Annotated in this window: 56 protein-coding genes; 36 read left to right on the forward strand and 20 right to left on the reverse strand. The window is 72.0% G+C overall.

The features are described 5' to 3' along the window. Window positions 1–269 precede the first annotated feature (269 nt). From ACZ4FV_RS03780 to ACZ4FV_RS03795, 4 genes are all read left to right on the forward strand, one after another. Window positions 270–872: a hypothetical protein gene (locus ACZ4FV_RS03780; RefSeq protein ID WP_465321754.1), complete on the forward strand. Its 603-nt coding sequence runs from the start codon at window positions 270–272 to the stop codon at window positions 870–872. 186 nt (window positions 873–1,058) lie between these two features. Next, on the forward strand, window positions 1,059–1,898 hold the full coding sequence (locus ACZ4FV_RS03785; RefSeq protein ID WP_465321864.1) for a phosphotransferase family protein: 840 nt from the start codon (window positions 1,059–1,061) through the stop codon (window positions 1,896–1,898). Window positions 1,899–2,176: 278 nt separating this feature from the next. After that, complete coding sequence (locus ACZ4FV_RS03790; protein ID WP_395858906.1) at window positions 2,177–3,262, forward strand: polyprenyl synthetase family protein; 1,086 nt, start codon at window positions 2,177–2,179, stop codon at window positions 3,260–3,262. Window positions 3,263–3,468: 206 nt separating this feature from the next. After that, a complete protein-coding gene (locus ACZ4FV_RS03795) occupies window positions 3,469–3,822 on the forward strand; it encodes a helix-turn-helix domain-containing protein (protein WP_395858907.1) in 354 nt (117 codons plus the stop codon). 68 nt (window positions 3,823–3,890) lie between these two features. Here ACZ4FV_RS03795 and ACZ4FV_RS03800 read toward each other — a convergent pair whose 3' ends face one another. Continuing rightward, on the reverse strand, window positions 3,891–4,394 hold the full coding sequence (locus ACZ4FV_RS03800; protein ID WP_395858908.1) for a methylglyoxal synthase: 504 nt from the start codon (window positions 4,392–4,394) through the stop codon (window positions 3,891–3,893). Between the two features lie 205 nt (window positions 4,395–4,599). Here ACZ4FV_RS03800 and ACZ4FV_RS03805 point away from each other — a divergent pair, with 205 nt between their 5' ends. Beyond that, complete coding sequence (locus ACZ4FV_RS03805; RefSeq protein ID WP_465321757.1) at window positions 4,600–5,106, forward strand: GNAT family N-acetyltransferase; 507 nt, start codon at window positions 4,600–4,602, stop codon at window positions 5,104–5,106. Between the two features lie 151 nt (window positions 5,107–5,257). On the opposite strand, the gene ACZ4FV_RS03810 is transcribed toward ACZ4FV_RS03805, so the two are convergent. Further along, complete coding sequence (locus ACZ4FV_RS03810) at window positions 5,258–6,187, reverse strand: hypothetical protein (protein ID WP_465321759.1); 930 nt, start codon at window positions 6,185–6,187, stop codon at window positions 5,258–5,260. Between the two features lie 574 nt (window positions 6,188–6,761). On the opposite strand from ACZ4FV_RS03810, the gene ACZ4FV_RS03815 reads away from it, so the two are divergent. The 4 genes from ACZ4FV_RS03815 to ACZ4FV_RS03830 all read left to right on the forward strand — a co-directional run bounded on the left by ACZ4FV_RS03815 (window position 6,762) and on the right by ACZ4FV_RS03830 (window position 10,084). After that, window positions 6,762–7,307, forward strand: coding sequence for a hypothetical protein (locus ACZ4FV_RS03815; RefSeq protein WP_465321760.1), 546 nt, complete (start codon window positions 6,762–6,764; stop codon window positions 7,305–7,307). A gap of 103 nt (window positions 7,308–7,410) precedes the next feature. Continuing rightward, a complete protein-coding gene (locus ACZ4FV_RS03820; protein ID WP_465321762.1) occupies window positions 7,411–8,247 on the forward strand; it encodes a DUF4097 family beta strand repeat-containing protein in 837 nt (278 codons plus the stop codon). A 57-nt stretch (window positions 8,248–8,304) separates the two neighbouring features. Next, complete coding sequence (locus ACZ4FV_RS03825; RefSeq protein ID WP_465321763.1) at window positions 8,305–9,363, forward strand: ATP-binding cassette domain-containing protein; 1,059 nt, start codon at window positions 8,305–8,307, stop codon at window positions 9,361–9,363. 232 nt (window positions 9,364–9,595) lie between these two features. After that, complete coding sequence (locus ACZ4FV_RS03830; RefSeq protein WP_402231295.1) at window positions 9,596–10,084, forward strand: hypothetical protein; 489 nt, start codon at window positions 9,596–9,598, stop codon at window positions 10,082–10,084. A 25-nt stretch (window positions 10,085–10,109) separates the two neighbouring features. Here ACZ4FV_RS03830 and ACZ4FV_RS03835 read toward each other — a convergent pair whose 3' ends face one another. Further along, a complete protein-coding gene (locus tag ACZ4FV_RS03835; protein ID WP_395858916.1) occupies window positions 10,110–10,550 on the reverse strand; it encodes an NUDIX domain-containing protein in 441 nt (146 codons plus the stop codon). A 261-nt stretch (window positions 10,551–10,811) separates the two neighbouring features. Continuing rightward, entirely contained in the window at window positions 10,812–11,387 is a 576-nt protein-coding gene (locus ACZ4FV_RS03840; RefSeq protein ID WP_395858917.1) for a TetR/AcrR family transcriptional regulator, read from the reverse strand. A 70-nt stretch (window positions 11,388–11,457) separates the two neighbouring features. On the opposite strand from ACZ4FV_RS03840, the gene ACZ4FV_RS03845 reads away from it, so the two are divergent. The 3 genes from ACZ4FV_RS03845 (at window position 11,458) to ACZ4FV_RS03855 (ending at window position 14,274) form a co-directional block, all read left to right on the forward strand. After that, the gene (locus ACZ4FV_RS03845; protein ID WP_465321765.1) at window positions 11,458–12,048 is read left to right on the forward strand and encodes a dihydrofolate reductase family protein; all 591 of its coding nucleotides are present in this window, start codon (window positions 11,458–11,460) and stop codon (window positions 12,046–12,048) included. A 150-nt stretch (window positions 12,049–12,198) separates the two neighbouring features. Further along, the gene (locus tag ACZ4FV_RS03850) at window positions 12,199–12,861 is read left to right on the forward strand and encodes a DinB family protein (RefSeq protein WP_395859316.1); all 663 of its coding nucleotides are present in this window, start codon (window positions 12,199–12,201) and stop codon (window positions 12,859–12,861) included. Window positions 12,862–13,092: 231 nt separating this feature from the next. Then, on the forward strand, window positions 13,093–14,274 hold the full coding sequence (locus tag ACZ4FV_RS03855; RefSeq protein WP_402231299.1) for a hypothetical protein: 1,182 nt from the start codon (window positions 13,093–13,095) through the stop codon (window positions 14,272–14,274). On the opposite strand, the gene ACZ4FV_RS03860 is transcribed toward ACZ4FV_RS03855, so the two are convergent. Then, window positions 14,243–14,434 carry a hypothetical protein gene (locus ACZ4FV_RS03860; RefSeq protein ID WP_402231301.1) on the reverse strand — a complete coding sequence of 64 codons (192 nt, stop codon included), beginning with the start codon at window positions 14,432–14,434 and terminating at the stop codon, window positions 14,243–14,245. The two genes, ACZ4FV_RS03855 and ACZ4FV_RS03860, sit on opposite strands and share 32 nt — an antisense overlap. A gap of 154 nt (window positions 14,435–14,588) precedes the next feature. Between ACZ4FV_RS03860 and ACZ4FV_RS03865 the strand changes: the two genes are divergently transcribed. Then, a complete protein-coding gene (locus ACZ4FV_RS03865) occupies window positions 14,589–15,137 on the forward strand; it encodes a GNAT family N-acetyltransferase (RefSeq protein ID WP_395858920.1) in 549 nt (182 codons plus the stop codon). A gap of 498 nt (window positions 15,138–15,635) precedes the next feature. Here ACZ4FV_RS03865 and ACZ4FV_RS03870 read toward each other — a convergent pair whose 3' ends face one another. Continuing rightward, complete coding sequence (locus ACZ4FV_RS03870) at window positions 15,636–16,097, reverse strand: HIT family protein (protein ID WP_395858921.1); 462 nt, start codon at window positions 16,095–16,097, stop codon at window positions 15,636–15,638. A gap of 634 nt (window positions 16,098–16,731) precedes the next feature. Between ACZ4FV_RS03870 and ACZ4FV_RS03875 the strand changes: the two genes are divergently transcribed. The 3 genes from ACZ4FV_RS03875 (at window position 16,732) to ACZ4FV_RS03885 (ending at window position 23,888) form a co-directional block, all read left to right on the forward strand. Further along, window positions 16,732–22,011 carry a caspase, EACC1-associated type gene (locus ACZ4FV_RS03875; RefSeq protein ID WP_465321766.1) on the forward strand — a complete coding sequence of 1,760 codons (5,280 nt, stop codon included), beginning with the start codon at window positions 16,732–16,734 and terminating at the stop codon, window positions 22,009–22,011. 100 nt (window positions 22,012–22,111) lie between these two features. Then, window positions 22,112–22,618 carry a DinB family protein gene (locus tag ACZ4FV_RS03880; RefSeq protein ID WP_395858923.1) on the forward strand — a complete coding sequence of 169 codons (507 nt, stop codon included), beginning with the start codon at window positions 22,112–22,114 and terminating at the stop codon, window positions 22,616–22,618. A gap of 250 nt (window positions 22,619–22,868) precedes the next feature. Beyond that, window positions 22,869–23,888, forward strand: a complete 1,020-nt coding sequence (locus ACZ4FV_RS03885) for a helix-turn-helix domain-containing protein (RefSeq protein ID WP_395858924.1) — start codon at window positions 22,869–22,871, stop codon at window positions 23,886–23,888. A 6-nt stretch (window positions 23,889–23,894) separates the two neighbouring features. Here ACZ4FV_RS03885 and ACZ4FV_RS03890 read toward each other — a convergent pair whose 3' ends face one another. From ACZ4FV_RS03890 to ACZ4FV_RS03905, 4 genes are all read right to left on the reverse strand, one after another. Next, window positions 23,895–24,437, reverse strand: a complete 543-nt coding sequence (locus tag ACZ4FV_RS03890) for a GNAT family N-acetyltransferase (RefSeq protein WP_395858925.1) — start codon at window positions 24,435–24,437, stop codon at window positions 23,895–23,897. Window positions 24,438–24,525: 88 nt separating this feature from the next. Continuing rightward, entirely contained in the window at window positions 24,526–25,281 is a 756-nt protein-coding gene (locus ACZ4FV_RS03895) for a class I SAM-dependent methyltransferase (protein ID WP_465321767.1), read from the reverse strand. 30 nt (window positions 25,282–25,311) lie between these two features. Next, entirely contained in the window at window positions 25,312–25,968 is a 657-nt protein-coding gene (locus ACZ4FV_RS03900) for a GtrA domain-containing protein (protein WP_465321768.1), read from the reverse strand. Between the two features lie 305 nt (window positions 25,969–26,273). Further along, window positions 26,274–26,675, reverse strand: coding sequence for a VOC family protein (locus ACZ4FV_RS03905; protein ID WP_395858928.1), 402 nt, complete (start codon window positions 26,673–26,675; stop codon window positions 26,274–26,276). A 279-nt stretch (window positions 26,676–26,954) separates the two neighbouring features. On the opposite strand from ACZ4FV_RS03905, the gene ACZ4FV_RS03910 reads away from it, so the two are divergent. Beyond that, window positions 26,955–27,929 carry an acetylxylan esterase gene (locus ACZ4FV_RS03910; RefSeq protein WP_395858929.1) on the forward strand — a complete coding sequence of 325 codons (975 nt, stop codon included), beginning with the start codon at window positions 26,955–26,957 and terminating at the stop codon, window positions 27,927–27,929. Between the two features lie 133 nt (window positions 27,930–28,062). On the opposite strand, the gene ACZ4FV_RS03915 is transcribed toward ACZ4FV_RS03910, so the two are convergent. After that, window positions 28,063–28,551, reverse strand: a complete 489-nt coding sequence (locus tag ACZ4FV_RS03915; protein ID WP_395858930.1) for a GNAT family N-acetyltransferase — start codon at window positions 28,549–28,551, stop codon at window positions 28,063–28,065. Between the two features lie 250 nt (window positions 28,552–28,801). On the opposite strand from ACZ4FV_RS03915, the gene ACZ4FV_RS03920 reads away from it, so the two are divergent. After that, complete coding sequence (locus ACZ4FV_RS03920; RefSeq protein ID WP_395858931.1) at window positions 28,802–29,671, forward strand: aminoglycoside phosphotransferase; 870 nt, start codon at window positions 28,802–28,804, stop codon at window positions 29,669–29,671. Window positions 29,672–29,728: 57 nt separating this feature from the next. On the opposite strand, the gene ACZ4FV_RS03925 is transcribed toward ACZ4FV_RS03920, so the two are convergent. After that, window positions 29,729–30,616: a SecDF P1 head subdomain-containing protein gene (locus tag ACZ4FV_RS03925; protein ID WP_465321770.1), complete on the reverse strand. Its 888-nt coding sequence runs from the start codon at window positions 30,614–30,616 to the stop codon at window positions 29,729–29,731. A gap of 305 nt (window positions 30,617–30,921) precedes the next feature. Between ACZ4FV_RS03925 and ACZ4FV_RS03930 the strand changes: the two genes are divergently transcribed. Continuing rightward, window positions 30,922–31,392 carry a hemerythrin domain-containing protein gene (locus ACZ4FV_RS03930; RefSeq protein WP_402231312.1) on the forward strand — a complete coding sequence of 157 codons (471 nt, stop codon included), beginning with the start codon at window positions 30,922–30,924 and terminating at the stop codon, window positions 31,390–31,392. A gap of 173 nt (window positions 31,393–31,565) precedes the next feature. Beyond that, on the forward strand, window positions 31,566–31,994 hold the full coding sequence (locus ACZ4FV_RS03935; protein ID WP_395858934.1) for an ankyrin repeat domain-containing protein: 429 nt from the start codon (window positions 31,566–31,568) through the stop codon (window positions 31,992–31,994). Window positions 31,995–32,003: 9 nt separating this feature from the next. Here the strand turns inward: ACZ4FV_RS03935 and ACZ4FV_RS03940 are convergent, their stop codons facing one another. After that, window positions 32,004–32,951, reverse strand: coding sequence for a LysR family transcriptional regulator (locus ACZ4FV_RS03940; RefSeq protein WP_395858935.1), 948 nt, complete (start codon window positions 32,949–32,951; stop codon window positions 32,004–32,006). A gap of 70 nt (window positions 32,952–33,021) precedes the next feature. On the opposite strand from ACZ4FV_RS03940, the gene ACZ4FV_RS03945 reads away from it, so the two are divergent. Beyond that, entirely contained in the window at window positions 33,022–33,465 is a 444-nt protein-coding gene (locus tag ACZ4FV_RS03945; RefSeq protein ID WP_395858936.1) for a nuclear transport factor 2 family protein, read from the forward strand. Between the two features lie 25 nt (window positions 33,466–33,490). On the opposite strand, the gene ACZ4FV_RS03950 is transcribed toward ACZ4FV_RS03945, so the two are convergent. From ACZ4FV_RS03950 to ACZ4FV_RS03960, 3 genes are all read right to left on the reverse strand, one after another. Next, window positions 33,491–33,958 carry a hypothetical protein gene (locus ACZ4FV_RS03950; protein WP_465321773.1) on the reverse strand — a complete coding sequence of 156 codons (468 nt, stop codon included), beginning with the start codon at window positions 33,956–33,958 and terminating at the stop codon, window positions 33,491–33,493. 11 nt (window positions 33,959–33,969) lie between these two features. Continuing rightward, window positions 33,970–34,878: a Gfo/Idh/MocA family protein gene (locus ACZ4FV_RS03955; protein WP_395858938.1), complete on the reverse strand. Its 909-nt coding sequence runs from the start codon at window positions 34,876–34,878 to the stop codon at window positions 33,970–33,972. A gap of 155 nt (window positions 34,879–35,033) precedes the next feature. After that, window positions 35,034–35,315: a hypothetical protein gene (locus tag ACZ4FV_RS03960; RefSeq protein ID WP_395858939.1), complete on the reverse strand. Its 282-nt coding sequence runs from the start codon at window positions 35,313–35,315 to the stop codon at window positions 35,034–35,036. A 559-nt stretch (window positions 35,316–35,874) separates the two neighbouring features. Between ACZ4FV_RS03960 and ACZ4FV_RS03965 the strand changes: the two genes are divergently transcribed. From ACZ4FV_RS03965 to ACZ4FV_RS04010, 10 genes are all read left to right on the forward strand, one after another. Then, window positions 35,875–36,894 (forward strand): ACP S-malonyltransferase, encoded by a 1,020-nt coding sequence (locus tag ACZ4FV_RS03965; RefSeq protein WP_465321774.1) that lies wholly within the window; start codon window positions 35,875–35,877, stop codon window positions 36,892–36,894. Between the two features lie 93 nt (window positions 36,895–36,987). Then, the gene (locus ACZ4FV_RS03970; RefSeq protein ID WP_395858941.1) at window positions 36,988–38,832 is read left to right on the forward strand and encodes a SpoIIE family protein phosphatase; all 1,845 of its coding nucleotides are present in this window, start codon (window positions 36,988–36,990) and stop codon (window positions 38,830–38,832) included. A gap of 120 nt (window positions 38,833–38,952) precedes the next feature. Further along, a complete protein-coding gene (locus tag ACZ4FV_RS03975; RefSeq protein WP_395858942.1) occupies window positions 38,953–39,423 on the forward strand; it encodes a hypothetical protein in 471 nt (156 codons plus the stop codon). A gap of 3 nt (window positions 39,424–39,426) precedes the next feature. Beyond that, window positions 39,427–40,179 carry a class F sortase gene (locus ACZ4FV_RS03980; protein WP_402231325.1) on the forward strand — a complete coding sequence of 251 codons (753 nt, stop codon included), beginning with the start codon at window positions 39,427–39,429 and terminating at the stop codon, window positions 40,177–40,179. Between the two features lie 263 nt (window positions 40,180–40,442). Continuing rightward, window positions 40,443–40,601, forward strand: a complete 159-nt coding sequence (locus ACZ4FV_RS03985; protein ID WP_331771024.1) for a hypothetical protein — start codon at window positions 40,443–40,445, stop codon at window positions 40,599–40,601. 339 nt (window positions 40,602–40,940) lie between these two features. Then, window positions 40,941–41,465, forward strand: a complete 525-nt coding sequence (locus ACZ4FV_RS03990) for a MauE/DoxX family redox-associated membrane protein (RefSeq protein WP_402231327.1) — start codon at window positions 40,941–40,943, stop codon at window positions 41,463–41,465. Beyond that, window positions 41,465–41,989, forward strand: a complete 525-nt coding sequence (locus ACZ4FV_RS03995; RefSeq protein WP_395858945.1) for a hypothetical protein — start codon at window positions 41,465–41,467, stop codon at window positions 41,987–41,989. Before ACZ4FV_RS03990 ends, ACZ4FV_RS03995 begins: the two co-directional genes overlap by 1 nt. Further along, window positions 41,986–43,803 (forward strand): ABC transporter ATP-binding protein, encoded by a 1,818-nt coding sequence (locus ACZ4FV_RS04000; protein WP_402231329.1) that lies wholly within the window; start codon window positions 41,986–41,988, stop codon window positions 43,801–43,803. Before ACZ4FV_RS03995 ends, ACZ4FV_RS04000 begins: the two co-directional genes overlap by 4 nt. Further along, entirely contained in the window at window positions 43,800–44,426 is a 627-nt protein-coding gene (locus ACZ4FV_RS04005; RefSeq protein ID WP_395858947.1) for a S26 family signal peptidase, read from the forward strand. Before ACZ4FV_RS04000 ends, ACZ4FV_RS04005 begins: the two co-directional genes overlap by 4 nt. Before the next feature lie 102 nt (window positions 44,427–44,528). Continuing rightward, window positions 44,529–45,086: a septum formation family protein gene (locus tag ACZ4FV_RS04010; RefSeq protein WP_402231332.1), complete on the forward strand. Its 558-nt coding sequence runs from the start codon at window positions 44,529–44,531 to the stop codon at window positions 45,084–45,086. Window positions 45,087–45,317: 231 nt separating this feature from the next. Here the strand turns inward: ACZ4FV_RS04010 and ACZ4FV_RS04015 are convergent, their stop codons facing one another. The 3 genes from ACZ4FV_RS04015 to ACZ4FV_RS04025 all read right to left on the reverse strand — a co-directional run bounded on the left by ACZ4FV_RS04015 (window position 45,318) and on the right by ACZ4FV_RS04025 (window position 48,347). After that, window positions 45,318–46,283, reverse strand: coding sequence for an ABC transporter substrate-binding protein (locus ACZ4FV_RS04015; protein WP_402231334.1), 966 nt, complete (start codon window positions 46,281–46,283; stop codon window positions 45,318–45,320). A gap of 148 nt (window positions 46,284–46,431) precedes the next feature. Further along, window positions 46,432–47,577: an ABC transporter permease gene (locus ACZ4FV_RS04020; RefSeq protein ID WP_465321777.1), complete on the reverse strand. Its 1,146-nt coding sequence runs from the start codon at window positions 47,575–47,577 to the stop codon at window positions 46,432–46,434. Beyond that, window positions 47,574–48,347 (reverse strand): ATP-binding cassette domain-containing protein, encoded by a 774-nt coding sequence (locus ACZ4FV_RS04025; protein ID WP_395858951.1) that lies wholly within the window; start codon window positions 48,345–48,347, stop codon window positions 47,574–47,576. Before ACZ4FV_RS04025 ends, ACZ4FV_RS04020 begins: the two co-directional genes overlap by 4 nt. A 373-nt stretch (window positions 48,348–48,720) precedes the next feature. Here ACZ4FV_RS04025 and ACZ4FV_RS04030 point away from each other — a divergent pair, with 373 nt between their 5' ends. From ACZ4FV_RS04030 to ACZ4FV_RS04040, 3 genes are all read left to right on the forward strand, one after another. Beyond that, window positions 48,721–50,163, forward strand: a complete 1,443-nt coding sequence (locus ACZ4FV_RS04030; protein WP_465321779.1) for an AGE family epimerase/isomerase — start codon at window positions 48,721–48,723, stop codon at window positions 50,161–50,163. A 133-nt stretch (window positions 50,164–50,296) separates the two neighbouring features. Beyond that, window positions 50,297–51,328: a LacI family DNA-binding transcriptional regulator gene (locus tag ACZ4FV_RS04035; RefSeq protein WP_395858953.1), complete on the forward strand. Its 1,032-nt coding sequence runs from the start codon at window positions 50,297–50,299 to the stop codon at window positions 51,326–51,328. Between the two features lie 88 nt (window positions 51,329–51,416). After that, the gene (locus ACZ4FV_RS04040) at window positions 51,417–52,364 is read left to right on the forward strand and encodes a carbohydrate kinase family protein (protein ID WP_465321781.1); all 948 of its coding nucleotides are present in this window, start codon (window positions 51,417–51,419) and stop codon (window positions 52,362–52,364) included. A gap of 28 nt (window positions 52,365–52,392) precedes the next feature. On the opposite strand, the gene ACZ4FV_RS04045 is transcribed toward ACZ4FV_RS04040, so the two are convergent. Next, window positions 52,393–53,043, reverse strand: coding sequence for a TetR/AcrR family transcriptional regulator (locus ACZ4FV_RS04045; RefSeq protein ID WP_465321783.1), 651 nt, complete (start codon window positions 53,041–53,043; stop codon window positions 52,393–52,395). 220 nt (window positions 53,044–53,263) lie between these two features. On the opposite strand from ACZ4FV_RS04045, the gene ACZ4FV_RS04050 reads away from it, so the two are divergent. Both ACZ4FV_RS04050 and ACZ4FV_RS04055 read left to right on the forward strand, forming a co-directional pair. Further along, a complete protein-coding gene (locus tag ACZ4FV_RS04050) occupies window positions 53,264–54,694 on the forward strand; it encodes an amidase (protein WP_465321784.1) in 1,431 nt (476 codons plus the stop codon). Between the two features lie 107 nt (window positions 54,695–54,801). Next, on the forward strand, window positions 54,802–55,329 hold the full coding sequence (locus tag ACZ4FV_RS04055) for a nucleotidyltransferase domain-containing protein (protein WP_395858957.1): 528 nt from the start codon (window positions 54,802–54,804) through the stop codon (window positions 55,327–55,329). Window positions 55,330–55,470: the final 141 nt, after the last annotated feature.

Genomic DNA, 55,470 nt, shown 5'->3' on the forward strand with positions numbered 1-55,470 from the left:
CCTCTCCCTCCCCCCTCCCCCCCCCCCCCCCCCCCCCTCCCCCCCCCCCCCCCCCCCCCCCCCGCGATCCGGGCGCCGATGTCGGTGCGGCCTGGTATCGACTGCCACTACCGACTCGTTCGACCACCATCGACCGCCGGCCGGCGCGCGGAGTCCTCTTCGTGGCGCGTACGGCCATCTCCGGGAAGGCGGTCCGCGCCTAGCGTGAGGATGTCCCGGATTCGGGGAGGGCGGCCGCGCGCCGCAGGATCGGCAAAGGAGACGGCAACATGACGATCAAGGTCACAGTGGTCTACCACGACACCGTCGAGTGTGTTCGGGCGCTGGCCGACGCGGTGGCGGCGGTCGCCTGGAACACCGGCGCCGACGTCCGGTTGCGCCGGCTGCCGGAGGCCGAGCCGGACCTGAAACCGGCGGACCCGAGAGCGGATCCACCCGCGACCGCGCGCGATCTGAGCTGGGCCGACGTCGTCGTGCTCGGCGCTCCGGCGCGGGACCGCGACGTGGTCGCGTTGTTGCGCCGACTCTCGGACTCCGCGACCGCGCCCGCCACCGCGTCGGCCGCGCGCGAGATGCGGGGCGCGTGGGTACGTCGCACCGAGGAGCAGGTGTTCGGCGTGTTCGTGACCACGCCGGCCCCCGGCACGCTGCATGGCGGGCTGATGCGCAGCTTCGGCATCGTCCACCGACCCGCGCCCGGCCGCTGCGCGCGCGAGCCGGAGCGTTCGGTGGCCATACTCCCCCCTGCGCCGGACCTCGAGGGCGGCACCGGCGACCCGACCCTCATGTCCCTGGACCTGGTCCGCATCCAGACCCGACGCTGCGTCGAGATCGCGGCGGCGCTGCGCGCGGAACGCGCTGTGGCGGTCTGAGCGCCGCGCCGGGAGTCGGCGGCGTCTCCGCGCGGTCACGCGGTCGTGAGCGCCGGCCGGCACCGCCGCCGTGTCGGGCCGAGGCAGCCTGCGGGTGGCCCGTGCGCGTCGTTCGGCAGCTGCCGGCATGATCGCGAAGTGACCACTGAACGCACGCGGTCCGGTCCACCGGACGCCGACGAGGACGTGCTCACCCGGCACGCCGGGTTGCTCGCCCGACTCCTGCCCACCGACGATCCCGCCGCGCTGACGGTACGTCGGGGTCAGTTCCACGATGTCGTGCTCGGAGCGACGCGGGTGGTGTGCTTTGCGCGCACCGACGCGGCCGAACGCCGACTGCCGCGTCGAGCCGCGCAACTGCGGCTGCTCGCCGGGTTGTCGCTCGGCGTGCGCACCCCCGAACCGCTCGGAGCGGGACACGATCCCGGATATCTCCTGCTGGACCGGCTCCCGGGCGAGCCGTTGGATCCGGACGCGCCCGTCCCGGCGGAAGCGGCGGCGCGGTACGCCGAGTTGCTGACCGCCCTGGCCGGCGCCGCGGCCGACCCCGACGTGCGTGCCGGGCTGCGCCGCGTGGACCCGAGCGCCGGGGGCGCGTGGACCGGGTTCGCCCACGACGTGCGTGCGGAGCTGTACCCGCTCATGTCGGCGGCCGGCCGCCGCCGCGCCGATCTCGAACTGGCGGCCGTACTGGCCCTGTCGCCCGTCGCGACGGCCGTGGTGCACGGCGATCTGGGCGGTGCGAACGTGTTGTGGACCACCGTCGACGGCGTGCCCCGGTTGAGTGGCGTGCTGGACTGGGACGACGTCTCGCTCGGCGATCCGGCGGAGGATCTGGCGGCGATCGCCGCGACCCACGGTGACGACCTGCTCGACGAGGTACTCGATCTGATGGGCATACCCGAGGCCGCCGGCCGCGAGCGCGTCGCCGCGATCCGCGGCACGTTCGCGCTGCAGCAGGCGTTGGCCGCGCTCCGGGACGGCGACCGCGCGGAGTTGGCGGACGGGCTGAGCGGCTACCACTGACGATCGCGGCCCGCCCGGGGACATCGACCCGTCCGCCGGCAGGGTCCACGATCCGGGTGCCCCGGCGCGAAACCACGCGATGGTGGGGTGTGGAGGCGCGGATTCCCGTTCGGGTGAGCGTACGCCGGAGCGATGCTTCCGTACCCGGCTGTCGCCGAACCCCCGCGGTCTGTTGGGTTGATCCGGGCGCCGGCGAGCGTCCGCATCATGCGTCGCCCCCATGCGCTCCGGCGCGGCGGGGGCCGCGCTCAGGGGGCGACACAGGGGGTTCGCAAGCCGTGACCGAGACACCGCAGGTTTCCTCGACGGCGCACAAACGTCGATCGACCAAGCGGGCGCGCGCGACGGTCGCGCCCACCCCGTACGAGTTGTGCGATCGGCCGATCGTGGACGTACCGACCGTCCTTGCCGCCGAGTTCGCCCGCCGCTGGCCGCAGGACGCCCAGGGCATGGACGCGGTGCACCGTTACGCGCTCCTGCCGACCGGCAAGCTGCTGCGACCCGCGTTGGTGATGTACGCGGCGCTCGCGGTCGGCGGCGAGGTCGAGCACGCGCTGCCGGCCGCCGTCGGGATGGAGTGCGTGCACACCGGGAGCCTGCTCCACGACGACATCATCGACGCCGACGAGGAGCGGCGCGGCAGACCGGCGGTACACATCGCCTACGGCCCCGAGCGCGCCATCATCGCGGGCAGCAGCCTGTACTTCGCGTGGTTCGGCGCGCTCGCGGAGTGTGCGCGCCACGGGGTGCCCGGCGAGCGGATCGCGCGAGCGATGGCCGCCCAGGCCGAGGGCGGATACGCGATGTGCCAGGGGGTGTTCGACGAACTGGGCTTCGCCGGGGATCTGGACTGCCCGGTCGAGGACTACCTCGCGATGGCCACTCGCAAGACCGGCGCGCTGTTGTCCGCGTCCTGCCGGGTCGGGGCGATCCTGGGCGGCGGCAACGACGCGGCGGTGGAGGCACTCGGAGCGTTCGGACGGCACGTGGGCCTGGCCTTCCAGATCCGCGACGACCTGCTCCCGTACGACGACGCGTCGGCCGCCACGATGGGCAAGCCCGCCGACAGTGACGTGTGCAACCATCGGCCGACCCTGCCGGTACTGCTCGCCCACGAACGCGGCGGCACCGAGCAGCGCGCCGCGATCCGACACGCGCTCCTGCACGAGACCAACCCGGAGACCGCGCTCGCCCGGATGCGCGGCCTGGTCGAGACCACCGGCGCCCTGGTCGAGGCCCGGGCCTTGGCCGAGAGCTACGAGCGCAGCGCCCGGGACGCGATCTCGTGGCTCGCCGCCAACCCGTACACCGAGGTCCTCACCCACTGGTCGGACCCCGCGCCGACGCCGCCGGCCGGCGGCTGAGCCGGCCACATCCGCCCGGGGTCCTCGGTCGACGAAAACGCCGACGGAGGATCCCGGGCGCCGGCGGTGCGGCGGTCGGGAAGGCGACGTCGGCCCGGTAGGTTGTACGGCGCGAGGTGGGGTACGGAACGGCCCCAATACCCAGAACTCGCCGAAACACGGCCCGAATCACCGCGTAGGCCACAGTGCTCGAAAGGTTGACCGACGTGACGGACGGGCCCGAGCCGACAGCGCACCCGAAGCCGGCCGCGACACTGCGACCGCGTATCCCGCATCCGACTATCGCCACGCCCAAAGCCGCCTCGGCCGAATCGACGGAGTCGGCGGAATCGACGCGGCCCGTGCCGCGCGCCGCGCATCCCGATCGGCTCACCGATCGCGAGGTGGAGGTACTGAGGCTGATCGTCGACGGGCTGACCAACGCCGGCATCGCCGCCGCCCTGTCGATCGGCGAGGCGACCGTCAAGACGCACATCAACAACGCCTTCGCCAAGATCAACGCGCGCAATCGGGCGGACGCGGTGCGCTACGCCGACAGCCGGGGTCTGACCCGCCCCTGAGCGCGGCTGCGGCCGTACCCGCCCGCTGCACGCCCCGTCGGCGTGCACGCGCTGTACGCCCGGGCGCGCTACGCCGCCAGCGGCTCGAAGACCGGCGAGCCGGGGCGGTCCGGATCGTCGGCCGTCGCCGACAGCGGCGAGGTGATCACGAAGTCGGCGGTCGCCCGGTTGCAGGCCACCGGGATGTTCGCCAGGACCGCGAGCCGCAGCAGCGCGCGCACGTCGGGTTCGTGCGGCTGGGGGCTCAGCGGGTCCCAGAAGAACACCAGCAGGTCCACGTCGCCCTCGGCGATCCGTGATCCGATCTGCTGGTCGCCGCCGAGCGGGCCGCTACGGAACCGGGTGACCCGCAGGTCGAGTTCGTCGGCGATGATGCCGCCGGTGGTCCCGGTCGCGTACAGGCGGTGGGCGGCCAGGATCTCGCGGTGGATCCGGGCCCAGGCAAGCATCTCCGGCTTGTATCGGTCGTGCGCGACGAGCGCGATGCCGCGCTCGCGTCCCTGGTGGTGCTTCGGGTCGAGCAGGTCGTTCGGTGGGGTCACAGGCATCTCCGGTGTGCTGAACTTTCGCATGCCCACAGTCTCGCCGTCCCGTGTTGCGCCGGTATGGCCACGACATGACACCCACAAGAAGTCGAACGGATCGTGCCGCGGGCCCGAGTGCGCGGCACGGTCGACCGCGGCGCCCCGTCCGGCCCAACCTGGGAGCCGGCCGGATGCCCTGTCGACCCCGGAGCACGACGCGACGGACGTATCGGGGCGGCGATAGCCTGCGTCGATGGGGAAGACCGTGATGTACCTGGAGATGACCTCGGCCGACGAGCTTCGGCCCTCCCGTTCCGTCCCGAACCTCGCGTTGCACCGCTTCGACCCGATCACGCCCGAGGTGTACGCGCTCCAGGCTCGGATCGGCGCCCCCTACGGCTGGCGTAGCGCGTCCCGAACCGAGCGCGACTGGGCGGAACTTCGGGCCGCGCACCCGCTGCGGCAAACCTGGCTGATCACGCACGCGGGCGAGCGGGCGGGCATCGGCAACCTGGAGCCGCAGCCCGACGGGAACGTGGAGGTGGTCACGTTCGGCCTGCTCCCCGAGTTCGTCGGCAAGGGCCTGGGCGGCTGTGCGCTGACCCTGCTGCTCCGTCAGGCGTGGCGCACCTCCACCTGTGCGCCGACCGAACCGGTCCGCCGGGTATGGCTGCACACATCCTCCGAGGACCACCCCAACGCCCTGCTCAACTACCGCAGTCGCGGCCTGCGCCCCTACGGCATCGAGGCCCACGCGTAACGCGCCCCCACGGCGGCACACCGGGTCGGGCCGGGAACGCGGGCCGCGAAACGGATCGGGCCGAGGGGCGCGCCGCGAGGCGCGTCGGACCGAGCCGGCACGCCACGACGCAGATCCGGCCGAGGGGCACGCCGCCGAGCGGCCCGGGCGGTCAGCAGGAGAACGGGTCGGTCGGGTCCGTCGCGTCGCTGGGGTGGGCCGGGTTGCTCGGGCCGGACGGCGGAGCCGCCGGAGCGGACGTGGTGCCCGGCGCGCTGCCGATGGCCGCCGGCTCGGTGGGCGGGACGACATCCGCGTCCTGCTCACGCTGGGCGCGCAGCCGCGCGGAGACCGCGTCGGTGCGGGCGCGCAGGACGCGGGTACGCTCGGCCGCCGCCGCGTCGTCGGCGCCGCCCTCGGGGACGGCCGCGACCACCTCGACGCCGTGCGCTCGGGCGGTGGCCACCAGGCTGTCCGCGACCGCGGTCTGTCGGGCCAGCAGCGCGGTGGCGAACAGGCTCGCGCGCAGCGTCTTCTCGCGGCCGAGCAGGCCGCGGTAGGTGATCTCGCAGGCCACCGCCGCGCTGTCCAGTCGTCGGTCGTCGGCCTGTTCCAGTGACGCGAGCACGACCGTGAGCAGGCCCTCCACCACCTTGGTGACCGCCCACTTGCGGCCGGGCAGCGGCGGCAACACCTCACGGACGCGGTCGACCTCGGTGTCGAGCGCGGCCGTGGTCATCGACGCGAACGCGTCGTGCACGGTCAGCCGGATCACCTTCTCCCACGGGATGTCCTCCCCGTCGAAGCCGACGCTCTCCGGGCCGAACCGCACCGCGCCCAGCCCGTCGAGCAGCCGCAGCGGTCGCGCGGTGATCGCCGGGACCTTCGGGTGCCGACACACCAGCGCGCCCAGTGAGAACTCCCAGGCCACGGTGGCGGGTGCGGCCGGCGCGGGCAGCGCGTCCAGCGTCCCGCGCACCCAGTCCCCCGACGCGACCCGGGCCCGACCGGCCCCGATCCGATTCCCCACCGCCGCGCGTCCCGACGCCGCCGCGGAGCCCACCGCCCCGCCGATGCCCCGCAGTTGATCCCGTATCGCCACGTCTTCAGGCCCCCTCGCCAACCGTGCCTCGCCACCCCTGCGTGATCACTTTACGACCCCGCGAATCCCCCGGTCGGCCCCATCGCGGCGGCGCCGCCGGGCGGAACGAGGCGACCGGATGCGGAAGTCGGTTGGCCGCGATGGTGGTTGCGGCCCAGGCGGCCCAGGCGGGCCGGGCGACTCGGCACACGGGGTGGTCCCGTGACGCACCGGTGCCGCCTCCACCGCGATGCCCGCTCGTCGTCGCCGGTTTCGCCATCGTGCGCCGTCGCCCGTTCGCCGTCGTGCGCCCGCCGTCGTGAGTGTGCCGCCGGAGGCATCGGCCACGGCTCTGGTCTTCGACGGCGGCACGGTGCATACTGCCGGTCCGCTTCGGTATCGTGGCACCACCGAGGGCCACGGGCCAATGCCGCACGTCGGCAAGAAATAACCTCTCGACCTGGGTGTTTGCACCACGGATCCGGTTTTCACAGGCTGTCACCACAAAGTCTTGCGCCACAAATGACCCCCTAATCATCGAGAAATGATGTCACAATGACTCGTCATGGCGCCATCTTCGTGCCATGATGGCATTATGGACCTCACGCCATACGTCGACAGTCTCCGCAACGAACTCGCGGTCGCTGCGAACGTGGGTGGCGCCGAAGCCCGAGGCCTTGCCGAGCGCCTCACCGCCCCGCTGGACTCGGCCACCCGACTCGTTCTGCTCGGCGCGCTGTCCGCCGCGATGGCCGAGGTCACCCGCGAACTGGCGCCGGGCTCGGTGGACATACGACTGCGCGGTCTCGACCCCGAGTTCGTGGTGACGGCGCCGTCGGCGCGGGAGGCGTACGCGGATGCCCGGGCACCCGAGCGCAAGCCGAGCGGAGCAGCCGCGGCACCGACGACCCCGGCCCGCGGCGAGGACAGCGGCATGGCGCGGATCAACTTCCGCCTGCCCGCCGACCTCAAATCCCGGGTCGAGGAAACCGCCGCGTACGAGGGCCTGTCGGTCAACGCCTGGCTGGTCCGCGCCGCCGCCGGCTCGCTCGAACCCGAGGCGACCCGCGACGGCGCACCGGGCGGCCCCACCGGAGATCGGGGCCGACGGCGCTACACCGGCTGGGTCCGCCGGCCGTAGGGCGCCCGCACCCGCGCACGCGCCGACCACCCGACGTCGCTCCACTCTTCTCCCGCCCCGCCCCACCGGCGGGAACACCACCAGCCACGAGGAGAGCACCGCCATGCCCAGGTTCGACACCCCCGAGCCGATCTCCGTCGACCTCGAATTCGACGTCGGCTCGGTCCGGATCACCGCGAGCAAGCGCACCGATACGGTCGTCGAGGTGTTACCCGGCGATGGCGCGGACGAACTCGACGTACGAGCCGCGCAGCAGATCTCGGTCACCTGCACCGGCGGTCGGCTGGTGGTCAAGGGGCCCGGGAGACATTCACCGCTCGGCAAGAGCGGTTCGGTGGAGATAGCCATCGAGTTGCCGGCCGGCTCCGAGGTCCAAGCCAGCACGCCGCTGGCGGACTTCACCTGCCTGGGCCCGCTCGGCGGCTGCCGGCTCGAGACCTCGGTCGGCACGATCCGCATCGACGAGGCGCGGACCATGTACGCCCGGACCGGCTACGGCGACATCCGGGTGGGCCACGTGATCGGGGACGCCGAGATCGTCGCGGCGGGCCGGATCGCGATCGGCACCGTCACCGGCGCGGCGACGATCACGAACGCCGCCGGCGAGAGCACCATCGGCGAGGTCGGCGGCGATCTGCGGGTCTGTTCGTCCGACGGCCGGATCGCGATCGGCGTCGCGCACGCCGACGTGGACGCCACGTGTGCCAACGGCGCGATCCGGATCGAGGAGGTGGCGCGCGGCCGGGTACGCCTGCGGACCGGCACCGGCAACCTGGAGGTCGGCATCCGCGAGTCCACCGCGGCCCGGCTCGACGTACGGACCCGGGTGGGCGACGTGCGCAACTCGCTCGGCCCGGCCGGGAGCCCCGACGCCTCCAAGCAGACCGTCGAGGTCCGTGCCCGCACAGACCTCGGCCACATCGTGATCCACCGCGCCTGATCCCGGCGCGCGACCGGGACGAGACCACAGAGCCACGATTCGGGGAATGCGACTGCCATGACCACGACTTCCGCGCCCCTCGTCCACGCACCGGCGATCAGCGCCGTCGGCCTGGCCAAGTCCTACGGCGACAAGGTGGTGCTGGACGGCATCGACCTGCACATCCCCGAGGGCACCGTCTTCGCACTGCTCGGCCCCGACGGCGCGGGCAAGACCACGACCGTACGAATCCTGTCCACACTCATCGGCGCGGACGCCGGCCACATTCGAGTGGCGGGCCACGACCTCGCCCGGGACGCCGACAAGGTGCGCCGCGCGATCGGCGTCGCCGGTCGGTTCACCGCCGCGGACAACCTGCTCACCGCTCGGGAGAACCTGATCCTGATGGCGGACCTGCACCGCCTGGGCCGGGCCGAGGGTCACCGACGGGCCGACGAATTCCTCGCCCGGTTCGACCTCGCCGGGGATGCCCACGCACCAGCGCGCACCCTGTCCCGGAGCACACGCCGCAGGCTCGACCTGGCGATGGCGATGGTCGGCGAACCGCGCGTGATCCTTCTCGACGAACCCACCACCGGCCTGGATCCGCGCAGCCGCCGTATCGTCTGGGACGTCGTCCGCAGCCTGGTCGCCGACCACGGCGTGACCATCCTGCTGACCACGCGATACCTGGAGGAGGCCGCCCGACTCGCCGACCGGGTCGCCGTCCTGGACTACGGCAGGCTGGTCGCCGAGGGCACCGCCGAGGAGATCAAACGCCGCACCCCCGGCGCCCACATCCGGATCCGGTTCGCCGACCAGGACCGACTCGACGCCGCCGCCGATCTCTTCCGCGCCACCACCCGCGACGGCGAGACCCTCATTGTGAGCGTCCCCGGCGACGACACCGCCGCGGCCCTGCGCACCGTCCTCGACGCCCTCGACGACGCGGCCATCCGGACCGAGGCACTGACCGTGCACACCCCCGACCTCGACGACGTCTTCCGCCCCCTCACCGGCAGGACGCACTCCGACCGCACGCGGAGCCCCGGGGGGAGAACCCGCGACGAGTACTCCGATCAACGCGGTTGCCGACGGGTGCTTCGGCATGAGCAAGGCCATCATGGGAAGGCGTGAAAAGGCGTCTGACCTGGTACTTGCATGGGGAGCTGCATGGCAGATTGCATGGTGAGTCGCACGGTGAAGTGCATGGGAATGTGCATGGGAATCCGCGCGCGGGAGTCGACAACCGAACCCCGCAATGGATCTCGCGCACCCGGCCGCTCCTGGCCGCGGACGGACGCGGACGGACGCGGACGGACTTCGGTCGGGTCGCCGTCCGTCGGCGCCACCCCTAAGGTCCCGACGTGTGAGTGATCTCTACGAGTTGACCCTGGCCTTGGCGATCCGCGGGCCGCTCTCCGGCGGCGAGGTCGCCGAGTTGCGGTGGCATGCCGGTCTCGGCGGCGGGGTTCTTCCCGCGTCGGGTGCCCGCGGCATCGTGACCGAGTTTCCGGTGGTCGTGGTGGACGACTTCGGCGTGCCGACGGTGGAGGACGATCCGCGTCCCGTGCTGGGTCGTACCGGGATGGCATTGAGGGTCGGTGGCGAGTCGACGGCCGACGTGACGCCGACCACCGGCGGGTGGGTCGTGAGCGTACGTCAGGAGTTGCATCCGGACGAGTTCGACGCGGTCGGCGTCCTGTTGACCTGGCTGGCCGCCCGGGCCAATGACGCGCACACGAGCCCGGACGGGTCGGTCGTACTCGGGCGGTTGCGCTTCCTGGAGGACACCGAGCCCGTACCGCTGGTGTTCCGGGACGGGCGGGTGATCTGGCCCGACCGCGAGGCGGGATAGCCCACCCGCGCGGTCGGCGGGACGGTCAGGCCCAGCGGACCGGAGTGTTGCCGCGGTGCCACGCGGTGACCGCCGTCGCGTCCGTGGACTCGACGTCGGCCGGGAGGTCGGCCGGATCGAGCCAGGCCAGCCGGGCACACTGGTCGGGTTCGGCGTTGCTCGGGACGCCCGACCAGGCGGTGGTGTGGAAGTACCAACCGATCACCGGAACACCGGTCTCGCCGAGGACCTGGGACACGTACGCCGTGCGCAGATCAGCCGTGGCCACGTCGGTGGCGATCTCCTCCTTGGTCTCCCGGGCACACGCCTCGATGAGGAGTTCGCCCGGGTCGGCCAGGCCACCCGGCAGGGCGAGCAGGCCGTCGGCGAAGCCGGTGTCCTTGCGCTCCATGAACAACACGGCCCCATCGGATCGTTCGAGGATGATGGCGGCGTAGGCGATGGCGTTGTGGCGGTGGTCGCTCAAGTGTCGCTCTCCCCAGATCGATCCGGGAGCTTCGGGTGTCGCCCCCGGTACGCGGCGGTGTCCGCGACCGCACACCGGGCACTGGGACCCGACCCGCGCGCCGGGACGCACACCTCCGCCCGGACCAACGACCGGCAGCGGAGGGACGTCACGCCCGAACCCGGCCCGGACGGCGGTCGGGCGCACTGCGGCCGCACCCCGACCGCCGGCTCCGTGCCGCCGAACGGCCGCCCCGGCACGGTCGCACCGCCCGGGGGTCGGTCAGGGGTTCACGATGCGGTCGACCGCCGCGGTGACGAGGTGTTCGCGCTCGGCTTCCGAGAACACCCCCGGCAGCGTGAGCTGTTCGACGATGAGCCAGTTGAACGCCAGGTAGAGCAGGCGGACCGCGGTCGCGTCGCCGGGCAGCCCGGACTCCTCGTGATAGGCGATGTTGGCGGCCACGTCGGCGCGGACCCGCTCGGTGAGCACCGAGCGCAACTCCGGCCGCCGGGTGGCCTCCAAGCGCAGTTCCAGCAAGGCCAGATAGCCGGTCCGGAAGGCACTGACCCGTCCGACCACCTCCCGCATCAGCACTGTGTACGCCTCCTTGTCCGGCGTACTCGCCCGCTGCCGCGCGATCAGCGCCTCGTCGGGCTGAAGTCGTTCGTAGACCCGGGCGCCTGCCTGGGTGAGCAGCTCGTCGCGGCTGGCGAAGTAGTTGGAGGCCGTGCCCGTCGGCACCCCTGCCTCGACGTCCACTGCCCGAAAGGTCAGCCCGCGGGCGCCTTCCTTCGCCAGCACCTCGATGGCGGCGTCGACGAGCGCCGCCCGACGCTCGGCGTTCCTGCGAACCATTGACACCACTCCAAACGTAGTACTACGTTCTGACCACTTCAAAAAGAGTACTACGTCTGGAGTTATTTGCATGCGAAAGCTGGTCTACTACATCGGAGTCTCCATCGACGGCTACATCGCCGGCCCTGCGGGGCAGGTCGACTTCTACCCCGTCGGCGACGAACGACAGGCCACCGACTACGCCGCGTGGGTCAACGCGCGGTATCCGGAGACCGTACCCACCGCCATGCGCGCGCGGGCGGGCCTCGCGGACACGCCGAATCTGCGCTTCGACACGGTCGTGCTGGGCCACGGCACCTATCGCCCCGCACTCGAACACGGTCTGTCGAGCCCGTACGCGCACCTGCGCCAGTACGTGGTCGCCCGCAGCCTCGGGCAGTCCCCCGACCCGGCCGTCACCGTGGTCGACGGCGACCCGCTCGCACTGGTCCGCGAGCTCAAGCGCGAGGCCGGCCGGGACATCTGGCTGTGCGGCGGGGGCCGGCTCGCGGGCACGCTGTTGCCCGAGCTCGACGAGCTGATCATCAAGAGCTACCCCGTCGTGGCGGGAGGCGGAACCCCGCTGTTCGACGGGGAGTTCGACCCTACGCGGTTCGCCGTGACCGCCCGCGAGTCGTTTTCCAACGACGTCACGATCACGTGGTTCGAAGCGCGACGGTAGCAGGCGCCGGCATTCTCGGCCGCACGGCCGACGGCGCTCCCGACAGGTGCCGCCCGGCGTACCGGCTGCGGGGGCGCGGCACGGTACGCCTCGTGTTCGCGAAGCGGTGGCGATACGGTCGTATCCATGCGTGAATCAGCTGAAGAGGCCATGTCCGAACCCTCCTCGGACGCCACGTCCGTGTCACCGGGACCGGTGACGCCGGATGACCTGGATCGGGCCGTACGACTCGCGGTGGCCGCGCTCCGGGGAGTGCCCACCGAGGCCTGGGACGCGAAGGCCGGATCGCTGGAGTGGGACTGCTGGGAAACGGTCGAGCACCTGAGCGACGACCTCTTCGCGTACGCCGCGCAACTGGGTCCCGGCGTCCCGCCCATGGCGGGCGAGGTGCCGTTCCTATGGTGGAGTCGACGGCCCGGCGGACCGGCGAACGTCATCCACGCCGACCGCGCGGCGGGCGCGGACGGCCTGTTGCAGGTGTTGGAGGCGAGCGGCGCGCTGCTCGTCGCCATGACCCGGACCACGCCGCCGAGCGTGCGCGCGCACCACGGCCACGGCGCCTCGGACCCCGAGGGCTTCGCCGCGATGGGCATCGTGGAGACCCTGGTACACACCCACGACCTGGCCGAGGGTCTCGCACTGCCCTGGACGCCGCCCGCCGATCTGTGCGCACGCGTCCTCGCCCGGCTCTTCCCCGACGTACCTCAGGACACGGACCCGTGGCCGACACTGCTTTGGGCCACCGGGCGCGCCGAACTCCCGGGCCGTGCGCGCCGAACCTCGTGGCGCTGGTACGGCGCGCCCCGGACGTAGCGAACGCACGGGCCGGTCCTGCACGTCGTTCCGTCGGAGCCGCTCCTCGGTCGCCACTCGCTCCCGGGTCGACCCGTTCCGTCCCCGATCGGGGGACGGGCGCCCCGCCGCTCGACCGATGTGCCCGGTAACTCGTCGATGCAGGCTGGAACTCCTGCCGAGGAAAGGGGAGTTCCGGTGCGGTGGTGGGATCGATCGGGCCGAGTCGGAGGGTACGGGGCGGCGCTCGCGTTGACGCCCTATCTGCTGATCAAGGTGTCGTGGGTGGTCGGTTCCCTGGTCGGCATGTTGCCGATCGGCTCGGGCTTCGGGCTGACCGAGTGGGTGGTGCTCAACACGGCGACGGTAGGCATGGCGGGCATCGGGATCGCCGTCGCGCTCGCGCTCGTCCGGCCGTGGGGGATGCGGATTCCCGGCGCTCCCTTGGCGTTCTGCGCGTGGGTGGGTACGGGTTTCCTGGTGCCGATGTTGCCGTACGCGGTGCTGGGTTCGGTGTGGACATCGGGCGGCGACTCGGACTCGGGCACCGAGGCGGGTGGGGATGCGGGCGCGGGCCCGGAGGCGGCCGGCGATGCCGGCACGGGCGCGGAGGACGCGTCGATGCCGGGTTGGGAGGCGGTGCTGGTCCAGATCGGCTTCGTCGGTATGGGACTGGGTCTGGCCCTCGCGCTGCCCGCGTACCTGTTGCGGCGTCGGCCGGACGTGTTCGCCGGACGCGTCGGTGATCGAGCCACGGCCACCGGGCCCGCTCGCCGGCGGGTCCCGTGGTCGGCGGTCGGCGGCGCCGTGCTCGGGGCAGTGTGGTTGTACTGGGCGATGGGCGGCAAGCTGGGCGTCGCGCACCCGGAGGCACGCGACGCCCAATGGCGGATCCTGACCGGCATCTGGGGCGGTTGGGCCCTCGTGGCGGCGATCGCCGGCCGGCTGCTCGTGTGGGGCCGGCCGGCCCGGTTGCCGCGTTGGCTCCCGGTGGCCCTCGGCTGGATCGGGTCGGGCTCACTGTTCGCGTGGAGCGGTTGGAAGTTGCCGTTCACGCTCTATCTCGCGCTCGCGCACCCGGCCGGGACCACACTGCCGGAAAACCTCGCGTACGCGGTGGTCCTGCACGCGCTCGCGGTGGCGGTTGGCGTCGCCATGGTGCGTGGCCTCGTGCGCACCGCCGGCACGGGCGCGGCTCTTCGAAACGGGGATCGGAGTGGGGACCGAAGCGAGGACCGGAGTGGGGACCGAAGCGCGGACCGAAGCGGCGGCGGGGTCGGCGCGGGGACCGGAAAAGCTCCGGAGGCGGTGGCGTATCCCGGTCGGGGTCGGCGCGGGCGGCGCCGAGACGTGGCAGCGACGTGGTCGCGCTCCGCCGTCGGGCGCGTGCCCCGTACGGCGGTCATGGCGCCGCCGGATGTACGGTCCGGGTGAACTTCCGGATGGCTTCCGCCAGTTCGGCCGGTTGGTCGAGTGGGATCAGGGTGTGGCCGTCCCGGATCTCGACCAGGCTTGCGGACGCGCGCGCGTCCCGCCCGGCCTTGCCCACCAACGCGTCGAGACGCCGAGTGAGCACCGTCAGCCGCATGTCCATGGGAGGCGATCGATCGCGAGATGGGTCTCGGCGTCGGCATCGTGGCATCCGTACGCCCTTTCTCGTGACCCGACCCGACCGAGCGGAACCGCCATGCCCACCGGGACCGTTAAAGCGGTGGACAACATTCCGGTTTCAAGCGAACATCGCCGCGATGAACAACGAACCTCTCTCCATCCCCAAGCGCGTCCGCTTCGTCGAACTCGGCGCGAAGGCGCTGCGCGCGCTTGCCGACGGTGACCTCGCCGGTGGCAGCGCCGAAGCCGGGGTCCCCCTCGACGAGTACTTCGTCGGCGACCGGGCCCGCTGGATCTTCGGCTATCGCGCCGACCAACTCGCCAAGGATCCGGCTGCCGCGCCCTGGATCACGCGAGCCGCGGTGTCCGAGCCGGACGGGACCGTCGTCGGCGACGGCGGATTCCACGGGCCACCGGACCAGGCCGGCATGGTCGAGATCGGCTACACCGTCGCGCCCGGGTACCGCCGCCAGGGCTATGCCCGCGCCATGCTGACGGCGCTACTCGCCAGGGCCGCCGCCGAACCCGATGTCAGGACGGTGCGGGCCACCATCAGATCCGACAACGACGCCTCCCTGGCCACCATCGCGGGCTTCGGTTTCACGCGGGTCGGCGAACGGGGAAACGAGCGCGACGGATTCGAGATCATCTTCGAGATCCCGGCGAACACGCCGCGAGCCGCGTAGCTCCACGGCTTCGGCGGACATCGCGATCCTCCCGCCGAGGCCCTGACATGAGAAGCGCCGCACGGGTCGCGTAGGTTGCGAATCCGAGCCGAGCCCGCGTCCTACCCCCGCCCCCACGCGTGCGCACGGCAACGCGTCGCTCGACGTGACTGCGGCTGCGGGTCTTCGAGCGGAGACGGGCCAGGCCGATCGTGCGGAGGGCCGACTCGGCCACCGATCAGCGCCTCGGCCCGGCCTCTTGCGCGGCGTCTTGCCCGAGCATCCGGCGACGTGATGTCCCTTTCGTCGGCGCGTCATTCGGATTGCTCCGCCGGGGTGGGGCCGGCTTTCGTGGTGTAAGTATCGAGTTCGCCGCGTGGGTCATCGGCTTCGAGGGGTGTCAACCCTCCGCAAGGGCCGTCGACGGGCGCTCTCGGGGGCTGCGGCTTCGGTGGGCCCGGGAGGTTCGCCGGCTTGCGGGCGGGTCGGTGGTGGGTGGTTGTCGTTCACGGGCGGCGTTCATGGGCCGCCCTCGCCCGATTCCGCGGCGTAGGTTGCGCCTGTGTAGGCGAGGAGCGCGCGTAGGGCTGCGGCGTCGGATTGGATGCGGGTCTCGTCCTGGTGGTCGTGGTCGAGGTGGGCGAAGGGCTGCGGGTGCCCCGGGGAGGGCTCGGTGGGGTGACGTGGGATCAGATGTGCGTGCAGATGTGGGATGTCGTTCTCCAACAGGGATACGTTGAGCTTGGGCACCGGCCGATAGTGCGCCTCGATCGCCCGCCCCGCCGAGATCACCTCGGCCATGAAGCCCGCGAGCTGTCGGGGCGACAACGCGGTGAGCCGAGCAACGTGTCCGCCGGTCCACACCACCACGATGTATCCACGCACCCGGCCGGCGCGCCACAGGTACGCGTTGCCGTACACACCGCGCTTGAGCAACAATCCCCACCCGATGTCGGGTGCGGTGAAATCCTTGCGGCACATCGGACAGCTCGCGTACGAGTCCGGTTGTGCGTAGCGTTCCGGCCACGTCGACGCGGCAAACGAGCGGGGTCCGGGTACCTGGGAACCACTCACGACGGCCTCCAACTCGAACGGGGACAAGAGCCTCCTGCGGCTCCACGTTCGATGGGTGAAACGACCGCCGCCGAACGCACGTCACGCCTCGGTCATACCTGTGACCCGCCCGCAGCACGCCTGGGACACACCCGCGACGGGCCCGCGAAGGCGCCGGTCGGCGGGCTCTGCGCACCCCATCCGGCCCGGCCGCAGTCACCCTCTCCCGGATACGCGCGGACGCGCGACCGACTCGTGATGGGATCACCCACACGAGTGAACCCCCGGGCCGAACGACGCGGCCCAACGACGAGGCCGTCAGACCACAGAGCACACACCCCACCACCCCCAAACCCCCAGCCCCCCAGCCCCCCAGCCCCCCAGAGCACAGTCGCGATCTCCCCCCAAGCCTTCCTCCCCCACCCCCCGACCCCACTACGCTGAACTGCTCGGCAGGCCAAGGGGGATGGATGCGTGTGCAGCTCGTCGGCGAGCCGGCGACCCGAGACGGCGCGGCGTGAGTGGCACGGGCGCCGGGCCGCACGACCCGCAGGGGTCGCGCGTGGTCCTGGTTGGCGCGTACGACTTCGAGCATCTCGCGCCACTCCCGGCCGTGGCCCGAAACCTGGTGCGTTTACGGGAGTTGCTGACCGATCCGCGAGTGTGGGGCCTGCCCGCGCGGAACTGCGTGGTGATCGAGCAGCCCGAGCACCGGGACCAGGTCCTCGACGCGCTGAGCGACGCGGCCGGTGCAGCGACCGATCTGGTACTGCTGTACTACGCCGGTCACGGCCTGATCTCGCCGGACACCGAGGACCTGCTCCTGTCCCTCCCCCGGTGCCGACCCGACCGGGCGTACACCGCGCTGCCCTTCCAGGACGTCCGCCACGTGTTGCGCTCGGCCCGCCGAGTCCCCGCCAAGGCGGTACTCCTGGACTGCTGCTTCGCAGGCCGAGCCCTCGCCGGCGCGATGGGACCGGACGCGATGGGACCGGAGCCGATGGGACCGGGCGATGCAGGGCCGGGCTGGTCGGGAGAGGAAACGACGGACCCGAAATCGGGATCCACGAGCCCGAGCGCCCCGCAAGTGCCCCAAGACGCCCGATTGGCCGAGATGTCCCGCGTGGAAGGCACCTACGTCCTCGCCGCTGCCTCCGCCACCCGACAGGCGGTCGCACCGATCGGCGGCCGATACACCGCCTTCACCGGCCGGTTGATCGACATCCTGGAACACGGTGTCCCAGGCGGCCCGAAGGCATTGGATCTGGCCACCGTACACACCCACCTGCACCGCGTCCTGCCCGAACTGGGCTTCCCACCACCGCAGCAGCGCAACGACGACCACGGCGCGCGGATCGTCCTCGGTTGGAACCGGCACCCCTCGGCCGCCGACACCACACCCTCATTGCCGCCGCATCTACGGGAGTTGTTGCACGCCCAGACCATCGCCGCGCGAAACTTCACCTACCGCCTGTACGACGCGCCGCTCGACGGCCTGGCCACCGTGTACGTCCGCCAACAGGCCCGCAGCGCGCCGACCACGAAACCGGCCGAGCCGCGCCAGGAGTCGCGCGATCACGAGCGGCACCTGCTCCGGCACCGACACGACGAGGAGCGACGCAAGCGGCACTTCGTGCCCGTGGACTCGACCGTGGAATCGACGGTGCATCCGGTGGCCCCCGCGCGCGCCGCCGAGGAGACCCTCGACCTGCACCGCCACGTTCTGATCACCGGCGGCGCGGGCCAGGGCAAGTCCACGTTGAGCCTGCAACTGGCCGCGTCCCTGTCCACCGCCTACGAAGCACGATCGGGCCAAGGCGACGACGCCGAACGCCTGTTGCCGCTCCGGGTCACTGCCGGGCGCCTCGCCACCGACCGCAGCGCGCTGGTCCCCCGCCTGGTCCGCATCCTCTCCGCCGAACTGGCCCCGCACCTGGACCACCCCCTCCCGGACGACCTGCTCGACCACCTGCCCGAGGGCACCACCTGCCTGCTGATCGTCGACGGTCTCGACGAGATCACCGATCCCGAGCGACGGCGCGGCCTGGTCGCCGAGTTGGCCGGCCGGGTCCGCAATCCGGACGGGCGATTCCGGCTGCTGATCACCACCCGCCCGTTGCCCAACGACGAACTGGCCCCGCTCCAGCACGCGGCGACCGGGACGTACACGCTGGAACCCTTCGACCGCGAGCAGTTGCGCGAGTTCGCCCACCGCTGGTTCCACGACCACGCGGACGGGCCGGAGTTGGCCGACGGCTTCCTGCGGCAGACCGAGGCGGCCGGGATCCGCGACCTGGTCCGGGTCCCGCTGCTGGCCACCGTCGCCGCGCTCGTCTACCGCAAGCAACCCGGCACCCCGCTGCCCGGAAGCCGATTCACCCTCTACTGCGACTACTTCACGCTGCTGGCCGACGCGCACCTGGAGGAGGTACACGAGCAGCAACAAACCGTCCTACACCGCTGGACCCCACGCTCGGCCGCCCACCGGGCAAGCGCGGCCTTCCTGTTCGAACACCGGGACGAACTCGTGGAGCACCTGGCCGTCACCGTGGTCACCGACCCGGCCGCCGCCACCCGAACCCTCCTGGACCTCGCCCTCGACCGGCTCGACGAACACGGCTGCCGACCCACCCGCCGCGGCGTCCCGGAATGGGGCAGCCTGGTCACCTCGGTCCTGGGCACGGCCGGCGTCTTCACCCACCACGCCGACTTCCTGCGCTTCACCCACTACAGCTTCGCCGAACACATCGCGGCGAGCGCCCGCGCGAACGAGTTGCCCAGGCACTTCGACGCGGCCGAGTCCGAATGGGCGTACGTCGTGCACCGCGCGATCGACGGTGACCTGTTCGCCCACGCCGTGCTCGCCCACCACGCCCATCTGCATGGCACGGGCGACACGATCCTGGGCTGGTTGAATCGGGGCACCGGCGACTACACGGCGCTGGCCGGGGTGTTGCTCGCGGGCGGGATTCCGGCCTCGGCATCGCACACCGACTCGTTCGTGGCGCACCTGCTGTTGACGTTGTCCAACGAGGACAGGCCGAAGTCCGTGCAACACGCCATCCGGGACGCCGCGATCCTGGCCCCCGAGCCGAGCGTGCGCGCCGCGCTCGACGAGTACGTGGGCGGTTGCCACCGCCGGGACGACCTGCGCGTGGAAATCGCGCAGGCGCTCGCCATCCACGATCCCGATGCCGCGCTCGGCATCCTGCGCGGCGTACTGAACGCCGAGAAGGGTCCTTCGGCAACCCGAATCGCGGCGATCCGCGCACTCGCCGACCTCGGACCACAACACGCCGGCGAGGCCGCCGACCTCACGCGCGCCGTGCTGTCCTCGGACCGCGCTTCCGCCCACGTACGTGTGGACGCGGCATCGATCTGCGTCCGTCTGGGCGGGGAGCACACGACACCCGGTGTCGAGGCCCTGGTGGCGGTTCTCACCGCCGAGGACGCCGACATCGACGATCGCGGGCAGGCCGCGCTGGCATTGCGCGAGATCGACCGGGCGTTCATCCCCGAGGCCGCACGGGCGCTCCGAGCGGCCTGTGCCGCTCCGGGCACCTCGGCGTCGGACCGCCGAGACGGCGCGTCGTGGTTGGTCGAACTCGACCCCCGTCTGCTGCCGGACGCCGAAGCGATATTGCGGTCGGACCTCACCGCACCGCATGCCCATCCCTTCGACCGCTACCAGACCGCGCTCAAACTGGCCGAGCTGAGCCCCGATCTCCTGCCGGAAGCGGTGCGAATCCTGCGTGCGGAACTCGTCGCCCCCGACTCGGGCGCCGGCACCAAGGAAGACAGCGCGGCGGCGTTGGCAAGGGTCGCCCCGGAATACGTGCTCGAGGCAGTCACCACCTTGCGCCGACTCCTCGTCGCACCCGACACCTCTCTCTTCGAACGCTGTTCCATCGCCGAAACGCTGGCCCGAATCGACCCGAAGCACGTGGTCGAGGCCGCGGCGGCACTACAGGCGATATCGACCGACCCCAAGACGCATGCCTCGTGGCGCAGGCTTGCCGCCGTGAACCTCGCCAAGTTGGGTCCCGACCACGTCGCGGAGGCCGCCCGCGTCCTGCGCACGATGCTCGACGCACCCGATGTGGACAGCGAGGACCGACTCGCCGTCGCGACGAGCATGGCCGACCTGGGGCCGGGCCATGTCCGGGCGGCGATGGCGGCCCTGCGTGCGGTGCTGGTGGCCTCGGATACGGACGCCTTCCTGTGGGTCGCGGCCGCCGACGCTCTCATCGGGCTCGAGGCATCCCCACCGGTCGAGATCATCGAAGTACTCCACCGATTGCGAGACGATCCCGGCTCCCTCCACGGCGTACACATCAGGGCCGCACGAGCCCTGGCTCGCCTCTCGTCCGAGGAGACCACCACGTCCGCGGCCTCGCTTCGATCGATCATCGCCGATCCGGATGTCCAGGACGGCTTCCGGCTCGGCGCCATACAGGCCCTGCAGGGGCTCGGTGTCGAGTACCTGTCCCAAGTGGCGACGTTCGCGCGCGCCATTGTCGAAGCACCGGACGTGCACGCGAGCCTGAAAGCGGACGCGGCGCGTGTGCTGTCCGTTCAAGGACGACGCTTCGTCGGTGAGGCCCTCGACGCGTATCGAGCGGTGCTCGCCGCGCCCGACAGCACAGCGCGCGCATGCGCGGACGCCGCGCTCCAGATGTCCTACCTGGGTTGGGACTACCGGCACGAGGTCGCCACCGTGCTCCGATCGATCGCCGATTCGACCTGGGCGACTCCGGAGGAGCGAGTGTGGTCGGCCGGACTGCTGGACTATGTGGGGCAGGGATACATCGAGGAAGCCGCGACACGTCTGCGCGCCCTCGCCCTCTCGTCCGAAACCGCCCCCCGTACCCGGACGGCCGCCGCGAGCCGGCTCGGCGGCCTCGGTAACGGGTACGCTCCCGAGGCTGCTTCCCTCCTCCGGGCCGTGATCGACGAAACGCATGCCGACGTCTCCGCCCGAATCGACGCCGCGCAGACGCTGGCCCTGCTCGGCCCGGGATACAGCGACGAAGCCGCGGACGTACTCGAAGCCATCGTCACCGCGCGCGACAGGCCCGCCAACGAACGCGTGGACGCGGCCCGCAAGCTCCTGACCGTGCACGCGGGCAGCACCGCCGACGTCGCCGTCATCCTCCGCTCGATCCTGGCGGCCCGCACCGATACACCCGCCGTGCGCACGCTGGCTGCCCGCACCCTCGGCGAACTCGGCTCGGGATACGTCTCCGAGGGCGCGGAGCACCTGCGCGCCCTGATCACCGCTCCCGACTGCCCGCCCTCTGCCCGCGGTGCCGCGGCGGAGCGTCTGGCGGAGCTCGGGCAGGGATACCGGTCCGAGGGCATCCGGGCGTTGCGCGACCTGCTCGGGTCCGCCGAGGCCGGCGCCGGTGACCGCGTGGACATCGCGCGCCGGCTCGCCCTCCTGAGCCCCCGCCACTTCCCCGAAGCCGCCGAGGTCTTCCGTACCGTCCTGGCCCGGGCCGACACGAGCCGGTACACCCGCACTCGTGCGGCCCGGCTGTTCGGCGAGCTCGGCCCGCGATTCCTCGACGCGGCGGCGGCCGAACTGCGCACCCTCCTGGCCGACCCCACCGCGACGCCTGTCGCGACACGGCGGGCGACCTCCGCGCTCGGCCTGCTCAGCCCGCGACTGCGAGCGGAGGCGGCCGAGGTACTGCGCAGCCTGCCCGCGGGCGGTCTCGGGACGGGCTCCGACCCGGGTGCGGCGTCCCCGAACACCTACGCCCGTCGCGCCGTCGCGCGCACCCTGCGCACATTCGGCCAGGGGTACGCACTGCACCGGCCGGCCCCCGACGACGTCTGAGCCGATCGTGCGCACCGGGTTCGATCGACGGCATCGGAGCGCACGGCATGATGGCTTGTCGCGCCGACACCCACCCACCACCGATCGAAGGCAAGCCACCATGCCCACCGAACGCCCCAGCCCGCCCGTGATCGCCGACGAGCGCGAGATGATCCGCGCCTTCCTCGACTACCACCGGGCCACGCTCGCGATGAAGTGCGACGGCCTCTCCGACGAGGACCTGCGCCGCCGGTCGATGCCGCCCTCGACGCTCTCCCTGCTCGGCCTGGTCCGGCACATGGCCGAGGTGGAACGGGCCTGGTTCCGCCGGGTGATCAACGGCGAGGACATCCCGCTGGTGTGGTCGGACCGGGGCGACTTCCAGGTGGCCTACGACGCGAGTACGTCCACCCGAGCGGAGGCCTTCGCCGCCTGGGAGACCGAGATCGAGCACGCGCGCCGGATCGAGACCGCCGCCGAGTCCCTCGACGTCACCGGCCACAACCCCAAGTCCGGCGAGGACGTGTCGCTGCGTCTGGTCATGTTCCATCTGATCCACGAGTACGCCCGGCACAACGGCCATGCCGACCTCCTGCGCGAGGGCATCGACGGCACGGTCGGCCCCTGACCCACCGGCCGACGACGGCCGGCTCCTCTCGGCGGCGGCCGGATCCGTGCCCCACGCACGGATTCCGACCGCCGCCGAGTCGTACCCACCGCCCGCACCGGAGGGACATCCCACGCCGAGACGGGGACACTCCACGCCGAGAAGGGGGACATGCGACGCCGAGAAGGGGGACACTTCGCGCCGATCAGGGGACCATCCGCGACAGATCCCGGATCGGTGTTGCGGTTGACCGCCCGGATATGCTCCGGCAGTGATCGAGAACACGGTTTCCTCACACATGGCGCGCGTGGTGCGGGATGCCGCCCTGCGGGCCGGGGTGGCCCGGAGCGAACTCGCGTTTCTGCCGGGCTTCGAACCGGAGACGCCGGCGGACCCGCTGCTGCGGGTACCCACCGCGAGCGTGGTCCGGGCATGGGAGCTGATCACGCACGCCGGCCCGGCGGGTGCCGGCATCCGGACCGCGGAGACGGCCGCACAGGGGCGGCTGCACGTGTGGGACTACCTGTTCACCACCGCCGGTACATTCGCCGACGGCTGCCGCGACGCCGCCCGCTACCTCCCCACCATGACCGACCCCGCGGTCGACATGACGGTGGTCGAGGACGACCGACGGCTGACCATCACGTACGGAATCGCGAAGTACTCGCCGGCGGCGGTGACCGCGATCGACGAGTTCGCGATGGCGATCATGCTCAGGCGGGCACGGGACGCGAGGGGGCCGTCGGTGGTACCGGTACACGTCGCCCTCGCCCACGAGGCGCCCAAGGATCACCGGCACCTGATCGAGGCGTTCGGCACGCGGGCCATCGACTTCGGCGCCCGCGCGAACTCGATGACCTTCCTCGACCTGGACGCGCCACCGCGCCGCCCGCCCGGCCCGGATGACGAACTCGCCCTGATCCTGCGCCGGTACGCGGACAACCTGCTGGAGAACGCCCGACCCGCGGCGGGCTGGCACGGCACGTTCCGATCCGTGGTCGCCGGCGCGCTGGGCGAGGAACTCAGCCTGGAACTGGTCGCGCAGCGCATGACCATGAGCCCGCGCACCCTACAGCGACGACTGAGCGACCTGGAGACCACCTGGCGCGACGAGATCGAGTCCGTCCGCCACGAGCGCGCCGCCGCACTGCTGCGCGAGACCGAACTTCCGGTGCAATCGATAGCCGGCCGGCTGGGCTACACCGACGCCCGCGCCCTGCGCCGCGCCTTCCAACGCTGGACCGGCCAAACCCCGGACGCCTACCGCCGCACCGCGATCCCCGGCACCTAGGAAGCGTCATCCCCCCGCAGGCTGCCCGGGCGTCGAGGCGTCGGGATCCTCGTCGTGCTTCGGCCACGTGATCGCATAGTGCCTCAGGTCGGCGTCCTCCTTGGTGAGCCGCATACCGACGGCCGCCATCACCCGCTGGGACGCGACGTTCTCCCGCGCGGTGTCGCCCAGCACGCGTGCGGCGCCCGCCGCCCGGGCGAGGCGCAGGAGTTCGCGCAGGGCCTCGGTCGCGTAGCCGTGGCCCTGGGCGTCCGGGATCAGGCCGTAGCCGACAGTGACCGTACCGTCGGCGTCCGGCGCTCCATGAAAGCCGAGCCCACCGATGGCCCGCCCGTCGTCCCGGCGCCGGATCTCGTAGTTTCCGAACACACCGGGATCGCCGCTGCTCGCGCACGTGTCCAGGAAGCGTCGGCCTCCGACCACATCGCCCTGCGTCGGATACCCCGGCGCCCAGTGCGCGTCCTCGCCGGGGGTGCCGGCCACCACGCGCTCCACCTCCGCGACGGTCAGTGGATGCAGCACGAGGCGTGTGGTTTCGAGATCTTCCATGGGAGCCTGGGGTATCACGGCGACCGCGCGAACCGCACGCGAATATCCTCCGGCCGCCGGGCTGTCGGGCCGTGACCCCGTGCGGCCGTCACCTCTTGCGCGCTGCCAGGACCTGGATACCGCGTGGTCCGGGTTCGTTGTGTTCGACCTTCAGGCCGACGTCCTCACAGCGGTCGGCGAGCCAGGTCGACGCGATCCGGAGCTTGGGGTAGCTGCCGACGTGCTGGGTCCAGGCGCTGCCGTCGTGGATGTGCAGCAGGTCGTGGACCAGGACCGTGTCCTCGTCCGGGTATTCCAGGAAGCACGTGAACACCCGATCGCGGGTGCTGCGCACCGGGATGAACCGGTCTATACCGTGCAGGGTTTCGGTGAGGTCGCGGTAGGTGACGACGAGCCGGCCGCCGGGTGCGAGAGCCCGGGCGACGTCCACGAGCAGCGCGCTCACATCGTCCTTCGTGGGCAGGTGGGTGAGGGTGTCGCCCATGCACACCACGGCCGCGACCGCCTCCGGTGCGGTCAACTCGGCCAGGACGCTGCGGATGTCCGCGTGCACCGGCTCGATCACCGGCAGGTCGGCGGCGTATCCGGCGAGTTCGTCCAGCAGTGTTCGGCTCGTGTCGACCGCGAGGACCCGGTCGAAGCCCAGTCCGGCCAGGGCCAGGCTCTGATTGCCCGGCCCGCAGCCCAGATCCACCGAGGTCGCGGACGTCTCGGTCGGGGCGACACCCAGCCCGGTGAGCAACTCGGCCTGCCGAGCGACGATCGGCGCCAGGTCGCCACCCAACATCCAGGTGTAGTTCTCGGCGAGGAGTCGCTCGTAGTGCTCGGCGGCGGCGCGGGTCATACCGGTACTCCTGTCGGCGGGAACATCTTGCTAGGCCGTCGCGACGAGTGACGCGCGGGTGGGCACGGGCCGCGCCCCGGCGGCGGGGAGGGCCACCGTGACGATGGCCGACCAGGCCGGAAGCACGACCCGAACCGGGGCCGGGACGGGAGTCGCGACGACGGCGGGAACGCTGACGGCAGGAGCGGCGACGGCGGGAACGGCGACGGCGGGAACGGCGACGCCGGTCGCAGCGGGAACGACCACCGTCGTCGGCGCACCCTTCGCGACGCCCGGCACACTCGCCTCCTTGCCCGTCACGACGAACCGCAGAAACAGGAAGCGGGCGATCCCGGCCGCGCCGGAGGCGGTCAGGTACACCGCCTGCTCCTTGAGCACCCCCGGCGCCGACTGCACCGCGTGCAGCGCGAGCATCGCGCCGGTGGTGAACAGGTAGGAGACCGCGGCCGACAGCGCCGACTGGACGTGGACCCGGCCCCGGGCCCGACCCGCGCCGAAGGTGAACCGGCTGTGCAACTCGGTGGCCAGCAGCGTGAAGATCACGGTGACCACGGCGTTGGCGACGGCGATCGACAGGTGATCGGACAGGGCCACGAGCGCGGCGCTCGACGCCAGTCCGGTACCACCGCCGAAGAAGACGAAGCGCATGAACGCGGCTACTGTCCCCGACTTGGTTGCGGCGCTCATGGTGTCCCCGTTTTCTCATCTTCGACTCTGCGACCCTGCGGCCGGATCCTCGTCTTCGTCTCCATAAATCTAGGGGCGATCAACAGGCCGCGAATCAGTCGTGTGTAGGTACTGCCGTTACTGCTTTGGGAGGACCCGCCCCTAGGGGTACTACTCCCGACGGCGCACGAACAGGAGGACGAAAGTACGCCCTCGCGCCTACCCCGCTGGATACATACGCCCCTGGGAAGCGTCGCGTCTCAGGGTTCGGGTCGGGGATGCCGGCGCCCGAACGCAGCGCGGACGGACGCGACATGCTCGGCCGCTCAGACCTCCGCGTCCGCCTCGCCGCCGCCGTAGGGGCGCGTGATGATCTCCAGGTAGTGGCCGCTCGGGTCGAGGAAGTAGGCGCCTCGACCGCCGTCGTGCCGGTTGATCGCGTCCGGTTCGCTCAGCCGCGGATCGGCGTAGTAGCGGACACCGGCGGCGAGCAGTCGTTCGAAGATCGCGTCGAACTCGGCCTCGGAGACCAGGAACGCGTAGTGCTGCGGCGAGATCGTCTCGGGGTCGACGCTCGCGAAGTCCAATGTCACGCCGTTGGCGACGGTGACCGGCAGGAAGGGCCCCATCGGTGGGCCGACTTCGAGGCCGAGGATCCCGGCGGTGAACTCGGCGGAGATTCGCCGGTCACGGGACAGGACGATGGTGTGGTTCAGGAGAATGGACACGGTGGCATGCCTCCAAGGCACTACCCCGGCACCTCGTGCGCCGCACCCGATCGGTGCCGACGTTCGATGCCGCTCACGATCCTCGATCGACCGCGGGCGGAGTGTCAAGCCCGAGGCGACGGCGGCGGTTCCGGGGCGCCCGGCGCTCGCGTCGGCCGCGTTCGCCCCGATTGATCACGCCGATCCGGTGGTGTGCAGAATTGGCCGACGACACGATCGCCGGCACTCGATCCCCGGGCACTCGATCGACCGCACCCGAACAGGAACGAGGAGCACGGCATGCCCTTGAGCGACCTGGCGTTGACGGAACTGGAAGGTTTTCGACCGGTTCGCACCGAGCCGGATGATTTCGACGCCTTCTGGACGCGTACGCTCACCGAGGCCGCCGCACATCCCCTCGACCCGACCTTCACGCCCGAGGCCGGCCCGCTGACCGCGGTGGCCGTGCACGACGTGTCCTTCGCCGGGTACGCCGGTCAGCGCGTGCACGCCTGGCTGGTCCTGCCCGCCCACCGCGACGGCCCGCTGCCGTGCGTCGTCGAGTTCCCCGGATACGGTGGCGGGCGCGGCCTCCCGCACGAGCAACTCCTGTATGCCGCAGCCGGGTTCGCACATCTCGTGGTGGACGTGCGCGGCCAGGGCAGCGTGTGGCGCAGCGGCGGTACCGGCGACGACGCCCCGGCGGGCGGCGGCCCCACCCACCCGGGCTTCATGACCCGCGGCATCACCGATCCGGACCTGTATTTCTACCGCCGTGTGTTCGTGGACGCGGTCCGTGCCGTCGCGACGGCACGCAGCCACCCGGCCGTCGACCCGACCCGGATCGCGATGGTCGGCGAAAGCCAGGGCGGTGGCATCGCGCTCGCGATGTCCGGCCTGATTCCCGATCTGACCGCCGTGGTGGCCGAAGTGCCGTTCCTGTGCCATTTCCGCCGCGGCGCCGAGATCGCCGCGACCGGCCCGTTCGGCGAACTCACCCGCTACCTCGCGGCGCACCGCGACCACGTCGACGCGGCGTTTCGTACGCTCGGCTACTTCGACGCGGTCAACCACGTCGCCCGTGCGACCGCGCCGGCCCTGTTCAGCGTGGCCCTGATGGACACCACCTGTCCCCCGTCCACGGTGTTCGCCGCCTACAACCACTACCCGGCGGCGAAGCGCATGGAGGTCTATCCGTTCAACGGCCACGAGGGCGGTGGCGCCTTCCAGGACGGCCTGCGCCTGTCCTGGCTCCGCACCGCTCTCCGGGCCTGACGACCGATCAGGAGTCTTGTGGGGCGTGCCCGTCACTACCGCGGAGCGCGCCCCGAACGGACCGGGAACGGGTCGGGAACCGGTGCGGACCCATGGAGAACCGGTCGGGAACCGACCGGCGCGCGAAGCCCGCTCAGAGCGCGAGATGCATGATGTGCAGCCCGACGTATCCGTGCTCGGGATGCCGGAAGCCCTCCGGCAGCGTCCCGATCACCTCGAAGCCGAGGTTGCGGTAGAGCCGTACCGCGTGCACGTTCGTCTCGACGACCGCGTTGAACTGCATCGCCCGATACCCCTGGGCCCGGGCCCACGCGATCGAGTACTCGCACAGCGCCCGGCCGACGCCCCGGCCCGAGCGTGCGGGATCGACCATGTAGCTCGCACTGGCGATGTGCGAACCGTTGCCCATGTGGTTGCGATTCATCTTCGCCGTACCGAGGATCGCCCCGTCCTCGTCGACCGCCACCACGGTCCGAAACGGCGGGGCCAGGAGCCACCACTCGCGGGCCTCGTCCATACCGAGATCGAGCGGGTAGGTGAACGTCTCCCCGGCGGTGACGATCTCGTGGAAGAACGGCCAGATGCCCGCCCAGTCGGCTGCGCCGGCTTCCCTGATCAACATCGCCCCAGCATGCCGGGACGCCAACCTTCGCGCCAGCCGTTTCCTTTGGACCGACGATGACGATCATCGCGCTCGGGCCCTGTTCGCGGGTCGGCACCCGGGTCTACGCTGCGATGCATGATGCGTCAGGGGCGTACGTCTCCGCGAGGGCCGTCGACGCCGGACAACCCGGGGCGTCCACCCGGGCCCAGGTCGCCGGACAAGAACCCGCCGGCGCCGCCGGAGCATCCGCCGCCTCCGGCGCCCTGACGTGGCGATCGCCCACGTGGCGTGGGATCGACTTCCGGTGCGGGTGCGCGAGGCGGTGCGGGGCCGGCTCGGCGTGCAACCCGTGGTGGCGGACACGGTGGGCGGCGCGAACTGCGGTGCGTCGGCCGTGTTGACGCTTCCCGACGGTCGGACCGTCTTCGTCAAGGCACAGCGCGAGCGCGAACGCAGGCCCGCCCCCGTGCTCGTCGGCGCCCCCGCCGGCGAGGGGTCCGGATGGTGGGGATCGCATTGGGAGCCGGTCGACGAACTCGACCAGGAGGAACGGGTGAACGCGTTCCTTCCCGCGAGCGCTCCGCGCGTGTTGTGGCGGCTGGAGGTCGCGGGGTGGCATCTGCTGGCGTTCGAGGGCATCGACGGTCGCCATGCGGACTACACACCCGGGTCGCCGGACCTGGCCCTGGTGGTGGACGCGCTCGCCGAGTTGGGCGGGTGTCCGGTGCCGGGACTGCGGTTGCCGAGCGCGTGGGATCGCTGGGGGTACTGGTGCGGTCCGGCCCAACAGCACCTGCTGACCGGGACGTCTCTGCTGCACACCGACCCGGCCGCCTGCAACGTCCTCGTCGACGGCACCCGGGCCCGCCTGGTCGACTGGGCCTGGCCCGCGCTCGGCCCGGCGTGGATCGACGCGGCCTTATGGGGCCTGCGCCTGGTCTCCGCCGGTGGCCACACTCCCGAACAGGCCCGTGCCTGGGTGACCCGGACCCCGGGATGGCGCGACGCGACCCCGGACGGCGTACGCGCCTTCACGCTGGCCGAGGCACGCCGCTGGGACGAGGAGGCGGCCGACGGCGTCTGGGGCGCCGAAGCCCTCGCCCACGCCGCCCACACCTGGGCGAGCCTGTGGACCTAGCTTCCGCCGGGCGCCCGCGCGCCGTCGACGTACGCGCCGACCGTCGCGCAACTCCCACTACTTGCCCTCGACGTACGCGCCGACCGTGAATCCCGCGGGCAGCGTTCCCGCGCCGATCGTCGCGGCCAGTTGTCGGGCGTCGGCCTCGTTGTAGGACCCGCTGATCACCGCCTCACCCGGGATCGCGGACTGCACGGTCGGTGCGATCAGCAGTCGGCCGTCGCAGACGATCGCGATCCGGTTGGTGGGCAGTCGGCCGCCGGCGGCCTCGGAGGTGACCCGGGTGAAGGCGTCCTGGCCCTTGGCCGTCCACGTGATCCTCACTTCCCAACTCGGCAAGCCATTCGCGGGCGGCAGGGCCTCGGCCCCGGAGACGTCGGTGCCGGTGATCACGGCGGGCGCCAGGACGTACTTCTCCACCGACTTGGTGTCACAAGTCACCAGTTGCGAGCCGGGTGCGTCCGCCCGAGGCGTCGCCGAGTCCGCGCACTCGGGTGGGCCCGCGGGCGCCGACGCTCCCGGCTGCCCGGGTACGGTCGCCTGGACCGGTGTCGCGCTGGTCACCGGACGCACCGTCAGTTGCCCGGTGCCGGCGATCGCCGCGATCCGCTGCTTCGTCTCGGCGCCGTACTTGCTCAGCGAGACCCGCAGCACCAACGCGCCGTCCCGGACCGTCACGTCCTTCACCGACAGGCCGCTCGTCGCCGCGCGCTTGCGCATGATGTCCGCCGAGGCGGACAACTGCCGTGCGTCCAAAGGACCTTCCGGGGTCAAAGTGACATCGGCGAAGTCCCGGCCGGGCACCCCCTCGACGGAATCGGACCGGTCGCCGTCCTCGAACCGGACCGGGTCCTCCGATGAACAGCCCACCGCGGTCAGCAATGCGGCCACAGCGGCCGTCGTGAGGAGGGTCCGGGCGAGTCGGGTGCGCGAGGGCTCAGTCACCCGCACCACGATGCCGGCTCGGTCGTCGACGCGGGGCGGGATCGGCCGGCACTTCACCCGGGACCGCCACGCATCCCGTCGAACGGGTCGAGCAGCTCCGGGCGCGCCCGGGGCCGCCCACGGCCGGGCCGGCGCGGCAACACCCGACAGACCCCGACTTCGTGGTCCTGACCGCCCCGGCAGGGCCTGCCTTCCGCGTGCCGGCCAAGGGATGATCCGTCCCGAAAAGGGCAGTGGCACGGGGTGTGGTCGTGGCCGGTCCGCGCCGAGCGGCCGCGTGAGCCGAGTCGCGCAAGGAGACAGTCGTGCTGGACAACCGCAACCTTCGTGAGCTGATCCGCCGGTGGCGGGCCACCCCGCAGAGCACCGTCGCCCTGTTCGACGAGGCCGACAACGCGATCCGGGCGACCATCGCGACCAAGGAACGGGTGTTGTATCCGGCGATCCGGGACGCCGACGGGCACCGCAGCGGGTCTGTCGACGACGCCATCGCGCAGGCGCGCCGGATCGAGGGCTTCCTGGACTCGGCCGAGCGGCTCGGCCCGGACGGCCCGGGCTTTCAGGACGAGGCGCAGGACGCCGCGTCCGCGATGGACGGCCTGCTGGTCCACGAGCAGCGCGACCTGCTGCCCGCCCTGGATCACCTCTCCCCGGAAGAGCGCGACCGCCTCGACCGCGACTACGGGAGCACGTGGGTGGACGTCTCGGCCCGGATCACCGCCGCTCGGGCGGCCCGCCGAAACCCGCCCGGCGGCGCGGCGGAAACGAACTACTGACCCGCACCCCCGAGACACCGCGCCCGCCCGCTCCCGCACGCCCGCCGCCGGTCCCTCCCCGAGCCACTCCCGCTCCACCGGCCGGCGGCGCGGCCGGCCACTGCCCCGCCCTCGGCGCGCACCACCCGTAAATTCCCGCGCGCGGTGGCGACCCGCGCACTACCCTCTGCGGCGTGAACCATCGTGAGCGCAAACGACTGTCGCGGCTGCTCGTAGGCGCGGCCGGCCTCGGCCGCCTCGCCGAGACGGCCGCAGCACTTCGGGCCGGGGCCGATCCCGAACAGCCGGACCGATACGGGACCACGCCGTTGTACGCGGCCTCGGTCCACGGGGCCGCGGACGTGGTCGCGCTCCTGTTGAAGGCCGGCGCGGCCCCCGACACCGAGAGCGGATCCGGCTCCGAGGGCACCCCGCTGTGCGCGGCGGCCTGCTGGGGCCACACCGAGACCGTCCGCGAACTGCTCGCACACGGCGCGGATCCCAATCTGCGCGAGGACCACGGCACGGGCTACGCCCCGATCGACTGGGCGACGCGAGGTCCCTATCCGGAAACCGTGGCCGCGCTGTCGGCCGCCGGCGCGCTGCCGCCCCGAACCGGCTGACGTCGCGCCCTACCCGTGCCGGCCGACGGGAAGTCCCGCGCCCATATCGAGCCCCCGGGCCTCCGTCTCCGCCGCCACCTTCGTCGCGACGTCGACCAGCCGGGCGAGCCACGGGTTCCGGGCCCCCTGCCGCCAGGCGATCGCGATGGTGAACGGGCTCGCGTCCGAGACCGGCCGATAGACGATGTCCGGGCGAGGGTTGCGGTCGGCCAGCGAGGCCGACACCAGCGCCACGGCCTGCTCCAGCGCGACGCACTCCAGGACTTGCGCGTTGTCGTGGACGAGCGGACCCCGGGCCCGCTCGCCGGCCCGGTTCGGCGCCCGGTCGCGCCCGGCCCAGTAGTCGCGTTCGACCACGCTCGCGGTCGGCCACCTGGGCATCGGCAGGTCCGCGAAGTCGGCGCAGGTCAGCGTCTCCCGGGCGGCCAGCGGGTGGACCCGAGGCAGTGCTGCCACGCGTGGTTCCCCCATCAGGTGCTCCAGTTCGAGCCCTTGGACGTCGTACGGCGCACTGAGCAGCGCGGCGTCCGCCCGCCCGTCGCGCACCATGTCCGCCTGCTCGCCGAAGCCGCCGACCACCACCTCCACCATCGGTGCCGCCGGCAACGCGCGGTACGCGGCGACCAGGTCGCGCAGCAGGTCCGTCGCGACGCACGGCTTCGCCGTGACGACCAGGGTCGGCGGGCCGGCCGCCGCACGCCGGGTGCGCCGTACGGCCGCGTCGGCCGCGTCCAGGACCGACCGGGATTCGGCGAGCAGCACCTCCCCCGCCGCGGTCAACGCCACGCGGTGGCTGTCCCGCTCGAACAGGGCCGTGTCCAGCCGTCGTTCGAGCAGCCGGATGGCCCGGGAGAGCGGCGGCTGGGTCATCCCCAGACGTATCGCCGCACGCGAGAAGTTCAGCTCCTCGGCAACCACCCGGAAATAGCGCAGCTCACGCAGCTCCACCTCGGCCATACCCGCAGGGTATGCCACCGATCCGAACGGGTGTTTCCCGGCGTGGGCCCCTCGCTGCTGAACTGAACCCATGACAGACACCGAACGGCACAGCCCGAACGACCGATCCGACGACTCCGGCCTCGAGGGGCCGGCCCGACTGGACCGGAACAAGCGAATCGCCCAGGACTTCTTCGATCTGGCGTTCAACGACAAGCAGCCGATGGACGCCGCCGCGAAGTACCTCGGCGCCCGCTACATCCAGCACAACCCGCACGCTCCCGACGGCGCCGACGCGTTCGTCGAGTTCGTCACCGCTTTCGGGGCGCGGTTCCCGGACCTGACCATCGACTTCAAGCGGGTGCTGGCCGAGGACGATCTGGTCGTCGTACACAGCCTGATGCGCACATCGCGAGAGGATCGGGGCAGCGCCCTCGTGGACATCGTGCGCGTCCGCGACGGCCGGATCGTCGAGCACTGGGACGTCATCCAGCCGATCCCGGAAACCGCCGCGAACGACAACACGATGTTCTGACCCGAGCGAACCCCGCCGGCCCGGCTCACAACGCGATCGCGCGATAGGCCGACGCCGCGTCGACGATCTCCTCGGCGGACTCGAGGACGCCGTCGCCAACGGCCGGCCCGCCGAAGATCAGCTCGGTCACCCTCGGGTGCGCCACGTTGACCGTCAACACCAGCAGATACCAGTCGAGTTCGGCGTCCCCCGCGAGGACGCGTTCGACGATCTCGACCAGTTCCGCCCGGGTGATGTCGGCGATCCGGGGCCGGGCCGGCCGGGCCGCCTCCAGGGCGAAATCCGCCAGGGACCGTGATCCGTGGTAACCGACGAAGTCCGCGATCGTGTAGTCGTGTCCCGTCCTTGCCCGAAAGGCGGCCATCGCGGCCTCGGCCTCGCCCTGCCCGCCGGCGCCGTCGTGGCGAATGAGCTCCCCGATCCGCTCGATCTCGGCGGCAACCTCGGCGAGCCGCCCCGGGGAGACGACCGGAGGCGACCATCGTGTCCGCATGTGCGTCCCCCTCAGCCCAGTTGCTTCTCCACCTCGGTGACCACCAGTTCGCACATCTCGTGTGTGCGCAGCGTGTCGTCGAGGTCGGGGAAGACACCGGTGCGGACCGCGTCCAGGAAGGTCAGGACCACCTGTTCGATCCCGCGTTGGCGCGCGATCGGCGTCCAGTCGCCGCGCCGTCGGGTGGTCGGCAGGCCCTGGTGGTGGTCGACCACGTCGGCCAGGTTGTACACCTCGCGTGTGCCGTCCCGACCGGAAACCTCCAGGATCTCCTGGTCCGACCCGCTGCGCAGATTGAGCATGCCGATCGCGCTGAAGCCGGCACCGGACAGGTGCAGCACGAAGTGTTGCGCGAATCCGTCCACGACCCGGGCCCGCACGTCGACGTGCTCGATCTCGCCCGGGGCCAGGAAGCGCAGCGTGTCCACCACGTGGATCAGGTCGTCGAAGGTCACGGTGCGCAGTTCGCGCGCGGTGTCGACGCGGTTGCGACGGATCACGATCAGGTCGCGCGGCAGTTCGCGGCTCTCCGCGTACGCCGGCACGTGCCGACGGTTGAAGCCGACCATCAGGCCGACGCCGCGCGCCCGGGCCAGCTCGATCAGGTGCGCGCTCTCGTCCAGGCTGTACGCCAGCGGCTTGTCCACGTAGGTGGGCACGCCGGCCTCGATCAGCCGGGTCACGATCTCCGGATGGACCGAGGTCGCCGCGTGCACGAACGCCGCGTCCAAGCCCTCGGCGAGCAGCCCATCCAGGTCGGCGTGGCGGTGCTCCGCGGGCACCCGGTAGGTCTCCCCGACCCGGCGCAGCGTCGCCGGCGTACGGGTGTGCAGGCGCAGTTCCAGGTCCGGCAGGGTCGAGACAACGGGCAGGTAGGCCTTTTCCGCGATGTCGCCCAGACCGATGACGCCGACCTTCATCGGGTCACTCCTCCCGTTGACGCCGCCGGGCCACACGTCCGGTTCACGGCCCCGCCAGCATATGCACACCCGTTCGGGTGATCCGTCGGCGCCGACTCGGGTCGTCGCGCTCGCGGAGCCCGGCCGGGTTCGGCGCGCCGGTTGGTGGCCGCCGGCTACCGACGCGCGCCGTACCGGTCGGCGTCCGCGTCGGCGACGTGGGTGCCGTGCACGGTGAGCGTGTCGCCGTGGCGGGCGATCTCGACGACGGCGGAATGCTCGGCGGGAGCGTGTCGGACCACGACACCGTCCGCCGCCACGTGGTATTCGTCGCCGGTCACCACGACCGTGACGCCGCTGTTGGGTTCGGTGGCCACGGCGACGGCTGCCGGCGCGGGCGCGACGAGCACGGCGGCCGAGACGATTCCGGCGGCCAGTGCGCGGCTGGGGCTGATCACGTTCGGACCAACGATCGGGGGCACCCGAGGCGACGGGTGGGCATCGGGGTCCACCCGAACCGGCGACCGCGGCCCGCGCCCGGTGAACCACCCGGATGGCATACCCCCGAACGGCGGCCCGCTGCCGCCGAATGCCCACGTCGCCGACCGGGCCGCCCCGAGGTCGGCTGCCGCCGGCACCACGTGAGTTGCCCGCCCCGCCCGGGCGCGGGATCGGCCCCGGATCGAGCGCTCGGCGGCTCCGGACGCGGGCGCGCGGCGGTGGGCGCGGTTGCGGTCCTCGGCCGGCTCGACTCTCCTGGAATCGGGCCCCTCCCCGACCCACCCGGCCGATCCGCCGGCCCGGGCCCAGAGCCCACCGTCCACGTCCCGATCCGCCCCGGACACGCGCCCCGTTCCCGCGAGCCCGGGTTGCCGTCATGAGCGGGGACGATCCGCGAGAGTACCCGGCGCAGTCGCCTCGTCACCCTCCGGATGTCGTCCCAGGACCCGCGGCCGGGGTTCGGTGAACCTCCCGGCCGCGGCAGCAGAGACCACCGAGAGCCAAGGGAGAGTCTCCGTGAGCGTGCCACGCACCGCGATCATCATGCCCGGCGTTGGCTCCTATGTGCCGGGCGCACTGCACCGGCTCCAGGATCGGCCCGTCGTCCGCGACACCCTGGCCGAGGTCGACGACGCGGTCGGCGATCGCGCCACACTGTCGCCGTCGCGCCTGCTCCTCGATTCCAAGGCGCCGGACGCGCACGAGTTGATGGATCGGCACGAGTTGTCCCTGCACTTGGCCATCTACGCCGGCGCGCTGGCCGCCTTCCGGCTGCTCGAGGGCGATTTCGGGGTGCGCCCCGACGTGCTGCTCGGGCACAGCCTGGGCGAGATGGCGGCGCTGGCGGCGGCCGGGGTATACACGGCCGGCGACGGCGCCCGGCTGTATCTGGCCCGGGCGGCGGCCTGCACGCTCCATACCACCGATCCGGCCGGCCTGCTCACCCTGCGCCTGGCGCCGGGGCACACGCTCGAACTGCTGTGCTCGGCCCAGTTGCCGGGCCTGGACCTGGCCTGTGACAACTCGGCCGAGCACACCGTGGTCTCCGGGCCGGACGAATCGCTGGCCACGTTCGCCGCGTTGGCCGAGCGCAAGGCGGTGGCCGCCAAGCCGTTGACTGTCCGCACGCTCTTCCACAACCGGTTGCGCGAGTCGGCGGCCGGCGAGTGGCGCCGGCTGGGGGCCGACATCGAGTTCCGGACCCCGCGCTATCCGGTGCTCTCACCGTTGCTCGGGCGCGACTACGCGGACGAGCGCGAGTTGCGCGACGGGGTGGTGGGCCAGTTGCGGCATCCGGTCCGCTACCGCACCGCGCTGACCACGTTGCGCGAGCGCGGGATCGAGGTGTTCGTGGAGGCCGGCGCCCGCGAGGTGCTGGGCCCGTTCGCCCGTACCGGCGACCCCCGGGTGCGCACCGTCGTGCCGGTCTCGGCGGGCGCCGACCTGGCCCGGGTCGGCGGCACGCTGCGCGCGTGCGGACTGCTGCATGTGGACCTGGCCGCGCTCGCCGAGCCACCGGGCGTGCCTACCGGCTGAACCGGCCCGCGCCCGCCCGAGCGCGGCGCGCGAGGCGTCCCGGACCCGGCGGTCCGCGACGGTGGTGGCAGTGGTGGCGAGGAGGTACCCGGCTTGCACAAGGACGTCGACCCGGCGGACGACGAGTTCGACGTGGGCGGACTGCTCGGCGCGGACTCGCGTCTGTCGGTGGCCGCTCGGCTGCGGCTGTTCCACCGGGTGTTGGAGGAGACCTCGGCCCCGATCGGCATCCTCGACCCGCACCTGCGCCACGTGTACGTCAATCCGGCGCTGGCCCGGATCGACGGGCGGCCGGCGCACGAGCAGGTCGGGCGCGACCTCGCCGAGGCGTTCCCCGGGCTGGAGGTGCCCCGGGACGTGCTGCGCGCGGTGCTCGCCGACGGGATCGCGCGCGAGGCGACCGTGACCGGCGTCAGCACCGTGGCGGGCGCGCCGCAGACCCGGTGGTGGCACGCGGCCTATCACCGGCTCGACGACGAGAACGGCGTGTTCGGCGTCGTCGCCATCCTGATGGAGACCACCGCGTCCCGGCGCACCCAGCTCGCGCTGGATCAGGCGCATCGGCGGCTCGCGCTGTTGGATCGGGCCGCGCTGGAGATCGGCACCACGCTGGACACCGACACCACGTGCCGCGAGCTGGTCGACCTACTGGTCCCGGTGCTCGCGGACGTGGTCGGCGTCGAGTTGTTGGAACCGGCCGATCCGGACCAGGAGATCGGCCGGCCGCGCCCGGCGCCGGACACGGTGCGGCTGCGTCGGGCCGCCTGGACCTCGATCCCGCGGCTGCGCTACCTGAGCACCCTCCTGGGCGGGCCCGGCGAGCACATCGACTACCAGCCGGGTGCGGACGTGGCGCGGGTGGTGCGGACCGGGTGCACGGTGGTGGACAACCGTCCCTCGGACGAGGCGTTGCGGGCGACCGCGCCGGACGCGTCCCGGGTGGCGGTCTACCGCGCGGCGGGCATGCACTCGGCGATGATGGTGCCGCTGATCGCGCGCGGCGAGACGATCGGCACGCTCAGCCTGATCCGCGCCGGCGACTCGGCGCCGTTCACCCAGGACGACGTGGAGATGGCCCGCGACCTCGCGTACCGGGCCGCCACGTGTGTGGACAACGCGCGGCGGTACTCGCGCGAGCACAGCGTCGCGCTCGCCCTGCAACGCGCCCTGCTGGCCCGGCCCAAGGCACCGCACCCGGACATCGAGCTGGCCACCCGCTATCTGCCCGCCGGGCGCAGCGTGGAGGTCGGCGGCGACTGGTTCGACGCGATCGCGCTGCCGCACGGGCGCACCCTGCTCGCGGTCGGGGACGTGATGGGGCACGGCGTGCAGGCCGCGGTGGACATGAGCCATTACCGGGCGCTGCTGCGGGTGTTGGCGGCCGGCGGGCTGTCTCCGGAGGAGATCCTGACGCGGGCCGACCGGATGGGCGAGGAGGCCGGGCTGGAGCGGGTCGCCACGTGTCTGCTGGTGCTGAAGGATCCGCACGCGGGGGTGTCCACGTACGCGAACGCCGGGCATCTGCCGCCGCTGCTGGTCGCGGCCGACGGCGCGACCCGGCTGCTCGACCTGCCCACCGGTCCACCGCTGGGCACCGGGTGCGGCGGGTACACGGCCCAGGTGCGGCCGGATGCGCCGGGCAGTGTGCTGGTCCTGTACACCGACGGGCTGGTGGAGCGTCGGGACGAGGACATCGACGTGTCGCTGGAGCGATTGGCGGCGCTGCGGATCGAGCCGGGGGCTCCGTTGGAGTCGCTGGTGGACACGATCCTGGACCGGCTGGTGGTGCCACCGGTGGAGGACGACGTCGCGGTGATGGCGGCCCGGCAGGTGGGCGGCGGCGGTGGGACGGCGGCGACGAGCGGGGGCGGGGCGTCGGTGGGCGGGGGCGGCGGTAAACCCCCGGCCGGGACCGGTCCACTCCGACGCCCGGCGTGATCCACCGTTCGGCGGCCACCGGTGGCGGGGGGTGGGGCGGCTTTTTACGTTCCTTGTAGCGGGACTTCCCCTGGAACCCGGTCTGTCGGGTTCGGTTCCGCATGTCCATAGGAGGACGAAATGCGCTGTGCCCGTCTCGCAGTCGTCGGCACGATCGTCGGTCTCACCGTATGCGGTTCCGCAGGCTCGGCGTTCGCCGCCGCGCCGATGCAGGCCGACTCCGGTCGCCCCGGCGACACGGTGCTGTTGTCGGACGACAAGCACTGCACCGCGAACACGGCGACCGCTTCCTCGGACGCGTTCACGGCCATGGTCACGCTCACCCGTGAGGGCGACGAGGTCAAGGGTCAGGCCACCATCAAGGACGTGGCCACCGGCGACTACGAGGTCAAGGTGGTCTGTGGTGAGGGCCAGGAGCTGATCGGCAGCCTGCACGTGATGGGCAGCGCGCCGGTCGCGGCGTCCACGGCCGGCTTCGGTGGTACCCAGGAGCGCGACCCGGCGCTGCTGGCGGTCGGTGGTCTGGTCATCGCGGGCGCGACCGGCACCGGCTTCGTGGCGCTCCGCCGCCGGGCCTCGAACCTCGCCTGACCGATGACCCGTTCCGCTCCCGAGGCACCCGCGAGTGCCGCGGATCGGCCGCACCGACCCGGTGGCCGCCGCCTGCTCTGGGCGGCGGCCTCCGGCGTGCTGGCGATCGGCGGCTCGGGTCTGCTGTACGCCGGATACCACACCGTCGCACCGCCGCCACGTCCGCCCGCCGCCGCGGCGGTGCCGATCGCGTCGCCGATGCCGCCGGCCGATCCCGCGGCGCCCGGCATGCCCGGCACACCCGCCCCTCCCACGCCTCCCACTCCGCCTACTCCGCCGGCCGTGCCCACCGAGGCACCGCCGATGCGCGCGTCGACGCCGATCCGGATCCGGATCCCCGAGTTGGGCATCTCCGCACCGCTGACCCGGGTCGGCCTGGACAAGGCCGGCGGCATCGACGTGCCCACGCGCGACGATCGCAATCTGGCCGGCTGGTACGAGGGCGGAGTCACCCCGGGGCAGAAGGGCACCGCCTCGATCGTCGGCCACGTGGACACCGCCGCCGGACCCGCGGTCTTCTACCCGCTCGGCTCGCTCCCGCGCGACTCCAGGATCGAGATCGACCGCGAGGACGGCAGCGTCGCGGCCTTCGTCGTGGACGGGGTGGAGGCGTTCGCCCGGGACGACTTCCCCGCCGCGCGCGTCTTCGGCGACGCGACCCGACCGGAACTGCGGCTGCTCACCTGCGGCGGCACCTACTCCAGGAAGACCCACTATTCCGGCAACGTCGTGGTTTTCGCCCACCTCGTCCCGTAAGCACGCCGTATCCGTGCCCGCGCGCCTTTTCGCGACATCGGCACGTGTCGTACCGGGACCGGAAGGTGGCATTTCGAGCCCATCCGCCGGATTCGGCGGATCGGCTCGATTCGCGGCTGTTTTGCAGTGCGCAAATTGGCCGGACAAAGCATTCCTTGATCATCTCCGATCGTTGGTGTTTTGGGTCTTGCCAATAAAAAGCGGGACTGGCAATAATCCAATTACCAATCCATACGGCCCACCCGGCCGGGAGAGGAGACGTCATGATGCGTCTCGCTGATCGTCTGCTGAACCGAGTGGCCCAAAAGGTCACGGTCGACGCCGGCTGCTCGAACTACACGTACTGCCAGAACCATGTGAAGTGGCTGCGGCAGTGCTGTCTGGACGAGGGCTGCACCTACGTCAGGATCGGCACCTGCTGACCGGGACCGAGTGAAACCCGTCGCGGGCGGGTGGAACCTCCCCGCCCGCGACGTCCCTCGGGGCCGATTCCTCTCCCGCAGAATTCCTCGAAGCAATTACTCACCGCGGGGATTTATTGCCGTCAATGCCGGGACACACGGCCCACAAGGCCGAGGTCCCACGGATCGCATCGACAACTGCCTCCGGCGTGGCACCGCGCGCATCTTCGTCACCACCGATCCGACGAATTGTGCGCACGCGGATCACCGGAATGTGTTGAACGATCCTGCCCGAATCGACGGCGGGCGGCGATGATTTCGCCGCCCGCCGTTTCCGCGCGCCATAAAGAGAGGGTGCCCATGGGATATATATATGTGGGCTGCGCTTGTCTGGTCGGCCTGGTATTCGCCGCCTCGGCGATCTCGAAGTTCCGCGATTTCGCCGGCTTCGTCGCGTCGGTGCCGCGTCTGGTGCCGATGCCCGCGCGGCGGGCCGAGCCGATCGCGGTCGTGGTGGTCGCGGCGGAGACCTCGGTGCCGGTGCTGGTCGCGATCCCGGCTCTGCGCGGCGCGGGCTTCGCGATCGCGGGCGGGCTGCTGATCGCCTTCACCGCCGCGATCGGCACCGCGTTGCGGCGCGGCCGGCGCTCCTCCTGCCGCTGCTTCGGCGCCTCCGACGCCCCGCTGGGAGTGCGCCATCTGGCCCGCAACGGCGTGCTCCTGGCCGCCGCCCTCGGCGGCGTCCTCGCGTCCGGGCCGGCCGCCTCCGGTGACGTCCTGCCGCCGATGGCCGGCAGCGCCGTGGCAGGCGTCGGCGGTCTGGTCGGCGCGCTCCTGATCATCACGCTCGACGACATCGTCGACCTGTTCGCGAGGAATGCCTGATGCCCTTTCTTGTCGCCGCCGTCGTCCTGATCGGCCTGGTCGCGGCGGTCAATCTGCTGCTCACGCTCGGCGTCATCCGCCGCCTGAACGAACCGTCGAGCGATCCGCACCCGGGCACGGCTCGGCCGGGCGGTCCCGGGACCGAACTGCCTCCCGGGTCGCGCGCGGAGATGTTCACCGCGCGCACCATCGACGGCGAGCAGGTCTCCGACGCCGACGTGCGCGGCCTGGTCGGGTTCTTCTCGGCGCACTGCGAGCCCTGCCACACGCTCGCGCCCCTGTTCGCCGACAAGGCCCGCACGATGGCCCGCGGCGAGGTCCTGGCGGTGGTCGCGGGCGCGGACGCCGACCTGATCGCCACGCTCGCCCCGGTGGCCCGCGTGGTGACGGAGGACTTCGACGGCGCGGTCCAGGCGGCGTTCCACAACACCTGGACGCCCGCCGTGTACCTGCTCGGCGACGATCGGCGGGTGGTGGCCGGTGGTGGTCGGATGAGCGACCTGCCCAGCGAAGCGCGCGCGTGAGCCCACGGATACCCGCGCGCGAGGTGGCCGCGGCCACCCGCGAGGCGGCCGCGCTGACGGTACGCGCCGCGCCCGGCCAGGCGGCCGGATCGCTGGCGGTCACCATCGGCGCGGCCGGCGTACCGATCGCCACCGCGTGGCTGACCAAGTTGGTCATCGACCGGTTGGCCGAGCGGCACGGCTCGATCGCGGGCCCGGCACTGGCGCTGGCACTGACCGGACTGGTCGCGACCGTGCTGCCGGGACTGGGGCGCTATCTGCGCGCCCAGATCGGCCGGGCCACCGGCGTGCTGGCCACGGACCGACTCTTCGGCGCGGCCGAACGCCAGGTCGGGTTGCGCCGGTTCGAGGATCCGGCATTCCTGGACCGGTTGCGGCTCGCCCAGCAGAGCACCGCCAACTTCGGCGTCCTGGTCAACGGTGTCGGCAACACGCTCCAGGGCACGCTCACCCTGTTCGGCTTCGTCGCCTCGCTGCTGATCCTGAGTCCCACCATGACCGCGCTCGTGCTGGTCGCCGGTGTCCCGGTGCTGATCGCCGAACTGCGGTTGTCCCGGCTGCGGGCCACGATGCAGTGGGACAACGAGCAGGTGCATCGCCGCGAGTTCTTCTACAGCGGTCTGCTGACGGGCGTTCAGGCTGCCTCGGAGATCCGCCTGTTCGGCATCGGATCGGTGCTGCGTGCCCGGATGGTGCTGGAGCGCAACCGCGCCAACGACGCCGAACGCCGAATGGACCTGCGCGAGTTCGCCACCCAGGGTCTGCTGGGCGCGCTCGGCGCCGCGGTGGCCGGCGGCGGCCTGTGGTGGGCCGCCGACGCGGCCCGGCGCGGCACCCTCACCGTCGGCGACGTGGTGATGTTCGTCGCCGCGCTGGCCGGGATCCAGGCCGCGTTGGACACCCTGGTCTCCTCGATCGCCTCCGCCCACGGGCAACTCCTGGGCCTGACCCACTTCGTCGCGATCGCCCGCGCCGAACCCGACCTGCCTTCGGCGACCGAGACGCCGGCGGCGGTGCGCCCGGGAGTCGGCGTCGAGTTCCACGACGTGTGGTTCCGCTACAGCGACGACCACCCCTGGGTGCTCGGCGGCGTCGACCTGCGCATCCCGCACGGGCAGGCGGTCGCGCTGGTGGGACTCAACGGCGCGGGCAAGAGCACGCTGGTCAAGCTGTTGTGCCGGATGTACGACCCGACCCGGGGGCGGATCACCTGGGACGGCGTGGACCTGCGCGACATCCCGCCCGCCGAACTGCGCGCGCGGATCAGCGCGGTCTTCCAGGACCACATGAAGTACGACATGAGCGCCGCCGAGAACATCGCCCTCGGCGACCCGGACAGCCTGCGGGACCGGCCCCGGATCGAGGCCGCCGCCGAACGGGCGGGCATCCACGAGCGGCTCGTCGCGCTGCCGCGCGGCTACGACACGCTGCTGACCCGGATGTTCTTCAGCGAGGCGGACAAGGAGGACCCGGACACCGGCGTGGTGCTTTCCGGCGGCCAGTGGCAACGCCTGGCCCTGGCACGGGCGTTCGTACGCGCCGGGCGGGACCTGATGATCCTGGACGAGCCCAGTTCGGGATTGGATCCGCAAGCCGAGCACGAGGTGCACGCCCGGATGCGCGAATACCGCGAGGGCCGCACCAGCCTGCTCATCTCGCATCGGCTCGGCGCGGTGCGCGACGCCGACCTGATCGTGGTCCTGGACGGCGGCCGGATCGTCGAGCAGGGCCCGCACGACGTACTGCTCGACCACGACGGCCGCTACGCGAGCCTGTTCCGACTCCAGGCGGCCGGCTATCAGGAGGCGAAGTGAACACGCGACGCATGGCGCTGGCCGGGGCCGCGGCCGCCGGTCTGGGCGGCGCGAGCCTGGTATGGATGCAGCGGCGCTACCTGGTGGCCACGGTCCAGGGCCCGAGCATGGAACCCACGTTGTCCCCCGGGGACCGCCTGCTGGTGCGCCGCACCGGTCGGGTGCGCGCCGGTCAGGTCGTGGTCGTGCGCGTCCCGAACCCGCCGTTGCTGGCCGGACTGCCCCCGGAGATCGGCGGGTTCGGTCCGGAGGAATTGGCGGCGATCCCGGAGCGCACCGACCTGGCCCCGGCGCCCGAGGGCCGGCTGATGATCAAACGCGCGGTGGCGGTGGCGGGCGACCCGATCCCCCGGGACCGGTTCCCGATCCTGCGCGACGTGGCCGCGGACGTGGTGCCCACCGGCGCCGTGGTCGTGCTGGGCGACAACCCCGCCGCCAGTTGGGACTCGCGCGCGTACGGCTTCGTGCATCGCCATCAGGTGATCGGGGTGGCGGTGCGGCGGATCCCGGCGCCGGGCGAGGCACGATCCGCACGCTCGGGTCTGGCGCGGACGACGCCGGCGTACGAGAATGCGAGCGGATCGCGGGCGAGAGCGGTCGATGGTGAACGGCGAAGGGCTTGATCGCATCGATTCGGCGAAGAATCAAGCACCATTTCCCTCAACGTTTCGGTGAGGGTTCGCGACAGGATCTTGGGCGTCCCGAAGCGAAAGGTTGTGTCCCACATGCCCACCTCCCACCGCCTGCGCGTGATCGCGCCGGCCGTGGCCGGAGTCTTCGCCGCCACCGCCCTGCTCTCCGGCTGTCTCGGCGACGACAAGGACGACAAGGGCAGCAAGGCCCCTGCCGTCACTTCGACCGCATCATCCACGGAGAAGGCCACCTCGACCGGCAAGCCCGGCGGCACCACGAAGCCGTCCGGCAGCGCCTCGTCCTCGCCCGGGGTTATCGACGCCTTCACGTACAAGACCGGCCAGTGCGTCAACCAGGACGGCAGCAAGACCACCGACGTGCCGTGCAGCAAGCCGCACACCGGCCAGGTCGGCAAGGCGTTCGACCTGCCGGCGACCGTGACGCCGGACACGCCCGGCTACTCGGACAAGGTCAGCGAGTTGTGTGAGCAGTACGTCGGCCCCATCGTCGACCGTCAGCCCGCCTCGGCCAAGATCACCTTCTCGTACACGTACCCGCTCGACATGGATGCGTGGAACAACGGCCGTCGCCAGGCCGCCTGCATCATCCAGCGTGAGGACAAGCAGCCCCTCACCACGATCATCAAGTAGGTCATCGGGAGCAGCGGTTCGCGGCGGGCGGCGGCACAGGGTGCCGCCGCCCGCCTGCGTGCGCTCGCGGATCGACCGTGCTCGGGCCGCTGGGCCGTGTTCGGATCGCTCGGTCCGAGGCCGGCTCGCAGCAGGCCGCACGCACGTCCGGCCCCGGAGGGGCCGGGGCCGGACGCCGGGCCGGGTGGGACCGCGCGCCGCGCGCGGGTCGTCCGGACCAGGTGTCAGGGCTCAACAGGCGCCCTTGTAGAGGTACTTGCTCACGTCGGGCTGGTCCATGTTCTCCTTGGTGACGGCGACCAGGTCGGTGGAGATGGTCTTGGGGACCGACTTCTTGTCCAGTGCGGCGACGGCCTGCTCGACACCCTGCGAGCCGATGTCGAACGGCTTCTGCGCGATCAGGCCCTGGATGGATCCCTTGCGCATGGCCTCGACCTGCTTGGGTGTGGCATCGAAGGCGACCAGTTTGACCTGACCGGCCTTGCCGGCCTGCTCGATGCCGGTGGCCGCGCCCTCGCCGCTGAACACATTGGCGGCGAAGACGCCGACCAGGTCGCGGCGCGAGGCGATCGTCGAGGTGACGATCGAGGCGGCCTTGGCCGGATCGTCGTCGTTGTACTGCACGCCGAGGTAGGTGATGCCGGGATGCTTCTTGATCTCGGTCTCGAAGCCCTTGAGCCGCGCGTCCGTGGTGGAGATGCCGGGCTTGACGCTGATCGCCGCGACCGTGCCGCGGTCTTGGACCAGATTCGCCAGGGTCTGCGCGGCGAGCATGCCGCCGCGTTCGTTGTCGGAGGAGATCGAGGTCTCCCGGATCGAGCCGTCGTCGAGCTTGGTGTCCACCTCGATCACCTTCGTACCCCGGGACTTGAGCTGTTGTTCGGGTTGCCGCAGGGCCTGGGTGTCGGTCGGCGCGATGAGCACGGCGTCCGGGCGCTTGGCCGCGACGGCGTTCACGACGGGGGTCTGCAGCGACGCGTCCCACTTGTCCGCGCCGGTCACGTCGAGCTTCACGCCGAGTTCCTTGGCCTTCTGCTGCGCACCGCAGGCCATCGAGATGTAGAACTCGTCGCCCTTGACGCCCTGGATAAAGGTGATCTTGCGCCCGCCCCCGGAACCGCTGTCACTGCCGCACCCGCCGAGGGTGACGGCCGCGGTCAGGGCGATGGTCACGGCGACGTACGTCGGTGTCTTCATCGGGCAGTGCCTCCTGGCGGTGGTGGGGCGAAGCGATGGTGGGACCGGGCGGCGGGGCCGGCAGCCGGGGCCGGGGGATGGGCCCGGACGGCCGACGGGTCGAGCGGGGGCGGCCGGACCGGGCGCTCCGGACGAACGGCCCGCGCGGTCAGCGGCGTTGTCGGCCGCGGCGGCGCAACTGGTCGGCGTACACGGCGGCGATCAGCACGGCTCCGACCGCGACGCTCTGCCAGAACGGTTGTACGCCGAGGATGACGAAGCCGTTCTGCAGGATGGCGGGGATGAACACGCCGATCAGCGTGCCGACCACGGTGCCGACACCGCCGAACAGGCTGGTGCCGCCGAGGACGACGGCCGCGATGGCGCCGAGCGAGTCGTTCGCGTGGCCGCCGATCGTGGTGGTGGTGAAACGAGCGAGGGAGAGCACACCGGCGAGACCGGCCAGCGTGCCCGACAGGGCGTACACCTTGATCATGTGCCGGTCGACGCCGATGCCCGCGCGACGGGCCGCCTCGGCGTTGGAGCCGACCGCGTAGGTGCGTCGGCCGAACCGCGTGGTGGCCAGCGTGAGCGCGCCGAGCGCGGTGACCACCAGGGCGATCACCACCAGCCAGGGGATGCCCAGGAATCGGCCGTTGCCGATCGTGTCGGTGAATCGGGTGGGTACGCCCCGGACGTCCTGACCCTCCGTCATCACCTGGGCCAGGCCGAGCGCCATGCCCAGGCTGCCGAGCGTGACGATCAGCGCGGGCACTCGGGCCTTGGCGATCAGGAAGCCGTTGAACGCACCCCAGGCGGCGCCGGCGGCGAGACCGGCGAGGACGCCCAGCAGAATCGCGCCCCAGCCGGCGTCCGCGCCGGCGACGGCGGTCATCGTCTTGGCCGCCGCGACGCCGGAGAACACCAGGACCGAGCCGACCGAGAGGTCGATGCCGGCCATGATGATCACGAAGGTCATGCCGACGCCGACGATCAGCAGCACCGCGGCGTCGGTGGCCACGTTGCGCAGGTTGAAGGTGGTCGGGAACTCCTCGGGCCGCATGATGGAGAAAGCGGTCACCAACACCATCAGGACCAGGAAGGTCCACCACGAGTTGGTGCGGGCGAACCGGCGCCGGATCGCGGCGCGCAACGCGGATCCCGGACCCTGGGGGGCGTCCTCGCCGTGTTCGTCGGGCCGCCCCTCGTCCCGGCCCTCGGGTCGGTGGTCGGGCCGGGCCTCGGGCCGCTCGTCGCGCCGGTCCCTGTCCGGTTCCGGGTGACCCGGTGGGGTGGCCGTCTTGTCGAGGTTCATACCGGCGCTCCTTGCGTATCGAGTCCGTCCAGTGCGCCGGTCATCGCGCCGACGAGTTCCTCCACCGTCGTGTCCGCCGCGGTGAAGCTCGCCACTCGACGACCCAGGCGCAACACCTCGACGCGGTCCGCGACCGACAGCACCTCGGGCATGTTGTGGCTGATCAGCACCACCGCGATACCGCTGTCCCGGACCCGGCGGATCACGTCCATCACCCGGCCGCGCTGCAGAACGCCGAGCGCCGCGGTGGGCTCGTCCATGAAGATCACCTTGTCCGCCCAGGCGACCGCGCGGGCGATGGCCACGCTCTGCCGCTGGCCGCCGGAGAGTGTCCCGATCGGGGCGTCCACGTCCTGCAATTCGACGCCGAGCCGGGCGAACGCCTCGACCGCTCGCGCGCGCATCGCGGCCTTGTCCAGCACGCCCAGACGTCCGGCCAGGCCCTTGCGCAGCAGTTCGCGGCCGAGGAAGAGATTGGCCGGGCCGTCCAGGTCGGGCGCCAGGGCGAGGTCCTGGTAGACCGTCTCGATGCCCAACTCCTGGGCGTCCGTTGGTCGTTGCATGGTGACCGGACGGCCCTCGAAGAGAATCCGGCCGGCGTCCGGACGTTCGGTGCCGGCGAGCGCCTTGGTCAGAGTGCTCTTGCCCGCGCCGTTGTCACCGATCAACGCGACGACCTCGGCCGGGAAGACGGTGAAGTCGGCGCCGCGCAGGGCCTGCACCTGGCCGTACCGCTTGACCAGGCCGCGGCCTTCGATCAGGGGTTGCACGTGCCCAACTCCTTCGGATTGTCGGGTTGTTCCGCACGAGCCGTCTCGGCCGGGACCGGGGGCGCCGCGAGTTCGCACGCGTGTCAGAACGGGGGCGAGGGGAGTTGGTGCGATCCACCGTCTGACAACGGTGTCAGTACAGTGCTGGCCCCACCGGCAGGTGTCAAGAGTTTCGGCAACCTCGGATGTGACGCGCATCTCCCGTTGTTCTGTTGGGGATTACGGCGATTGCCCCCGAGATGGGTCACACCATGGGCTGCTCGTGCGATGGCTGGGGGTTGATCGAGGGCTGGTTGAGGTGTGGCGTATCGACAGCTTGCGGGGAGCCGAGTACGGTCCGTCTGACAACGATGTCAGAGGGAGCGTGCGGCATATGGCGGCTGAACCCCTGGGGGACTCCCCCGAACACGTGGCCTGGCTCGACGCGGAGTGCGATCGACTGATCCGATTCGCCCGGGGCTCGCGGCTGGCCGAAGGCGGCTTCGGGTGGCTCGACGACGTCGGCAGGCCGGTGGCGGACGGGGTCGTGCACACGTGGGTGACGGCACGGATGACGCATGTGTTCGCGCTGGCGCAGCTTCGCCGGGACGGTGGGGCGGGCGTGGGCGAGGCCGGCGGGGTGGCCGCGGGTCCTTCGGCCGAGAGGTTCGCGGCGGATGGGTTCGCGGCGGATGGGTTCGCCGCGGATGGGTTCGTGAGCGGGCCTCTCGGGTCGGGACCGTTCGGCGGGCGGTCGTTCGGGGACGGCCCGCCGGGAGGGACGGCCGGCGGCGGCGATGTCGATGCCCGCGAGGCGGCGGGCCTGGTGGCGCACGGTCTCGCCGCGTTGACCGAGCTGCTGCACGACCACGAGCACGGCGGCTGGCATCCGGTGGTGACCCGATCCGGGCGACCCGTACTCGACGCCGAACGCCTCGACGGCAAGCGCATGTACGACCACGCGTTCGTCGTCCTGGCCGCCGCGAGCGCGTCTGCCGCCGGCCACCGGGACGCGTCCGCCCTGCTCGCCGAGGCCCTGGACCTCGTCGAACTCCGATTCTGGGAGGCCGACCGGGGTGCCTGCGCCGAATCCTGGGATCGCACCTGGACCACCGGCGAGCCGTACCGGGGCGCCAACAGCAACATGCACGCCGTCGAGGCGTTCCTGGCCGCCGCCGACGCCACCGGGGAACACAAGTGGCGTACCCGCGCCCTGCGCATCGCCGAACGCGTCGTCCACGACCACGCCCGCGCCAACCGATGGCGGCTGATCGAACACTTCGACCCGGATTGGACACCGCGCCGCGAGTACCACCGCGAGCGCCCCGCCGACCCGTTCCGCCCCTACGGCGCGACCGTCGGGCACTGGTTCGAGTGGTCCCGGCTGCTGCTCTCCCTGGCCGACTCGCTGCCGGATCCGCCCGGGTGGCTGCGCGCCGACGCGGTCGACCTGTTCGCCGCCGCGGTACGCGAGGGCGGACACGCGGACGGTCGGCCCGGGTTCGTGTACACGCTCGACTGGGCCGGGCAACCGGTCGTCCGTACCCGCATGCACTGGGTCCTGGCCGAGGCCATCACGGCCGCGGCGGCACTGCGTCGGGCCACCGGGGTCGCCGACTACGATGACTGGTACCGAGCGTGGTGGGAGCATGCCGACGCCGTGTTCCTGGACCGCGAGCACGGCAGCTGGCATCACGAACTCGACGCCGACACGCGGCCCTCGGCCACCGTCTGGCAGGGGAAACCCGACGCGTACCACGCGGTCCAGGCCACCCTGCTGCCTCGGCTGCGGTCCGCTCCGACCATCGCCGAGGCACTGCGCCGAGCCACCCGCTGATCCGACGACCACCTTCATCGCCCGCCGCCCGACCCCGATACCCCGTTTCCCGCTCCCCCGCTTTCCACGTCCCACGAGCTACGCACCATGGGTGCCGGGCACGAGCCCGGCCGCTCGAAAGGTAGGACCCCCGATGGCCGGCCCCACGACACCGGAGCGACCGCGCGGGCGCGGTCGCTCCACGATGAAGGACGTGGCCGCCATCGCCGGCGTCGGCATCAAGACCGTCTCGCGAGTGATCAACGGTGAGCCGAACGTCAGCGCCGTGAAGCAGCAGGCGGTGTGGGCGGCTGTCGCGCAGACCGGATTCCGCCGCAACGACAGCGCGGCGCAGCTCCGCTCGGGACACACCTCCAGCATCGGCCTGGTCCTGGAGGACGCCGCGGACCCGTTCTCCTCCGCGCTGACCCGGTCCATCCAGGACATCGCACACCAGCACGGCACGGTGTTGTTCAGCGCGTCGTCCGCGGAGGATCCCGACAAGGAGCGCGATCTCGTGCTGGCCCTGTGCGCGCGCCGCGTGGACGGACTGATCGTGGTTCCGGCCAGCGGCAGCCACACCTACCTGTTGCCGGAGATCGAGGCCGGGATGGTGTGCGTCTTCGTCGACCGCCCGCCGGGCGACATCGAGGCGGACACCGTACTGGTCGACAACGTCGGCGGTGCCCGGAACGGCGTCGAGCACCTGATCCGGCACGGCCATCGGCGGATCGCGTTCATCGGCGACCGCCTGGAGATCTTCACCGCGCACGAACGACTGCGCGGCTACCGCGAGGCGTTGACCGAGGCGGGCGTCGAACTCGATCCGCGTCTGGTCTACAACGGGCCGCCGTACGGTGCGGAACTACGCGTGTGGTTGCGCGCGATGCTCGGCGGCGCGGATCCGGCCACGGCGGTCTTCTGCGGTAACAGCCGTTTCACGGTGGAGACCGTGCGGGAGATCCGCCGGTCCCCGGTGCAACCCGCCCTGGTCGGTTTCGACGACTTCGAACTCGCCGACATGCTCGTGCCCGCCGTGACGGTGGTCGCCCAGGACCCGTTCGGCATCGGTCAGGCCGCCGCGCACCTGCTGTTCCGCCGGCTGGCGGGCGACGCGACGCCGGTACAACACATCCACATGCGCACCCGCCTGATCCCCCGCGGCTCCGGCGAGGTCGGTCCGTGACCGGCCGCACGTCCCCCCAGGCCCGGCCGGTCGGGGCCGGTCGTCGGGTCACCCACCGCAACGACGGCTCAGCCGGGAGGACCCACCCGTGATCACCGTGATCGGCGAGGCGCTGATCGACCTCGTGTCCGTGCGGGGCGGCGAACCGCTCGCCCACCCCGGGGGCAGTCCGGCCAACGTCGCGGTGGGTCTGAGCCGGCTCGGCGTGCCGGTCCACCTGATCACCCGCCACGGGAGGGACCCGCACGGCGCGTTGATCGCCGCGCACCTGGCCGCGAGCACGGTCGAGGTCGCGCCCGGCAGCGCGCACGCGGGTCGAACGAGCGTGGCGCGCGCCGATCTGGACGCGGCGGGTGCGGCCACCTACACCTTCGACATCGCCTGGGAGCTGCCGGAGCCGATCCGCGTTCCGGCCACGACCCGGTGCGTACACACCGGTTCGATCGCGGCGACGCTCGCTCCCGGCGCGGACGCCGTGCGGCGTGTGCTGGCGGCCGAGCACGCGAGCGGGACGACGGTGGTCTCCTACGACCCGAACTGCCGGCCGTCCCTGATGGGCGATCGGGAGCGGACCCGGACCCGGATCGAGTCGTTGGTGGCCCTGTCGGATGTGGTCAAGGTCAGCGACGAAGACCTCGAATGGCTATACCCGGGGCGGGACTTCGTCGCGGCGGCGGATGCCTGGCGGGCACTGGGTCCGAGCCTGGTGGTGGTCACGCGCGGTGCCGAGGGCTCGTACGGGGCATGCCGGGCGGGTCATGCGACGGCGCCGGCCCGACCGGTGCGGGTGGTGGACACGGTCGGCGCGGGCGACGCGTACACGGCCGGCCTCCTGGACGCGCTGCGTCGCCGGAATCTCCTGGACCCCGCCGGCATTCGCGACCTCGACCCGACGACGCTCGGCACGCTGCTCGCGGACGCGTCGGTGGTTGCTGCCCTCACCTGCTCCCGAGCGGGCGCGAACCCGCCCACGGCGGCGGAGCTGAGCGCGTATCGGCGCACGCACGGGCTCTCCTGTGAAGCCGGTCGGGAGTAGCGAGCGAAGCAGGGGTCGCGACGGTGACTCAGCCGGTCCCGGGCGGGCGGTGCCAGAGGTTTTCCAGGTGGGTGTGCAGGACCTCCCGAGCCTGCTCCGGGGTGAGGTGACCGATCAGGACGTGGGTGGTGAGCCCGTCCGCGAGGGCGAGCAGGGTGCGGGCCTCGCCCTGTGCGTCCAGCGGTGCGGCGCGGTCGGCGACATCGGCTCCGGCGGCGTGGTCGGCGGCGGGGGTGTGGTCGGCGGCGGCTGCCGTGACGAGGTGGGTGAATGCCGCGTGGAGCGCCGCGTAACTCGCCGTCAGCGGTCCGGCGAGCGCGTCGCTGACGGCCGCCTGGGCGACGAAGGCCAGCCAGACCCTGGCCTCGGCCCGGTGCTCCTCGTCGAGCAGCGCGATCTCGGTGACCGCGTGGCCCAGTTCGGAGCGGGCCGACTGGGCCGGGCCGGCGACCAGTCGGGCCCGGACGCGTTCGTCGATGCGTTCGCCGATCTGCCCGAGCGCGAACACCAGCATCTCCTCCTTGGTGGCGAAGCAGCGCTGGACGGCGCCCATCGACACCTGCGCCCGGGCGGCGACGTCGCGCAGGGTCACCCCTTCCAGGCCGCGTTCGTCGGCGAGGGAGCACACGGCCTCCGCGATCTGCCTGCGGCGGCTCGCGTGGTCCACCTGTTTGGGCATGTCCGGTTGCCTTTCCGTATCCCGGCGCGCTCGTGCACGGTCCGGTCGACTCGTTCGCGACCACGCGCCGCCGATTCGCGGTCGGCGCGTCGCCCGTTCGCGGCCGGCCGCGCGCGACGCTCGTTCGTGCCGGTGACTTTATCCGATGCGCTCGTATCGATTCCCGGGTTACAGTTCCGATGCAAGTGCATCGGAACGTGGACGGAAAGGAGTGCGCACCATGCGGGAGGCCCTGTGGAGGATGTCCGCCGCCGCGTTGGCGGCGGCGGTGCGCGATGGGGAGGTCTCGGCCATCGAGGTGGTGGACAGCCATCTGGAGCGCATCGCCGAGGTGAATCCGCAGGTGAACGCGGTCACCCAGGTCATGGCCGAGCGCGCCCGAGAGGCCGCGGCGCGCACGGACCGCCGGCGGGCCGCCGGTGCGACGCCGGGTCCGCTGGCGGGCGTGCCGTTCACGGTCAAGGAGACCACCGCCGTCGAGGGTGTGCCGACCACATTCGGCGTGCCGCGCTTTCGCGACCTGGTGGCGCCGTCCGACGCGCCGCCGGTGGCCCGGCTGCGTGCGGCCGGCGCCATCCCGATCGGACACGCCAACATTCCGACGCTGATCCTGGCCGGGATGCACACGCGCAGCGAGTTGTTCGGCGACACGGTCAACCCCTGGGATCGCGACCGCACGCCGGGCGGCACCAGCGGCGGCGACGCGGTGGCGGTGGCCACCGGCATGGCCGCGCTCGGACTCGGCAACGACTCGGGCGGGTCGCTGCGGGTGCCTGCCCAGTTCTGCGGCGTGGCCGCGCTCAAGCCGTCCACCGGCCGATTCGCCGCGGACCATCGCGCGTTCGGCCCGGACGACCCGGGCCCGGCGTCTCAACTGCTGGTCACCGACGGCCCGCTCGCGCGCACCGTGGGCGATCTGCGGCTGGTGTACGAGGTGCTGGTCGGGGCCGATCCGCGCGATCCGCGGGCGATGCCGGTGCCGGCGTACGGCGAACCGCTCCCCGGTCCCATCAAGGTCGCGGTGGTGAGCGATCCGGGCGGGCACGGGGTGCATCCGACGGTGCGCGCGGCCGTGGAGACCGCCGCCGTCGCGCTGCGCGACGCCGGGTACGACGTACGCGAAGTGGCGGATGTGCCGAGGCTGGACGAGGCATTGGAGGCGTACGGCCGGATCACCGTGACCGAGTTCGCGCCGACCTGGCCGATGGTGCGCACGCTGCTCGGCGAGGGCGGCGATCGGTATATCGCGATGGCGATGGAGCAGACCCCGCCGGTCGGCGCGGACGAGTTGGTGCGGCTGAGCGGAACCTGGCTGAACATCCGCCGCTCGTGGGCCGAATTCCTGGACGAGTACCCGCTGTTGCTCGGCCCCTCGTTCACCGAGCCGCCGGTCGAACCGGGACTGGAGTCGCGCGATCGGGCCGGGCGGGACCGGGTCGCCTCGGGGATGCGGCTGTGTACGGCAACCAGCTTCGTGGGCGTGCCCGGCGTGGCCGTGCCGACCGGGGTGGTCGACGGGCTCCCGACCGGCGTGCAGATCGTCGGGCGCGCGTTTCGGGAGGACCTGTGCCTGCTCGCCGCACAGGCGATCGAGGACCGGCTCGGGGTCCTGGCCCCGATCGATCCGCGCGGGCCGGCCGGGGGGCGATGAGGCCGCTGTTCGACTCGGGGTCGGCCTAGGGTCGTTTTCGGTCACGGGTGGATGACGTCGTGGGCGGACCGTGCCGGCGCCGGGGGCGGGAGCCCTACGGTAAACCTATGACTGTGTCGTCGGATGCCGACCGGCAACTCGCACTGATCGTCGAAATCCAGGACCTGGCCCGGGAGTTGGGTATAGAGGTCTGGTTGCGTGGCGGATGGGCGATGGACTTCTTCCTGGGCCGGATAACCCGGGAGCACGCGGACGTGGACTGGTTCGCGTGGGCCCAGGACGCCCCGGCTCTCACCGCCGCGTTCTCCGCGCGTGGATTCGTTCGCCTGCCTCGTGCTCCCGCCGAGCAACAACTCGATTACACGACGGGGGCCGTGGAGTTGGGATTCGCCTTCCTGGCCCGCGATCCCGACGGTCACGTGATCGTGGCCGGCGGACCGTGGGCGGGCTCCCGGTGGCCGGAGGGAATGCTGGACGGCCCGCCGGGCAAGTTGGCCGGGCTGTCCTGTCCGATCATCTCGCCCGAGGCGCAAATAGAGATAAAGCTGATGACGCCCACGTGGATGCCGCATCGTCCGCGTCGGGCCAAGGACATCGAGGACGTGGACCGACTGCGGAAGGGGATGGCCGGGTAGTCCGCGCCCGGGTCGTCGCGACCGTGGTGGGGCGCGACGAGTTCGTGGCGTGGGACGCCGGGTTCGTGGGGTGGGGGCGGTGGGGCGGCCGACGTGGGGTCGGCGGCTCGGAGGCGACCGACGTGGGGTCGGTGCCTCGGG

Source organism: Embleya sp. NPDC025285 (assembly GCF_055558835.1).

Bases quoted from the DNA above. Each gene is read 5' to 3' on its own strand.
- ACZ4FV_RS03780 (WP_465321754.1), top strand. From the start codon at position 270: ATGACGATCAAGGTCACAGTGGTCTACCACGACACCGTCGAGTGTGTT.
- ACZ4FV_RS03800 (WP_395858908.1), bottom strand. From the start codon at position 4,394: ATGCGAAAGTTCAGCACACCGGAGATGCCTGTGACCCCACCGAACGAC.
- ACZ4FV_RS03805 (WP_465321757.1), top strand. From the start codon at position 4,600: ATGGGGAAGACCGTGATGTACCTGGAGATGACCTCGGCCGACGAGCTT.
- ACZ4FV_RS03815 (WP_465321760.1), top strand. From the start codon at position 6,762: ATGGACCTCACGCCATACGTCGACAGTCTCCGCAACGAACTCGCGGTC.
- ACZ4FV_RS03820 (WP_465321762.1), top strand. From the start codon at position 7,411: ATGCCCAGGTTCGACACCCCCGAGCCGATCTCCGTCGACCTCGAATTC.
- ACZ4FV_RS03825 (WP_465321763.1), top strand. From the start codon at position 8,305: ATGACCACGACTTCCGCGCCCCTCGTCCACGCACCGGCGATCAGCGCC.
- ACZ4FV_RS03840 (WP_395858917.1), bottom strand. From the start codon at position 11,387: ATGGTTCGCAGGAACGCCGAGCGTCGGGCGGCGCTCGTCGACGCCGCC.
- ACZ4FV_RS03845 (WP_465321765.1), top strand. From the start codon at position 11,458: ATGCGAAAGCTGGTCTACTACATCGGAGTCTCCATCGACGGCTACATC.
- ACZ4FV_RS03850 (WP_395859316.1), top strand. From the start codon at position 12,199: ATGTCCGAACCCTCCTCGGACGCCACGTCCGTGTCACCGGGACCGGTG.
- ACZ4FV_RS03860 (WP_402231301.1), bottom strand. From the start codon at position 14,434: ATGGACATGCGGCTGACGGTGCTCACTCGGCGTCTCGACGCGTTGGTG.
- ACZ4FV_RS03865 (WP_395858920.1), top strand. From the start codon at position 14,589: ATGAACAACGAACCTCTCTCCATCCCCAAGCGCGTCCGCTTCGTCGAA.
- ACZ4FV_RS03870 (WP_395858921.1), bottom strand. From the start codon at position 16,097: ATGTGCCGCAAGGATTTCACCGCACCCGACATCGGGTGGGGATTGTTG.
- ACZ4FV_RS03880 (WP_395858923.1), top strand. From the start codon at position 22,112: ATGCCCACCGAACGCCCCAGCCCGCCCGTGATCGCCGACGAGCGCGAG.
- ACZ4FV_RS03890 (WP_395858925.1), bottom strand. From the start codon at position 24,437: ATGGAAGATCTCGAAACCACACGCCTCGTGCTGCATCCACTGACCGTC.
- ACZ4FV_RS03895 (WP_465321767.1), bottom strand. From the start codon at position 25,281: ATGACCCGCGCCGCCGCCGAGCACTACGAGCGACTCCTCGCCGAGAAC.
- ACZ4FV_RS03900 (WP_465321768.1), bottom strand. From the start codon at position 25,968: ATGAGCGCCGCAACCAAGTCGGGGACAGTAGCCGCGTTCATGCGCTTC.
- ACZ4FV_RS03910 (WP_395858929.1), top strand. From the start codon at position 26,955: ATGCCCTTGAGCGACCTGGCGTTGACGGAACTGGAAGGTTTTCGACCG.
- ACZ4FV_RS03915 (WP_395858930.1), bottom strand. From the start codon at position 28,551: ATGTTGATCAGGGAAGCCGGCGCAGCCGACTGGGCGGGCATCTGGCCG.
- ACZ4FV_RS03940 (WP_395858935.1), bottom strand. From the start codon at position 32,951: ATGGCCGAGGTGGAGCTGCGTGAGCTGCGCTATTTCCGGGTGGTTGCC.
- ACZ4FV_RS03945 (WP_395858936.1), top strand. From the start codon at position 33,022: ATGACAGACACCGAACGGCACAGCCCGAACGACCGATCCGACGACTCC.
- ACZ4FV_RS03950 (WP_465321773.1), bottom strand. From the start codon at position 33,958: ATGCGGACACGATGGTCGCCTCCGGTCGTCTCCCCGGGGCGGCTCGCC.
- ACZ4FV_RS03955 (WP_395858938.1), bottom strand. From the start codon at position 34,878: ATGAAGGTCGGCGTCATCGGTCTGGGCGACATCGCGGAAAAGGCCTAC.
- ACZ4FV_RS03975 (WP_395858942.1), top strand. From the start codon at position 38,953: ATGCGCTGTGCCCGTCTCGCAGTCGTCGGCACGATCGTCGGTCTCACC.
- ACZ4FV_RS03980 (WP_402231325.1), top strand. From the start codon at position 39,427: ATGACCCGTTCCGCTCCCGAGGCACCCGCGAGTGCCGCGGATCGGCCG.
- ACZ4FV_RS03985 (WP_331771024.1), top strand. From the start codon at position 40,443: ATGATGCGTCTCGCTGATCGTCTGCTGAACCGAGTGGCCCAAAAGGTC.
- ACZ4FV_RS03990 (WP_402231327.1), top strand. From the start codon at position 40,941: ATGGGATATATATATGTGGGCTGCGCTTGTCTGGTCGGCCTGGTATTC.
- ACZ4FV_RS03995 (WP_395858945.1), top strand. From the start codon at position 41,465: ATGCCCTTTCTTGTCGCCGCCGTCGTCCTGATCGGCCTGGTCGCGGCG.
- ACZ4FV_RS04010 (WP_402231332.1), top strand. From the start codon at position 44,529: ATGCCCACCTCCCACCGCCTGCGCGTGATCGCGCCGGCCGTGGCCGGA.
- ACZ4FV_RS04015 (WP_402231334.1), bottom strand. From the start codon at position 46,283: ATGAAGACACCGACGTACGTCGCCGTGACCATCGCCCTGACCGCGGCC.
- ACZ4FV_RS04020 (WP_465321777.1), bottom strand. From the start codon at position 47,577: ATGAACCTCGACAAGACGGCCACCCCACCGGGTCACCCGGAACCGGAC.
- ACZ4FV_RS04030 (WP_465321779.1), top strand. From the start codon at position 48,721: ATGGCGGCTGAACCCCTGGGGGACTCCCCCGAACACGTGGCCTGGCTC.
- ACZ4FV_RS04035 (WP_395858953.1), top strand. From the start codon at position 50,297: ATGGCCGGCCCCACGACACCGGAGCGACCGCGCGGGCGCGGTCGCTCC.
- ACZ4FV_RS04045 (WP_465321783.1), bottom strand. From the start codon at position 53,043: ATGCCCAAACAGGTGGACCACGCGAGCCGCCGCAGGCAGATCGCGGAG.
- ACZ4FV_RS04050 (WP_465321784.1), top strand. From the start codon at position 53,264: ATGCGGGAGGCCCTGTGGAGGATGTCCGCCGCCGCGTTGGCGGCGGCG.
- ACZ4FV_RS04055 (WP_395858957.1), top strand. From the start codon at position 54,802: ATGACTGTGTCGTCGGATGCCGACCGGCAACTCGCACTGATCGTCGAA.